44 protein-coding genes, 1 tRNA gene, 1 pseudogene and 1 other annotated feature are annotated in these 46,515 nt (G+C 63.1%); of the genes and pseudogenes, 16 read left to right on the forward strand and 30 right to left on the reverse strand.

Annotated elements, in window-relative coordinates; translation table 11 throughout:
* The 4 genes and pseudogenes from H6B51_RS06980 to H6B51_RS06995 all read right to left on the reverse strand — a co-directional run.
* Positions 1 to 212: pseudogene (locus tag H6B51_RS06980) on the reverse strand (hypothetical protein); the annotation flags it as partial.
* A 27-nt stretch (positions 213 to 239) separates the two neighbouring features.
* On the reverse strand, positions 240 to 935 hold the full coding sequence (locus H6B51_RS06985; protein WP_204882998.1) for a YjjG family noncanonical pyrimidine nucleotidase: 696 nt from the start codon (positions 933 to 935) through the stop codon (positions 240 to 242).
* Entirely contained in the window at positions 932 to 1,405 is a 474-nt protein-coding gene (locus H6B51_RS06990; protein WP_204882999.1) for a threonine/serine exporter family protein, read from the reverse strand. Before H6B51_RS06990 ends, H6B51_RS06985 begins: the two co-directional genes overlap by 4 nt.
* Before the next feature lies 1 nt (position 1,406).
* Positions 1,407 to 2,180: a threonine/serine exporter family protein gene (locus H6B51_RS06995; protein ID WP_335342120.1), complete on the reverse strand. Its 774-nt coding sequence runs from the start codon at positions 2,178 to 2,180 to the stop codon at positions 1,407 to 1,409.
* A gap of 172 nt (positions 2,181 to 2,352) precedes the next feature.
* Between H6B51_RS06995 and H6B51_RS07000 the strand changes: the two genes are divergently transcribed.
* Positions 2,353 to 3,015 carry a TetR/AcrR family transcriptional regulator gene (locus H6B51_RS07000; protein WP_204883000.1) on the forward strand — a complete coding sequence of 221 codons (663 nt, stop codon included), beginning with the start codon at positions 2,353 to 2,355 and terminating at the stop codon, positions 3,013 to 3,015.
* A 108-nt stretch (positions 3,016 to 3,123) separates the two neighbouring features.
* On the opposite strand, the gene H6B51_RS07005 is transcribed toward H6B51_RS07000, so the two are convergent.
* The 11 genes from H6B51_RS07005 to H6B51_RS07055 all read right to left on the reverse strand — a co-directional run bounded on the left by H6B51_RS07005 (position 3,124) and on the right by H6B51_RS07055 (position 14,768).
* On the reverse strand, positions 3,124 to 3,831 hold the full coding sequence (locus tag H6B51_RS07005) for a V-type ATP synthase subunit D (protein WP_204883001.1): 708 nt from the start codon (positions 3,829 to 3,831) through the stop codon (positions 3,124 to 3,126).
* A 3-nt stretch (positions 3,832 to 3,834) separates the two neighbouring features.
* Positions 3,835 to 5,217, reverse strand: a complete 1,383-nt coding sequence (locus H6B51_RS07010) for a V-type ATP synthase subunit B (RefSeq protein WP_204883002.1) — start codon at positions 5,215 to 5,217, stop codon at positions 3,835 to 3,837.
* Positions 5,214 to 6,995 carry a V-type ATP synthase subunit A gene (locus H6B51_RS07015; RefSeq protein WP_204883035.1) on the reverse strand — a complete coding sequence of 594 codons (1,782 nt, stop codon included), beginning with the start codon at positions 6,993 to 6,995 and terminating at the stop codon, positions 5,214 to 5,216. The genes H6B51_RS07010 and H6B51_RS07015 overlap by 4 nt, the downstream gene beginning before the upstream one ends.
* A gap of 131 nt (positions 6,996 to 7,126) precedes the next feature.
* The gene (locus tag H6B51_RS07020) at positions 7,127 to 7,441 is read right to left on the reverse strand and encodes a V-type ATP synthase subunit F (RefSeq protein WP_204883003.1); all 315 of its coding nucleotides are present in this window, start codon (positions 7,439 to 7,441) and stop codon (positions 7,127 to 7,129) included.
* Complete coding sequence (locus tag H6B51_RS07025) at positions 7,434 to 8,432, reverse strand: V-type ATPase subunit (protein WP_204883004.1); 999 nt, start codon at positions 8,430 to 8,432, stop codon at positions 7,434 to 7,436. Before H6B51_RS07025 ends, H6B51_RS07020 begins: the two co-directional genes overlap by 8 nt.
* Before the next feature lie 30 nt (positions 8,433 to 8,462).
* Positions 8,463 to 9,050 carry a V-type ATP synthase subunit E gene (locus tag H6B51_RS07030; RefSeq protein WP_204883005.1) on the reverse strand — a complete coding sequence of 196 codons (588 nt, stop codon included), beginning with the start codon at positions 9,048 to 9,050 and terminating at the stop codon, positions 8,463 to 8,465.
* Positions 9,051 to 9,065: 15 nt separating this feature from the next.
* Complete coding sequence (locus H6B51_RS07035; RefSeq protein WP_087189193.1) at positions 9,066 to 9,560, reverse strand: V-type ATP synthase subunit K; 495 nt, start codon at positions 9,558 to 9,560, stop codon at positions 9,066 to 9,068.
* Between the two features lies 1 nt (position 9,561).
* The gene (locus H6B51_RS07040; RefSeq protein ID WP_204883006.1) at positions 9,562 to 11,571 is read right to left on the reverse strand and encodes a V-type ATP synthase subunit I; all 2,010 of its coding nucleotides are present in this window, start codon (positions 11,569 to 11,571) and stop codon (positions 9,562 to 9,564) included.
* Complete coding sequence (locus H6B51_RS07045; protein ID WP_243421178.1) at positions 11,571 to 11,885, reverse strand: hypothetical protein; 315 nt, start codon at positions 11,883 to 11,885, stop codon at positions 11,571 to 11,573. Before H6B51_RS07045 ends, H6B51_RS07040 begins: the two co-directional genes overlap by 1 nt.
* Before the next feature lie 436 nt (positions 11,886 to 12,321).
* Positions 12,322 to 14,079 (reverse strand): DEAD/DEAH box helicase, encoded by a 1,758-nt coding sequence (locus tag H6B51_RS07050; protein ID WP_204883007.1) that lies wholly within the window; start codon positions 14,077 to 14,079, stop codon positions 12,322 to 12,324.
* A 185-nt stretch (positions 14,080 to 14,264) separates the two neighbouring features.
* Positions 14,265 to 14,768 carry a shikimate kinase gene (locus H6B51_RS07055; protein ID WP_335342121.1) on the reverse strand — a complete coding sequence of 168 codons (504 nt, stop codon included), beginning with the start codon at positions 14,766 to 14,768 and terminating at the stop codon, positions 14,265 to 14,267.
* Positions 14,769 to 15,035: 267 nt separating this feature from the next.
* Between H6B51_RS07055 and H6B51_RS07060 the strand changes: the two genes are divergently transcribed.
* On the forward strand, positions 15,036 to 15,350 hold the full coding sequence (locus H6B51_RS07060) for a hypothetical protein (RefSeq protein ID WP_204883008.1): 315 nt from the start codon (positions 15,036 to 15,038) through the stop codon (positions 15,348 to 15,350).
* 185 nt (positions 15,351 to 15,535) lie between these two features.
* Here H6B51_RS07060 and H6B51_RS07065 read toward each other — a convergent pair.
* From H6B51_RS07065 to H6B51_RS07125, 14 genes are all read right to left on the reverse strand, one after another.
* Positions 15,536 to 15,611: transfer RNA gene (locus H6B51_RS07065), tRNA-Gly, on the reverse strand.
* Between the two features lie 70 nt (positions 15,612 to 15,681).
* Entirely contained in the window at positions 15,682 to 16,737 is a 1,056-nt protein-coding gene (locus tag H6B51_RS07070) for a hypothetical protein (protein WP_204883009.1), read from the reverse strand.
* Positions 16,738 to 16,759: 22 nt separating this feature from the next.
* Positions 16,760 to 17,350, reverse strand: a complete 591-nt coding sequence (locus H6B51_RS07075) for a lactate utilization protein (RefSeq protein ID WP_204883010.1) — start codon at positions 17,348 to 17,350, stop codon at positions 16,760 to 16,762.
* A gap of 33 nt (positions 17,351 to 17,383) precedes the next feature.
* Positions 17,384 to 18,253, reverse strand: coding sequence for a YitT family protein (locus H6B51_RS07080; RefSeq protein WP_204883011.1), 870 nt, complete (start codon positions 18,251 to 18,253; stop codon positions 17,384 to 17,386).
* Positions 18,254 to 18,283: 30 nt separating this feature from the next.
* Positions 18,284 to 20,530 (reverse strand): DNA gyrase/topoisomerase IV subunit A, encoded by a 2,247-nt coding sequence (locus H6B51_RS07085; RefSeq protein ID WP_204883012.1) that lies wholly within the window; start codon positions 20,528 to 20,530, stop codon positions 18,284 to 18,286.
* Positions 20,531 to 20,544: 14 nt separating this feature from the next.
* On the reverse strand, positions 20,545 to 22,536 hold the full coding sequence (locus tag H6B51_RS07090) for a DNA gyrase/topoisomerase IV subunit B (protein WP_204883013.1): 1,992 nt from the start codon (positions 22,534 to 22,536) through the stop codon (positions 20,545 to 20,547).
* A 119-nt stretch (positions 22,537 to 22,655) separates the two neighbouring features.
* Positions 22,656 to 22,778, reverse strand: coding sequence for a hypothetical protein (locus H6B51_RS18060; RefSeq protein WP_275967508.1), 123 nt, complete (start codon positions 22,776 to 22,778; stop codon positions 22,656 to 22,658).
* A 68-nt stretch (positions 22,779 to 22,846) separates the two neighbouring features.
* The gene (locus H6B51_RS07095) at positions 22,847 to 23,458 is read right to left on the reverse strand and encodes a peptidoglycan recognition protein family protein (protein WP_204883014.1); all 612 of its coding nucleotides are present in this window, start codon (positions 23,456 to 23,458) and stop codon (positions 22,847 to 22,849) included.
* A 191-nt stretch (positions 23,459 to 23,649) separates the two neighbouring features.
* Positions 23,650 to 24,471: an Mrp/NBP35 family ATP-binding protein gene (locus H6B51_RS07100; protein WP_204883015.1), complete on the reverse strand. Its 822-nt coding sequence runs from the start codon at positions 24,469 to 24,471 to the stop codon at positions 23,650 to 23,652.
* Positions 24,472 to 24,690: 219 nt separating this feature from the next.
* On the reverse strand, positions 24,691 to 25,641 hold the full coding sequence (locus H6B51_RS07105; RefSeq protein WP_207753873.1) for a uridine kinase family protein: 951 nt from the start codon (positions 25,639 to 25,641) through the stop codon (positions 24,691 to 24,693).
* Positions 25,638 to 27,125 carry a coproporphyrinogen dehydrogenase HemZ gene (gene hemZ / locus H6B51_RS07110; protein WP_204883017.1) on the reverse strand — a complete coding sequence of 496 codons (1,488 nt, stop codon included), beginning with the start codon at positions 27,123 to 27,125 and terminating at the stop codon, positions 25,638 to 25,640. The genes H6B51_RS07105 and hemZ overlap by 4 nt, the downstream gene beginning before the upstream one ends.
* 39 nt (positions 27,126 to 27,164) lie before the next feature.
* Positions 27,165 to 27,773, reverse strand: coding sequence for an MBL fold metallo-hydrolase (locus H6B51_RS07115; RefSeq protein WP_204883018.1), 609 nt, complete (start codon positions 27,771 to 27,773; stop codon positions 27,165 to 27,167).
* Positions 27,774 to 27,789: 16 nt separating this feature from the next.
* Complete coding sequence (gene dtd, locus H6B51_RS07120; RefSeq protein WP_204883019.1) at positions 27,790 to 28,233, reverse strand: D-aminoacyl-tRNA deacylase; 444 nt, start codon at positions 28,231 to 28,233, stop codon at positions 27,790 to 27,792.
* 106 nt (positions 28,234 to 28,339) lie between these two features.
* Complete coding sequence (locus H6B51_RS07125) at positions 28,340 to 29,407, reverse strand: alanine racemase (protein ID WP_204883020.1); 1,068 nt, start codon at positions 29,405 to 29,407, stop codon at positions 28,340 to 28,342.
* Between the two features lie 141 nt (positions 29,408 to 29,548).
* On the opposite strand from H6B51_RS07125, the gene miaB reads away from it, so the two are divergent.
* The 11 genes from miaB (at position 29,549) to ileS (ending at position 44,690) form a co-directional block, all read left to right on the forward strand.
* Entirely contained in the window at positions 29,549 to 30,955 is a 1,407-nt protein-coding gene (gene miaB, locus H6B51_RS07130; protein WP_204883021.1) for a tRNA (N6-isopentenyl adenosine(37)-C2)-methylthiotransferase MiaB, read from the forward strand.
* Positions 30,956 to 30,968: 13 nt separating this feature from the next.
* Positions 30,969 to 31,469 carry a transposase gene (locus H6B51_RS07135; protein WP_204883022.1) on the forward strand — a complete coding sequence of 167 codons (501 nt, stop codon included), beginning with the start codon at positions 30,969 to 30,971 and terminating at the stop codon, positions 31,467 to 31,469.
* Between the two features lie 15 nt (positions 31,470 to 31,484).
* Complete coding sequence (gene mutS, locus H6B51_RS07140; RefSeq protein ID WP_204883023.1) at positions 31,485 to 34,079, forward strand: DNA mismatch repair protein MutS; 2,595 nt, start codon at positions 31,485 to 31,487, stop codon at positions 34,077 to 34,079.
* Positions 34,080 to 34,160: 81 nt separating this feature from the next.
* Positions 34,161 to 34,868 (forward strand): CPBP family intramembrane glutamic endopeptidase, encoded by a 708-nt coding sequence (locus tag H6B51_RS18065; RefSeq protein WP_204883024.1) that lies wholly within the window; start codon positions 34,161 to 34,163, stop codon positions 34,866 to 34,868.
* A gap of 148 nt (positions 34,869 to 35,016) precedes the next feature.
* A complete protein-coding gene (gene mutL / locus H6B51_RS07150) occupies positions 35,017 to 37,131 on the forward strand; it encodes a DNA mismatch repair endonuclease MutL (RefSeq protein ID WP_204883025.1) in 2,115 nt (704 codons plus the stop codon).
* Positions 37,132 to 37,353: 222 nt separating this feature from the next.
* Positions 37,354 to 37,590, forward strand: a complete 237-nt coding sequence (hfq, locus tag H6B51_RS07155; RefSeq protein ID WP_204883026.1) for an RNA chaperone Hfq — start codon at positions 37,354 to 37,356, stop codon at positions 37,588 to 37,590.
* A 13-nt stretch (positions 37,591 to 37,603) separates the two neighbouring features.
* A complete protein-coding gene (locus tag H6B51_RS07160) occupies positions 37,604 to 38,890 on the forward strand; it encodes a biotin/lipoyl attachment domain-containing protein (protein WP_204883027.1) in 1,287 nt (428 codons plus the stop codon).
* A 50-nt stretch (positions 38,891 to 38,940) separates the two neighbouring features.
* Positions 38,941 to 39,648, forward strand: coding sequence for a YggS family pyridoxal phosphate-dependent enzyme (locus H6B51_RS07165; RefSeq protein WP_204883028.1), 708 nt, complete (start codon positions 38,941 to 38,943; stop codon positions 39,646 to 39,648).
* 22 nt (positions 39,649 to 39,670) lie between these two features.
* Positions 39,671 to 40,183 carry a cell division protein SepF gene (locus H6B51_RS07170; protein ID WP_204883029.1) on the forward strand — a complete coding sequence of 171 codons (513 nt, stop codon included), beginning with the start codon at positions 39,671 to 39,673 and terminating at the stop codon, positions 40,181 to 40,183.
* A 521-nt stretch (positions 40,184 to 40,704) separates the two neighbouring features.
* Entirely contained in the window at positions 40,705 to 41,436 is a 732-nt protein-coding gene (locus tag H6B51_RS07175) for a DivIVA domain-containing protein (protein ID WP_204883030.1), read from the forward strand.
* 106 nt (positions 41,437 to 41,542) lie between these two features.
* Positions 41,543 to 41,761: a binding site (T-box leader), on the forward strand.
* Positions 41,762 to 41,894: 133 nt separating this feature from the next.
* On the forward strand, positions 41,895 to 44,690 hold the full coding sequence (gene ileS, locus H6B51_RS07180; RefSeq protein ID WP_204883031.1) for an isoleucine--tRNA ligase: 2,796 nt from the start codon (positions 41,895 to 41,897) through the stop codon (positions 44,688 to 44,690).
* A 471-nt stretch (positions 44,691 to 45,161) separates the two neighbouring features.
* On the opposite strand, the gene H6B51_RS07185 is transcribed toward ileS, so the two are convergent.
* On the reverse strand, positions 45,162 to 45,359 hold the full coding sequence (locus H6B51_RS07185) for a hypothetical protein (RefSeq protein ID WP_204883032.1): 198 nt from the start codon (positions 45,357 to 45,359) through the stop codon (positions 45,162 to 45,164).
* Positions 45,360 to 45,549: 190 nt separating this feature from the next.
* Between H6B51_RS07185 and H6B51_RS18070 the strand changes: the two genes are divergently transcribed.
* From H6B51_RS18070 to H6B51_RS18075, 3 genes are all read left to right on the forward strand, one after another.
* Positions 45,550 to 45,681, forward strand: a complete 132-nt coding sequence (locus H6B51_RS18070; RefSeq protein ID WP_275967509.1) for a hypothetical protein — start codon at positions 45,550 to 45,552, stop codon at positions 45,679 to 45,681.
* A 233-nt stretch (positions 45,682 to 45,914) separates the two neighbouring features.
* Positions 45,915 to 46,370, forward strand: a complete 456-nt coding sequence (lspA, locus tag H6B51_RS07190; protein ID WP_204883033.1) for a signal peptidase II — start codon at positions 45,915 to 45,917, stop codon at positions 46,368 to 46,370.
* Positions 46,367 to 46,515, forward strand: a 149-nt coding sequence (locus H6B51_RS18075) for a S4 domain-containing protein (protein WP_275967511.1), incomplete at its 3' end; no start/stop codon positions are given. The genes lspA and H6B51_RS18075, both read left to right, overlap by 4 nt.

The following is a 46,515-nucleotide window of genomic DNA, read 5'->3' on the forward strand; positions in this document are numbered from 1 at the left end:
GTCGGGGTGGGTGATGGCGTGGGCAAGGGCGTGGGCGAAGGGGTAGCGGCAGCGGTGGCCGCCACGGTGGGGCCGCCCTCCGACGGGCCCCGGCCCAGAGAAGGGATCACCAGCAGCCCCAGGCAGAAAACAGTAGCCGCCAGAATAAGGGGAACCCGCCACCGGGGCCCTCTCGGCTGGCCGGTCACACGGTCATACAGGGATCGTGACAAGAGAAACACCTCTGTGGAAGGATAGGATCAGGCCTTGGGCAACACCAGGGGAAGCAGCTCTTCCAGCCGGGTCACCTGCCAGGTGGGGACGATCTCTCCGGTGCGCGGCCGGCCCGCCGGATTGTACCAGGCGGTATCCGTCCCCATGGCCGCTCCGCCGCCAATGTCGGTGGACAGGTTATCCCCCACCACCAGCACCCTGGCGGGATCGGTGATCCCCAGGGCGTCGAACACCGGCCGGAAGAAGGCGGGGCTGGGCTTGGTAGCTCCCAGCTCCTGGGAGATAAACAGGCGGTCAATCAGCCCTGCCAGAGGAGACCGGGCCAATCGGCCCCGCTGGGCCACCGCCATGCCGTTGGTGATGATGGCCAGGGTGCAGCGGGGGGCCAGCGCGGTACACACCTCCAGGGCGCCGGGCAGCAGGAAGGCCTGCTCCCCCAGCCGCTCCAGATAGCGGCGGTTGAGGGCGGCGGGGTCGGCCTCCGCCCCCAGCGCGCGGCAGAGGGCGGCAAACCGCTCCACCACCAGCCACTCCTGCTCCACCTCTCCCCGGCCCAACCGGGCCCACAGTTCTCCGTTGATGGACAGGTAGAGCGCCTCAGTCTGGAGGGTACAGGGGATGGAAAACTCCTCCAGTGCCAGGGCCAGGGCGGTATGCTCCGCCCGGTCGAAGTCAAACAGCGTGTTGTCCGCGTCGAACAGCACGAAGTCATATCGTCTCATTTTCGCTTTCCTCCCGGCACATGCAGACGGCAGTTTTGATAGTTGGTCACTACCCTGGCCAGGGAGGACACCAGCAGCACCCCAACCGCCAGGGCCCCCGCCAGGCCCAGGGTATGGAGCAGGGAGTCCAGGAAGAGGGCGGAGTCGCCGCTCATGGCGTGCTCCATGGTATAATAGATGCCGCCGCCGGGCACCAGAGGGAAGAGGGCAACCAGCAGATAGCTGGTGACGGGACACTTGCGCAGCCGGGCCATAATCTCCGACCAGGCGGAGATGGCCACGGCGGCAAACAGGGACTGGATGATCTCGCTGTGTACCATGGGGGCGGTCAGCAGGTAGACCAGCCACCCCAGAAAACCGCCGCCCGCGCAGATGAGCATCCCCACTCCGTGGATGTTAAACAGCATGGAAAAGCCGATACAGGCAAGGAAAGCGTAAAAACAGGGCAGATAATAGCTCAGCGTATCCATGTCACCCTCCCATCAGCATCCGGGCCACCCCCAGAGGAAGGGCGGTGCCCATGGCAATGGCCGCGCCGATGAGCAGCGCTTCGGCGGCCTTGCTGATGCCGGCCACCATGTCTCCAGCCATAATGTCCCGCATGGCATTGGTAAAGGCGATGCCGGGCACCAGGGCCATCAGGGCGCCGATGATGATGGCCTGGGTATTTTGTCCCAGCCCCGCGGCGGTAAGCAGCATGGCCACCAGGGCGGAAGCGGCTCCGGCGGCAATGGTCTTGAAGAACAGGTTGGCCCCCAGTACGGAGGTAATGGCCAGACACAGGCCGATCACCACCCCGCACAGTCCACCGCAGATCCCGTCCCACACCGAGCCTCCGTAAAACAGGGAAAACATACCGCAGCCCAGGAAATAGGCCAGCAGCTGGACGGGCAGGGAGTAGACCTTGTGGGTGCGGCGGATTTCCTCCATCTGGGCGAAGGCCTGGTCAAAGGAGGGCGTCTCCCGGCACATACGGCGGCACAGATCGTTGTATTTTTCCAGCAAATAAATATCGGTACCGTGGCTGGGCATCCGGCGGATCTGGGTCATGGGTTCCCCCTGGGGGGAGGTGAGGCTGACGATGATGCAGTTGGGGATGGCAAATACTTCCCCCCGCTCGGCTCCATAGGCCTTTAACAGCCGGCTCACCGATTCCTCTACCCGGTAGATCTCGGCCCCGCTGAACATGAGGCGGAACCCCATCTCGCTGACCAGCTCCAGCAGCTTGTTATAGTCCAGCTTCACAATAGGCCTCCTTTTCCTCAACCGGTATCGGGTTACAGCTTATCACATTTTCCCTGGGATATCCATACCTTTTTCCGAAATATTCCCCCGGGAATTCCGGTAAACTATTGATTCTAATTTCGGCATTTGGTACAATAAAGGCAGGGAAAATGACAGCAAAGAAGGTGTTATTATGCCCCCAAAGGAAAAGACACCTGCCGAAAAGGCTGCGGAACGAGCCCGCATCCTGGACGCCGCCCTGGAGATCCTGGCCACCGACGGTTACCAGGGCCTGACCATGCGTAGACTGGGACAACAGATCGGCGCCTCCGCCACCAAGATCTACCTCTACTTTGTCAATAAAGATGAGGTATATCTGTCGGTGATCATCGAGGGTTACCGGCTGCTGCTGGACGATCTGCGGCAGGCTGTGGCCGCCCACACCGACCCAGAGGCAAGGCTGGACGCCTTCTTCCAGGCCTATGCGGACTTTGCCCGCACTCACCCCGCCTTTTTCCAGACCATGGTTCAGAAAAAGGCTCCGCTTCAGGACCACTACACCGGCACCTCCCTGGAGCACACCGCCCGGACCAAGTTTGAAGCCGGGCTGGAGGTACTCCACCTTACCCAGCAGCTGCTGGACGCCTGTTTGGCACAGAAGGGCCAGCGCCTCCAGATCCCCAGTGATATGGCTGCCTTCTGCCTTCTGGTCTTTCTCAACGGCCTGCTCAACGCCAGCCACACCGGCCTGACCTCAGAGGTCTTCCCCCAGGGAGACCAGCTGCTGTCCGCAAGCATCCAGCTGCTGAAAAACGCCTTTTGCAACTCCTCCCTGCCCCGGGAGGAGGAGCCGTGACCCCCATACAGCACCACTTCCGCCGTCGGTTCCCTGCGGCGGCGGAGCAAAAAAAGAGTCTGCCGCGCGGCAGACTCTTTTTTCTTTGGTTGACAGTGGAGGGACGGCTTACACAGAGGCGTCGCCGGATTCGCCAAAGGCCTCCACCACGCGGGCGTCCTCTTCCTGACGCTCCTCGATGGCTTCCTTCAGCAGCATGTCCTTCACCTTCATCAGGCGGATGGTGTTGGACCGCTCGTTCTCGTCCAGCTTCATGGAGATATACTTGATGGCCTCCTGCATCTGCGGGATCTTTACATACTCCAGGGCGTTGACCCGGCGGCGGGTCTTTTCGATCTCCTCCGCCAGCAGCTGGGAGGTCTTTTCGATCTCGGCCAGCTTCAGCATGTCCTGAAAGACCCCGGACAGGGCGTCCACGGCGCCGTCCAGCTCACCGGAGGTGGCGGCAAAGCCGTAGGGGTAGATCTCCCCGGCGTCCTCGCTCTTGGTCTTGAAGTGGTACATGGGCACGTTGACGCTCATGATGTTCTGGAAGGTCATGTCCAGCTCCACCGCCTGCTTGGGGTACATGAGGGACTGCTCCAGCATCTCGGTGGACATGAGGGCGGAGGCCACGGTGAAGGAGCCGTGGGCGCGCATCAGCCCCTCCTCCACCTTTTTCCGCAGGGCCCGGTTCTCCCGCACCACGTCCATGAACTGCTTCATCAGCTCGTCCCGCTTGTCCTTGAGCAGCTTGTGGCCCCGGATGGAGGTCTTGAGCCGGCCCTTCAGCCGGGTGAGCTCCTGCCGGGTGGGGTTTACGTTAATGGCCGGCATGATTTATCCCTCCTTTTTCGGGAGGTATTTCTCGATATACTCCGGCTTGATACGCTTCAGCTCGGCCTTGGGCAGCAGGCTCAGCAGATCCCAGCCCAGGTCCAGGGTCTCGATGACGGAGCGGTTCTCGTCCACGCCCTGGGAGACATAGCGCTTCTCAAACTCGTCGGCAAATTTGGCGTACTGCAGATCGGTGGGAGACAGGGCGGCCTCGCCCAGGATGCTCATCAGCTCCTTGTTCTCCTTACCGGTAGAATAAGCGGCGAAGAGCTGGTTCATGGTGCCGGCGTGGTCCTCCCGGGTCTTGCCCACGCCCACGCCCTTATCCTTCAGACGGGACAGGGAGGGCAGCACGTCCACCGGGGGATTCACGCCCTTGCGGTACAGCTCACGGGACAGGATGATCTGGCCCTCGGTGATATAGCCGGTCAGGTCGGGGATGGGGTGGGTCTTGTCGTCCTCGGGCATGGTCAGAATGGGAATCATGGTGATGGAGCCCTTCTTGCCCAGCTGACGGCCGGCCCGCTCGTACATGGTGGCAAGGTCGGTGTACAGGTAGCCGGGGTAGCCACGGCGGCCGGGGACTTCCTTCTTGGCCGCGGACACCTCGCGGAGGGCCTCGGCGTAGTTGGTGATATCGGTGAGAATGACCAGCACGTGCATGTCCTTCTCAAAGGCCAGGTACTCGGCGGCGGTGAGGGCCATACGGGGGGTGGCGATACGCTCGACGGCGGGGTCGTTGGCCAGGTTGGTGAAGAGCACGGTACGGTCGATGGCGCCGGTGCGGCGGAACTCCTGGACGAAGAAGTCGGACTCCTCGAAGGTGATGCCGATGGCGGCAAACACCACGGCAAAGTTCGATGCGTCGTCACCCAGCACCTTGGCCTGACGGGCGATCTGAGCGGCCAGAGCGGCATGGGGCAGACCGGAGCCGGAGAAAATGGGCAGCTTCTGGCCGCGGACCAGGGTATTCAGACCGTCAATGGTGGAAATACCGGTCTGAATGAACTCGTTGGGGTAGTCACGGGCGGCGGGGTTCATGGGCAGGCCGTTGATGTCCCGGTACTCGTCGGCCATGATCTCGGGGCCGCCGTCGATGGGACGGCCCATGCCGTTGAACACCCGGCCCAGCATGTCGCCGGACACGGGCAGCTGCAGGGGATGGCCCAGGAAGCGGACCTTGGAGTCCTTCAGGTTGATGCCGGCGGAGGACTCGAAGAGCTGGACCACGGCGTTGTCGCCGTTGACCTCCAGCACCTTGCAGCGGCGGATGGAGCCATCGGACAGCTGGATCTCGGCCAGCTCGTCGTAGGTGACGCCGGACACCTTCCGGACCACCATCAGGGGGCCGTTGATCTCCTGAATGGTACGATATTCACGGATCATGCCTCAGCACCTCCCTTGGCCGCAATGGCCTCGATCTCCTCTTCCATTTCCCGGGCCATGTCGGCGTAGACCGTCTTGAACTGGTCGTCGGGCACGCTCTTGGCACGGCCCATCTTCTCACGGAAGGGGATATTGAACAGCTCGGACACGGGGGCGCCCTTCTCGATGGCGGCCCGGCAGAGCTTGTCGTAGTCCAGGATCATCTGGATCATCTTGTCCTGGCGCTCGTAGCTGGAGTACCAGTCCACCTCCATGAAGCCGTTCTGCTGGAGGAAGTCCTCGCGGAGCATCTTGGCGGTCTCCAGGGTGAGCTGGTCGCCGGCAGACAGGGAGTCCTTACCAACCAGCTGCACGATCTCGTTCAGGCTGGCCTCCTCCTGGAGGATGGACATGGACTTGTCACGGTTGACCATGAACTGGGGCCCCAGGTTCTCATCGTACCAGGGCTTCAGGGAGTCCAGGTACAGGGAGTAGGAGTTCAGCCAGTTGATGGCGGGGAAGTGACGGCGGTAGGCCAGGGAGGCGTCCAGAGCCCAGAACACCTTGACGATACGCATGGTGGCCTGGGACACGGGCTCGGACAGGTCGCCGCCGGGCGGGGAAACAGCGCCTACGGCGGTCAGGGAGCCCCGGCGGTCCTCGTCGGAGCCGATGCACTCCACCATGCCGGCCCGCTCGTAGAACTGGGCCAGACGGGAGGACAGGTAGGCGGGGTAGCCTTCCTCGCCGGGCATCTCTTCCAGACGGCCGGACATCTCACGCAGAGCCTCGGCCCAGCGGGAGGTGGAGTCGGCGATGACGGCCACATGGTAGCCCATGTCGCGGAAGTACTCGGCGATGGTGATGCCGGTGTAGATGGAGGCCTCACGGGCGGCCACGGGCATATCGGAGGTGTTGGCGATCAGCACGGTCCGCTTCATCAGGGACTCGCCGGTCCGGGGGTCCACCAGCTCAGGGAACTCCCGCAGCACGTCGGTCATCTCGTTGCCACGCTCGCCGCAGCCGATGTAGACCACGATGTCCACGTCGGACCACTTGGCCAGCTGGTGCTGCATGACGGTCTTGCCGGAGCCGAAGGGGCCGGGGATAGCGGCGGTGCCGCCCTTGGCCACGGGGAACATGGCGTCCACGATGCGCTGACCGGACAGCAGGGGGGTGCGAGGGGGATACTTATGCTTGTAGGGGCGGCCCACACGGACGGGCCACTTCTGCACCATGGTCAGGTTGTGCTTCTCCCCCTTGTCGTCCACCAGCACGGCCACGGTGTCCAGCACGGTGAACTCACCGGACTGGATGGACTCGATGGTGCCGCTCATGGTGGGGGGGATCATGATCTTGTGGAGCACCACGCTGGTCTCCTGGACGGTGCCGATCACGTCGCCGCCGATGACCTTGTCACCCTTCTTGGCGGTGGCGTTGAACTGCCACTTCTTGTCCCGGTCCAGGGCGGGGACCTCCACGCCGCGGGGCAGGTTGTTGGAGCCCGCCTTCTTCATGATGCCCTCCAGGGGGCGCTGGATACCGTCGTAGATGTTCTCAATGATGCCGGGGCCCAGCTCCACGGACATGGGGGCGCCGGTGGTCTCCACCACGGCGCCGGGGCCCAGGCCGGAGGTCTCCTCGTACACCTGGATGGAGGCGGCGTCACCGTTCATGGTGAGGATCTCACCGATGAGGCGCTGCTCGCCCACCCGGACCACGTCGGCCATATTGGCGTCAGCCAGGCCGGTGGCCACCACAAGCGGACCGGAGACTTTCACAATTTTTCCGCTCAAAATACTCTAACCTTCTTTCAGGTTTGAATTTGAAATCAGAGCGGGATGGCGGCCGCCAGATATGGCGGCCCTACATTCCGCAATACAAAAGGCCTGCCGCGGGGCCGCCATACATGGCAGCCATCCCGGCTTTGTTACAGGATATCCGCACCCACGGCCCGCTCCACGGCGCTCTTGACGTTGGCCATTCCAATGCCCAGGGAGCCGTCCTTGCCGGGGATGAGAATGATGGCGGGGGTAAGCTCGTCCTTGTACCGGGCCACCTCGGCCGCCATGCCGGCGGCATACTGCTCGGTAAGGTAGATCACCGCCACATTTTCCTTGGCCAGCTGGTGAAGGGTGCGCTTGGCCTCCTCCACGTCCTCCGCCGGGTAGACGTCCAGCCCCAGAGCCTTGAAGCCCAACACGCTGTCCTTGTCTCCCAGCACGGCGATACGATATTTAGACATAGGCTTCACGCAACCTTTCCCGGATGGTGTCGCCCTCCAGCCCCGCCATACGGCCGGACAGGATGGTGCGGATGGCGGTAAATTCGCTTTCCCTGGCGTACAGGTAGCCGATCACCGCCTGCTCCCCAAAGGGGATCCGCCGGGCCTGGGCCAGATAACCCATCACCGCGTTGTCACAGGCCCGCTCGAAGGCTGTGAGCTCCCCGCTGCCGGGGGCGGTGAGAGTGCTGCCCAGGTTGGCGGCCTCGCCCAGGGGGCCCGCCCGGAACAGGGCGGCCAGGTCGGAGCCCTTACCGGAGGTATAGACGTGGGGCTCCACGTTGCCCCCGGGCAGCAGCACCTGGTTGAGGAAGTCGCCCCCCTTGCCCATGCGGGCCGCCCGGACGGCGGAACGCAGGTTGGTGGCGTCAATGAACAGCTTTACGTAGCCCTGGAGGAAATCGCTGCCCGTCTCCCTGGCAAGCTGCCCCATCTCGGCGAAATAGGCCCGGTCCAGAATGAAGTCAGCCAGCTGGGGGTCGTTGCCCGCATTGAGCAGCTCCCGGGCCTGGACGATAGCCTGGCGGAAGGTATCGGTAAAGTCCCGCAGGCTGTCCCGGTGGTAGGCCTCCTTGATCTGGGCGGCGGTCCACCGTCCGCCCTCCATCAGCAGCCGGTCGGGGTCGGTTCCCACAGCGGCGGCCTTGATGAGGGTCTTGGCGTTGTGGTAGTCGTACTTCAGCTGGAACACCTCTACCAGCCGGGGGTCGGGCACGGCACCCTTCAGATCCTTATACAGGGCGCCCCGGGCGGCGGAGAGCATCTGGTCCAGTCCGGCGTTGGTCAGGCCGTCCAGCTCCCCGTAGCCGCACTCGGACAAGACCTTGACGGCCTCCTCGTCGCTGCGGGCGTCCAGCATCCGCTCCATCCGCTCCCGGGTAAGGAGACGGTTCTCCATGGCCCGGATGCGGGCGGATATGCTGAGATAATCGGTATCTTTGATCTTAGCCAAAATGTTGCCTCCTTACTTGCAAGGAGCGCATCAGTCGAAGAGCACCTTGGCCACCTCGCGGTCCATCTCGCCCCGCTGGAGGCGCACCAGAGTCTCGAAGGTGCAGTTGACCTCCACGTCCCCGTCGCTGAGGATGAGCCCTCCCTGGATGGGCCGGGACTGCTCGGACATGGTCAGGTGTCCGTCCTTCAGGCGCTCGTTGGCCTGGGTGACCACCTGCTTGCCGTAGCGGGTGCGGTCCTTCTGGGAGAAGATGACCGCCTCCTTGCCGGTGACGGAAGCCTTGACGGCCAGGTCGGCCAGCAGCTTCACATACTCCTTGTCGGGCAGGTTCACCAGCTGCTCCAGGGCCAGGTCGTAGGCCTTGGAGAGCATCTCCTGCTTGGCGGCCAGCTCCAGCTTGCGGGCGTCCAGCTGGGCCACGCTGGCCAGCCGCTCCACCCGCTCGTCGGCGTTGCGCCGGCCCCGGGCGAGGATCTCCTCGCTCTCCCGCTGGGCCTGGGCCTCATAGCGGGCGGTGATGGCCTCCGCCTGGGCCCGGGCCTCGTCCAGGATGGCCTGGGCCTCCTGGGCGCCGTCGGCGGCGATCCGCCCGGTGATTTTTTCAATTCCGTCCATAGTCTACCTCTCAGCTTAGAAGCCGAACATGATCATCAGGAAGGAGATCAGCAGGGACAGGATGGCGTAGAACTCGACGATGATACACAGCACCATGCCCTTGGACCAGTCGTTGGGGTTCTTGGCCACGATGTTGATGGAGGCGGCGGCCACGCGGCCCTGGGCGATGCCGGAGAGCAGGCCGCCGAGGGCCATGGGGATGCAGGCGGCCAGGACGATGAGGCCCTGGGCGATGGTCAGCTCACCCACGGTGCCGCTGAACAGGCCCATCTTCATCAGGGCCAAAAAGCCGATGACCAGGCCGTACAGGCCCTGGGTGCCGGGGATGACCTGCAGGATCATGCACTTGGAGAACTGAGAGGGGTCCTCGGCCAGCAGGCCGGCGCCCGCCTCACCGGCCAGGCCGGTACCTTTCGCGGAGCCTACGCAGGCCAGGCCGGCGGCCAGAGCGGCGCCCAGGAAACCAAAGAACGCACCAGCGTACTGGGTCAGAAATTCACCGAATGTCATGTTAGTGTTCCTCCTTAATATCGACGTACTTAGTCTCAATGTTCAGGGGCCGCCAGGGGCGTCCGCCCTCTTTATAGAACTGCTTGAAGAATTCCAGATATTGCAGACGGGATGTGTGGACGTAGGTGCCGATCACATTCAGGCCGATGTTGAAGGCGTGGCCGATGATAAAGATCACAAAGAAAATGGGGATGCCAATGGCCGGAGGCAGTCCGCCACCGGGCATGGCGCCCAGGATATTGAACACCTGGCCGATCACGGAGCCGGCCAGCATCATGACCATCAGACGGGAGTAGGAGAGGATATCTCCGAAATAGCCCGTCACGCCGTTGTACACCGCGCCGATGATGGCGGTCACCTTGCCGAAGCCCTTGGCCGTGCGGCCCTGGCCCAGCAGCATCAGGCAGCCGATGATGAGCACCACCGGATAGCCCGCCACATTGCCCACACCCAGGGCAAACAGGCCGATGCCCGCGAAGATAACCCACCAGGTACCGATGTCCAGGATGGCGTCCACCACCTGGCCGTCCCGGCAGAGCATCCAGAACTTCACGATCATGCCCACCACGATCTGGACAAAGCCCACCGCCAGCGCGAAGACCAGCACGGTCATGGGGTCCCCCATCACGTTGAGCAGGGGACCGGGCACGCCCGTCACCCCGTCGGGCACCGACAGGAAGGGGATCACCGGCTGGGACAGGCCCAGCATACTGGTGAACTGGGCCAAAAAGTCGGAGAAGAACCCGCCGGTGAAGAAGCCGATGACGGCAGAGGAAATGCCGCACATGATCATCAGCCGGATCAGCTGGCCGAAGCCTCCCTTGGGGTGGGTCTTGTGGTTGATGAAGGCGCAGGCCCCCGCCAAAATCAGGCCGTAGCCCAGATCGGCAAACATGAACCCGAAGAAGAACACATAGAAGGGCATCATCAGCCCGTTGGGGTCCACGCCGTCATAGGCGGGCAGGGAATACATGGTGGTGATGGTGGTCAGAGGCTCGGTGAGCCTGTTGTTCTTCAGCTTCACCGGCACCACCGGGTAGTCCTCGGGCGCCGGGTCCTGGGTCTCCCAGCAGCAGGTGTACTCCTGCAGCATCCCGGCCAGCTTGTCCTCGTCGGGGACGGGGACCCAGCCCTCCAGGAAGAAGGCGGCGGCGCTGTCCATCAGGCGGCAGCGGGCCTCCTCCCGGGCGATCTCCTGCTCGGCCCGGTCCAGGCACTGCTCCAGGGCTCCCTTCCGGGGGGCAAAGGAGCCCACCTGGGCAATGGTGGTCTCCAGCTCCCTGGCGGCGGCAGCCAGCTGAGCGTCCAGCTGGCGGTCGTTCTCCGCTGCGGTGCCTGTCCAGCCCCGGAGGGCGGAGCGGGAAAAGCCGTACTCCTTCAGCACCTCCTGGCAGCCCTCCTCCACACTGCGGTGGCAGAGGAACACCACATACTTCAGTTCATTGTCCGCCCCCGCCCGCATGAGCTCATACAGATCGGTGACGGCCCTCAGGGCCCCCTCCATGGCGTCCAGGTCGGTGGACGCCGCCACGGTGCCGAAGTACACGGCCACGTCGGGGGTGGAGGCGGTCTCCAGGGGGATATCCAGCGTCAGCCAGGGCGCCAACGCCAGCTTTTGGGTTCTCAGCTTGTTCTGCTCGGCGTACAGAGTGGAGATCTTCCGGTCCAGCTCCACCAGCCGCCCGGCGTCGGCCAGGCCGGTCTGATAGGCGCCGTCGTCAAAGAGCTCCCCCTCGGTGATCACCGGTCTGGGGGTCAGAAGTCCGCCCTTCTGTTTGGGCCCGTACTTTTTCAGGGTTTTCAGGGCGTTCTCCACGCTGGAACGGGCGTCCCTGGCCTCGTTCAGCGCCCCGGTGTCCGGCCGCGTCAGGCTGGCCCATTGGGGATCGTCCGACCGGTCCCCGGGCTCGTCGATCTCCACGCAGCCCAGATGCTGAAGCCGGCGCAGCATGTCCGGACGCTGGTCCAGCATACCGATGAGCCGCAGCCGCTTCATTTTCACAATGGACATCAGTTCTTCACTACCCTTCTCACGATGCTGGCAGCGGCGTCGGCCAGCCGGCCCTCCGCCTTGGCCCGCAGTGCGTCACAGGCCTTCTGAGTCTGCGCCGTGACCTCCGACGCATGCTTGGCCGCCTGGTCCTCGGCCTGCTTCATAAAGCCCCGCACCTGGGCTTCCGCCTGGGCCTGGACCTCCGCCAGACGGGCCTTGCCCGCCCGCTCCGCCTCGGTCACCAGCCGCTTGGCCTCAGCCTGGGCCTCCGCCTTCCGGGTCCGGTTGGTCTGCTCGGCCTGGGTCACCTGCTGGATCGCTTCCAGAGACATACTCTCACCGCCTTTCCCCATCTCATTGCTCTTAACAGTCGCCCTCTCTCTTCCCAGGGAATAACCGTTGAAAACAATCTGATCGATGTTATCAATTATGATACTTCAATTGACCTAAGATTTCAAGTTTAAAATTGCCAGTTTAGTTTTTTTCCTTCCTTTTTTTCAGCTTGATATATACAATTTTTATCTCCATAAGTCTGAGAAATTTGTCGTTTTTTCGCACTGAGTCTATATTTTTTGCCAGACATATTTTTTGTTAATTTTTTGACAAAAAATTATTTTTGTGCATCTTACCATTGTCCGCTCCCCTTATCCGGGGCTGGAACTGGCAAAAACAGCGGACCCGGAGCGGCATTCCGCTCCGGGTCCGGGATACTGTCAAATTGGTAAGTGAGGGCTGTCTGAAAAAGTTGCAGGCCGACCTCGCCCCGGCTCAGTCGTCACTGAGGTAATAGGGCTTCATCAGGCTGGGCTGCTCGGTGGAGTCCTTCTGGCCGTTGGAGCGGATGGTGACCTCCGGGGGACGGCTCCCCCGGCCCCGGCTGCCTCCCCGCTTTTTCCGCCCGTTCAGGGGGGCGGGGACCGAGGAGGGGGCCGGCTGGGGCTTGTCCTGGCCCCGGCGCTCCTTCCGGTTGGGCTTTTCCGGCTTCCGCTCCTTTCCCGGCAGGTTCTTCTCCCGCCGCTGCTCCCGCTCCGGCTGGCGGCTCAGTTTCCGAGGCGCCAGCAGCCGGGCGGTGGCGTCCATGATGGTGTCGCTGGCGAAGGGGTCGGGCCGGCGGAAGTCGGTGAACTCCGGCTCGGGCATGGCGGGATGGGCGGGGGCGGTGGCCGTCAGGGCCTCCTCCAGGGTGGCGCTGTTGCGCACCCCCCGCCTGGACTTCTTCTTCTCCGGCAGGACGGGGGCCGGCTCCGCCGGGGCGGCCCTGGCCTCCTTTTTGGCCTGGGCGGCCGCCTTGTTGGCGGCGTCCCGCTGGCGGCGCTTCTCCTTGGCCGCCGCCCGGGCCTCCGCGTCCTCGGGATTGATGACCCGGCCCTTCTTGTCCTTGGGCAGGGGCTCGAAGATCTCCATGGGCCAGGGGTGGCCCTCCACCACCGGGATAGGCCGGCCCAGCAGCTTGTGGATGGCCTTCAGCTCCTCCTTCTCGTTGGCGTCGCAGAAGGAGATGGCGGTGCCCCCGTGGCCCGCCCGGCCGGTGCGGCCGATGCGGTGGACGTAGGTCTCGGGCACATCGGGCAGGTTGTAGTTGAACACATGGGAGAGCTCCTCGATGTCCAGCCCACGGGCGGCGATATCGGTGGCCACCAGCACTTGGACCTTTCCGCTCTTGAAGTCGGCCAGAGCCTGCTGCCGGGCGGTCTGGCTCTTGTTGCCGTGGATGGCGGCGGCGGAGATCCCGGCCTTGCCCAGGTCCCCGGCCACCTTGTTGGCCCCGTGCTTGGTACGGGTAAATACCAGGGCGTTCTTCACTCCCAGCTCAAAGATAAGGGAGGCCAGCAGCTTGGATTTGTTGCCCCGGTCCACGTAGTACAGGCTCTGCTGGATAACCTCCACCGGAGAGGATACCGGATCCACCGCCACCTTCACCGGGTCCACCAGCAGAGAGTCCACCAGGCCCTGTACCTCCGGGGGCATGGTGGCCGAAAAGAACAGGGTCTGCTTTTTCTTGGGCAGCCAGCCCAGAATGCGGCGGACGTCGTGGATGAAGCCCATGTCCAGCATCCGGTCGGCCTCGTCCAGCACGAAGATCTCCAGCCGGGACAGGTCTACGAATTTCTGGTTGTACAGGTCCCCCAGCCGGCCGGGCGTGGCCACCAGGATGTCCACCCCTTTTTTCAACTGCTCCACCTGGGGGTTCTGACCCACCCCGCCAAAGATGACGGCAGAGCGGAGGGGGAGATGCCTTCCGTAGGCCTGGAAGCTCTCCTGGATCTGGAGGGCCAGCTCCCGGGTGGGGGTGAGGATGAGGGCCCGAATGGGCCGGCCCTTCACCTGCCGGGCGGCCAGACGCTGGAGAATGGGGGCGGCGAAGGCGCAGGTCTTGCCGGTGCCGGTTTGGGCGCAGCCCAGCACGTCCTTCCCCGCCAGCGCCGGGGGGATGGCCTTCTCCTGGATGGGAGAGGGGCGCTCATAGCCCTGCTGGGCCAGCGCCTTCAGAATGGGCCCTTTCAGGCCCAGCTCCTGGAATGTCATGTGGTTCGTTCCTTTCCTGGGCCGCCCCTTCCGCGCCGGGGGCGGCAAAAAGTATCAGCTGCCGCGCGGCGGCAGGAAAAACATAACGAAGCCCGCCGGCCAGCCGGCGGGCATTTCGTGCAAAAAATTCGTTATGCTATAGTATAGCACCTTTTTCAGAAAATACAAGGGAAACAACGGGCGACCTATCGGAGGCAGGCCACCACCGCCGCCACCGTCTCCTCCAGAGAGCTCTTTTCCATAACGTCTACCGTCAGATCGGCGTACTTCCGGTACAGGGGCTCCCGGATGGCGTACACGTCGGCCAGGGTCTGGCCGGGCTCCATGGCGATGCCCCGGGTGGTGATGTTGCTCACCCGGCGCTCCAGCTCCGCCAGGGGCACGTGGAGGTAAACCACCTTGCCCAATTCCTTCAGGCGGCCAATGGCGCCCGCCCGGCACACGGCGCTGCCGCCGGGGGCCACCACCGTGTCCTCGCAGTCCAGGCCGGCGATGGCGGCCTCCTCCACGTCCAGAAAGCCCTCCACCCCCAGCTTGTCCAGAATGTCCTGGAGCAGGGCCTCCTCCCGCTGCTGGATCAGCAGGTCGGTATCCAAAAAACGGTAGCCCAGGGTCTTGGCCAGCAGTACCCCCACGGTACTCTTGCCCGAGCCGGGCATACCGATCAGAGTAATATTGTTCGCCTTCACGGTAACAGTTCTCCTCTCAAAAAAACCATTTGGCCCAGTATACCAGACCTGGCCCCCGGTGACAAGTCCTGTCCCATAGCAGGGACTTTCCCCGCCGGCTTTCCAAGGGCGGGTCCTACTTTCCTCTTGCGTTTCTCGAACATATGTTGTATACTTTCATCGAACAAAAGTTTCAGTCAGGCAGACGGGAACTTTTTCCGGCACTGGTGCGTCTCATAGGTACAAGCCATCACAGACCCCAGACACCGGAACAAAGGAGGAAACGGTATGGAAACCATGTATCTCACACTGGACGAGGCCAGGGTCGTTCTGCGGAACGGACTGCGGAAGCAGGCCAGCGGCGGCCAGGGACAGGCCTACTGTACCGTCCTGCCCCGGTGCCATCGGAAGGCCGGCAAGGTGCTGGATTTCGAGGCCTGTCGGAAGGCGCTGGAGGAACCCCAGACGGTGCCGGAGGAGGGGACCCAGGAGGCGCCCGTCCCCACCCGGCGGTGGAGCCTGGGCCTGGCTCTGGAGCTGGCCCTGTCGGCGGCTATCTTTGCCATGGTGGCCGTGACGGCGGCGGGATTTTTCCTGGCCTGAACAAAGGCGGACGGGTGCGGGAACCGGTGGGTGAACGGGAACCGACTGCGATTTTGCCGTAGGGGCGGGTCCCAGACCCGCCCGCCGGTCACAGTGCGGCCCCCGGTACACGCCAGAAGAAAATTCTAAATTTTCCCATACATCATCAAAAAAAGAGACAGGACTTATGTCCTGTCTCTTTTTTCTGGAGCAGGTGACGAGGCTCGAACTCGCTACCTCCACCTTGGCAAGGTGGCGCTCTACCAGATGAGCTACACCTGCAAGCGACGGTGGTTATTATAGCAGCACGTCCCGCCGCTGTCAAGGGTTTTTTTAAATTTTTCGCTGTTGGTCAGCCAGTCTCCTGCTCCTCCCACTGGTAGCCCAGTTCGGCAAGCTGAGCCGGGGTCCAGAGCTGGGTAAGGCTGCGGCTCAGATCCACAAACCGGGCGGCTCCGCTGTAGGTAACCTGGTTCCAGAAGTGCGTCTCGCCCTCCAGAGTGCCCTCCACCAGGGCGCAGTCCAGCTCCAGCGCGTCGCACAGCAGCTGAAAGGCCAGGGCCAGGCCCTCATGGTTGGCCCCCTCTCCCAGCAGGGCGTCCCAGGCGGTGACGCCTCCCTGGGGATCCACCTTCACCGCGCCGAGCAGCAGCTCCAGCAGCAGGGAGAGCTGGCGGCTGTCGATCTGCTGCCCCACCGGCTCCACCAGCTCGTCCGCCTTCTCCCGCAGCTGCTGGCTGCGGCGCTGGAGGACGGCGGGCTCCTGGGGATAGGTGAGCAGCAGCTCCACGATCCGCTGGGTGCCGGAGTCGGGGTAGAGATTCACCGTGCACTGGGGCATCCCCAGGGCGGCGGCGGGGTCCTCGTAATAGGCCCGCCGCAGCTGCCCGAGCACCGTGTCCTCGTCTCCGGTAAAGTAGCCCACCCGCATGGCCAGCTCGGTCTGGAAGGCAGCCAGGGCCTGGGCCACCTCGGTCTCAATGGCACTGGTGCCGGTAATGTTAATCAGGCTGTTCATCTGCTCCTGGCTGCGGCGATAAGCGATGGTGATGGTAGCCTCATAGGTGGTGATGATGGTGGTATACTCGTTTTTGATAAAGTCCACGGCATAGGCCCCCAGAGGGTCGTCCGTGGCCACCTCCAGACAGGCCCGGTTCAAATCCTCCTCCACGTCGCCGGTGTAGTCGGTGAGCTGGATGGTCCCCTCCTCAATACCCTGGGACACAAAGAACAGCACTCCGTTTACCAGCTCAGAGTAGGTCCCGGCTTTGATGGTGGACGAATCCTCTCCCAGCACTGGCTGCTCCACGTGGGGCTCCACCACGGTATACATGGAGCCGGACAGGGAGGTACAGCCTGACAGCGGCAGCACCAGGCACAGGGCCAGAGCCAATATGGATCGTTTCACAGGCTGTCCCTCCCTTCAACACTCAATAGCCCAGATCCTGGTCCACCAGCACCACTTCACACCGGCCCACGCCGTTGGGCTTCTCCCACAGCACCACCAGGGCCCGGCAGATCCGCTCGGGGCTGTTGCAGTCATAGCACTTGTCCCCCTTGGCGGCGCAGGGCGTCTTGCGCTTGAGCCGCTGGGCGTTCTTGGGGGAGGCAATGTTCCGGGCCCGCCACAGGGCGCCCTCGTAATCGGGAGCCAGCTTATTGCGCCCCACCACAAAGTAGACCTCCTCATGGCCGAACACGGTGGAGGCCACCCGGTTACAGGTGCCGTCGATGTTGATGATCTCCCCGGTCTCCGCCAGGCCGTTCACCGAGGACAGGTACACCGGGGCGGCGGCCGCCTCGGCATGGGTGTGGCCGTTCCAGTGGCTGACCACCGTGGCCCGGCCCGCCAGCTTGTCCAGCAGGCCCAGCTCCTGGAGGGTCACCGAGCCCCCGTGGCCCACCGTCCTGCCCGCCAGCCTGCCGGCCAGATAGTCCGCCGCCTCCTCCCTGGTGGCAAAGCAGGTCACGTCAAAGCCCCGCTTCTCCAGGTTTTCCTTCACTTTGGTGAAATCCGCCATACCGATCCTTCCTTTCTTTCTGTCTGTCATGGCTCAGATATCGTTTTCCTGATAGGCCCGGAAGCCGTCTCCCAGCACCTCGTGGGCGTCGCACACCACCAGGAAGGCATTGGGGTCGATGCCGTTGACCATCCGCTTGATCTCCACGATCTGCTTCTGCTTGAAGGCCACCATCAGCACCTTTTTCTCCGCCCCGGTCCAGGCGCCCTGGCCGTGGAGGATGGTGACCCCCCGGTCGATGTCGTGGATGAGGGCCTGGGTGATGGCCTCGTAGGAATCGCTGATGATATAGGCCACCTTGGCGTTGTCCAGGCCGTAGAGCACCTTGTCCATCACGAAGGAGGACAGGTAGAGGGCCACGATGCCGTACAGGGCGGAGCTCAGGTTGCCGAACACCGCCGCCACCGCCAGGATCACCGACAGGTCCACCCCCAGCAGGATCTTGCCCATAGGCAGCCAGGCAAAGCGCAGCTTGAGCAGCCGGGCCACCAGATCGGTACCCCCGGTAGTGGCCCCCTGGAGGAACACGACGCCCAGGGAGCCCCCCATCAGCACTCCCCCGAAGATGCAGGCCAGCATGGGGTCCATGGGCTTGAACTGATAGAGCAGGTGGAGCACGTCAATGAACACCGAGGAAATAAACATGGCGTAGAGGGAGGAGATCAGGATATGCCCCCCCAGGAACTTCCACCCCAGAATAAAGAGGGGTACGTTGAGGATGATGACCACCGTACCAATGGGGGCCCAGGGCAGCAGGTAGTTGATGATCTGGCCCAGGCCGGTGATTCCGCCGAAGCCGATCTGGTTGGGCTCGTAGCACCAGTTGAAGCCCACGGCGTACACCGCCGAGGCCAGGGTGATCCACAAATAGGGTACCAGGTGCTGTTTCAACAGGTTTTTCATAACACACTCCAAATTCTGTTGGGCTTTGGGTCAGTCCAGCAGGGTGAGCTGCTCCTCCCCCCGGTCCTCCTCCTTCAGCAGGGCCCCCGCCGCCGGCAGGGACCGGGCCCGGTACCGGGCCGCGTTGACGATGTGGGTCTCCCCCAGGGGAAGGATCCGCTCCGCCTTCCACTTGGGCTTCAGGGTCATCACGTTGACTCCCTGGGTGGAGCGGGTGGTCTTGGGGGAGAGCAGGGCGGTGTGGAACACCAGACAGCGGCCCTCGGTGGAGATCGCCGCCGCCTCCAGATCCTCCTTAATGTGGAGGGCCCCCGCCAGGGGGGACTTGTCGGAGTAGGCTCCCGTCAGCTTCTTCCGCCGGGTCTGGGTCTGGTAGGCGGACAGCTCCACCCGGGCGGCCTTGCCGTTTTCAAAGAAGAACAGCAGGCTGCCGGTGTAGTCGCTGGTGAGGCAGGCCCACACAAAGCTCTCGCCGGGATCCATGACCAGCTTGGTGGCCAGGAAGTCCCCCAGCACGCTGGCCTTGCTGTCGTCAAAGTCGCTGAGACGGGTCTTGTAGCACTGCTGCTTATCGGTAAACACCAGCAGCTCGTCCCGGTTGCTCCCCTCCCAGTACAGGAAGGGGCCGTCCCCCTCCTTATACTTCTGCTCGCTGCTCATCCGCAGGGACTGGGGGGTGATCTTTTTGAAGTATCCCTCCCGGGAGCAGAACACATGCACCGGGTAGTCCGGGGTCTCGTCGTCCTCCTCCAGAGCGCCGGCGGGCTGGTAGTCGTAGACGATCTCGGTGCGCCGGGGGACGGCGTACTTCTTCTTCACCGCCGCCAGTTCGGAAATGATGAGCTTCTTGATCCGGCCGGGGTTGTTGACCAGGTCCTGAAGGTCGGCGATCTCCTCCTCCAGCCCGGCCACCTCCTCGATGCGCTTTAAGATATACTCCTTGTTGATGTTGCGCAGCTTGATGTCGGCCACATATTCCGCCTGAATGTTGTCGATGCCGAAGCCGATCATCAGGTTGGGCACCACCTCGGCGTCCTCCTCGGTTTCCCGGATGATCTTGATGGCCCGGTCGATATCCAGCAGGATCTTTTTCAGCCCCTTCAGCAGATGGAGCTTCTCCTGCTTCTTTTTCATCACATAGTAGGTCCGGCGGCGCACCCCGTCCATTCGCCAGCCGGTCCACTCCTCCAGGATCTCCCCGATGCCCATGACCTTGGGCATGCCGGCGATGAGGATGTTGAAGTTGCAGGAGCAGGCGTCCTGGAGGGTGGTGGATTTGAAGAGCTTGGCCATCAGCTTGTCCGGATCGGTACCCCGCTTGAGGTCAATGGTGATCTTCAGGCCGTTCAGGTCGGTCTCATCCCGCATGTCGGCGATTTCCTTGATCTTCCCCGCCTTGATCAGCTCGGCCACCTTGTCCATGATGGCCTCCACCGTGGTGGTGTAGGGGATCTCGTACACCTCGATGAGGTTCTCGCTTTTCAGATACCGCCACCGGGCCCGGACCTGGAAGGAGCCCCGGCCGGTGGTATAGATCTGCCGCAGGGCGCTCTCGTCGTACAGCAGCTGGCCGCCGGTGGGGAAATCGGGGGCCTTCAGGTGCTCCATCAGGTTGATTTTGGGATTTTTCAGATAGGCGGCGGTGACGTCGCACACCTCCCCCAGGTTGAACCCGCACAGGTTGGAGGCCATACCCACGGCGATGCCCTGGTTGGCGCTCACCAGCACGTTGGGGAAGGTGGTGGGCAGCAGGGTGGGCTCCTTCATGGAGCCGTCGTAGTTGTCCACAAAGTCCACCGTGTCCTGGTCGATATCCCGGAAGAGCTCGGCGCAGATGGGGTCCAGCCGCACCTCGGTGTACCGGCTGGCCGCCCAGGCCATGTCCCGGGAGTATACCTTGCCGAAGTTGCCCTTGGAGTCCACCAGGGGGTGGAGCAGGGCGCCATAGCCCCGGGAGAGGCGCACCATGGTGTCGTAGATGGCGGCGTCGCCGTGGGGGTTGAGCTTCATGGTCTGGCCCACCACGTTGGCGCTCTTGGTGCGGCTGCCGCCCAGCAGGTGCATCTGGTACATGGTGTACAGCAGCTTCCGGTGGGAGGGCTTGAAGCCGTCGATCTCCGGGATGGCACGGGAGACGATGACGCTCATGGCGTAGGGCATGTAGTTGAGCTCCAGGGTCTGGGTGATGGGCTGCTCCAGCACCTCGGGCCGCAGGCCCATGACGTTGGGGTTGTTGACCTTCTTCGCCCCCTCCTCGGGGGTTCTTTTCTTAGCCATGTTCTTTCATCCTCTTACGAAATATCCGCCAGTTCCAGGTATTTGTACCCGTTTTCGGCGATATGGTCCTTCCGGCCCTGGAGGTTGTCTCCCAGGAGCAGGTCAAACACAGCAGCGGTGTTGGCCACATCCTCGGGCATGACCTTAATGAGCCGCCGGGTCTCCGGGTTCATGGTGGTGAGCCACATCATGTCCGGCTCGTTCTCGCCCAGACCCTTGGAGCGGTTGATGGAACACTTCTTCCCCGCCAGCTCCCCGTTGACGATGTCGTTTTTCTCGGCGTCGGAGTAGGCAAACCAGGTCTTTTCCTTATAGTTGATCTCGTACAGGGGGGACTCGGCAATATACACATAGCCCCGCTGGATGAGGGTGGGGGTGAGGCGGTAGAGCATGGTCAAAATCAGGGTGCGGATCTGAAACCCGTCCACGTCGGCGTCGGTACAGATGACGATCTTGTTCCAGCGCAGGTTCATGAGATCGAACTCCGCCAGGTCCTTGGCGTGCTTGTCGTGGACCTCCACCCCGCAGCCCAGCACCTTCAAAAGGTCGGTGATGATCTCACTTTTGAAGATCTTGGCATAGTCCGCCTTCAGACAGTTCAAAATTTTGCCCCGCACCGGCATGATACCCTGGAACTCCGCGTCCCGGCTCAGCTTCACACTGCCCAGGGCCGAGTCGCCCTCCACGATGTAGAGCTCCCGGCGGGTGGTATCCTTGGTGCGGCAGTCCACGAACTTCTGCACCCGGTTGGAGATGTCCACATTGCCCGACAGCTTCTTCTTGATGTTCAGCCGGGTGCGCTCGGCGTTCTCCCGGGATCGCTTGTTGATGAGCACCTGCTCGGAGATCTTGGCGGCGTCGAAGGGGTTTTCGATAAAATAGACCTCCAGCTGAGCCCGCAAAAATTCCGTCATGGCCTCCTGGACGAACTTGTTGGTGATGGCCTTCTTGGTCTGGTTCTCATAGGAGGTCTGGGTGGAGAAGTTGTTGCTCACCAGCACCAGACAGTCCTCCACGTCGGCCCAGGTGACCTTGCTCTCACTCTTCTGGTACTTGCCCTGAGCCTTCAGAAAGGCGTCGATGCCATTGACGAAGGCCGATTTCACCGCCTTCTCCGGGGAGCCCCCGTGCTCCAGCCAGGAGGAGTTGTGGTAGTGCTCAATGACCTGCACCGTATTGGAGAAGCAGAAGGACACGCTCAGCTTGACCTTGTACTCATCCTTATCCGCCCGATCCCGGCCCCGCCGCTCGGTCTGCCAGAACACCGGCTGGGTCAGGGGATTTTCCCCCGCCAGCTCCTTCACATAGTCCTCGATGCCGTTTTCATACTTGAAATCAGTGGTCTCAAACTTGCCCCCCACCTGGTTGCGGAACCGGAAGGTAATACCGGCGTTGACCACCGCCTGCCGTTTGAGCACATCCAGGTAAAAGGCCTCCGGGATATCGATGTCGGTAAATACCTCCAGGTCGGGGAGCCAACGGAATTTGGAGCCGGTTTTTTTGCCGCTGTAGGGCTCCTTTTTCAGGCCGCCCACATTTTCTCCCTTTTCAAAGTGGAGGGTATACTCGTACCCGTCCCGGTGGATCACCGCGTCAAACCAGGCGCTGGCGTACTGGGTGGCGCAGGAGCCCAGGCCGTTGAGACCCAGGGAGTACTCGTAGTTGTCCCCGGAATTGTTGTTGTACTTGCCGCCGGCGTACAACTCGCAAAACACCAGCTCCCAGTTGTACTTCTGCTCCTTCTCGTTCCAGTCCACCGGGCAGCCCCGCCCAAAGTCCTCTACCTCAATGGACTTGTCCGCGTACCGAGTGAGGGTGATGAGATTGCCGTGGCCCTCTCTGGCCTCGTCGATGGCGTTGGACAGGATCTCGAACACCGCGTGCTGGCAGCCCTCCAGCCCGTCGGAGCCAAAGATCACCGCCGGGCGTTTGCGCACCCGGTCCGCTCCCTTGAGGGAGGAAATAGATTCGTTGCCGTAGCCTTTTTGGGACGTACTCTTTGCCATGGGCCTCTCCTCATATCGTAAAACTGCCGGCCCCCAGGCCGGCGCTCGTATTATATTATATTACCCTAAAGGGGCCTAAAGTGTCAAGAAAGGGACCTGCCGGGGCAGGTCCCTTTCTGTTATGCCGCCTGGTCCTCCAGCTCGGCCAGCGCCTCCCCCTGGGAGTCGGCGGAGAACCGGAATCGTCCGGCGGCGTCGTATACCTCGATGTGACCGTTGACATAGCGAAACTCAAATTCCATAGGGCTGCGCTCCTTTCCTGTATCGTTGGGTACAGGATACCAGAAGAGCTGTCCTATAAACCGGACTATTATCCCAGATCCGCCAGAAAATCTGTCCAGGCCTCCGGATTGCGCACATAGTACCGGGGGCACTCCTTGCCTGTGACGTCATAATGGCGGATGACCTGAGTGGCGTCCAGATCGTACTTGTCCATGAGCCACTGCACCAGCTTCACCAGGGAGTCATAGGTGGCCTGGGTGAATTCCCCGGTGTCGTCGGGGTGGCAGCACTCGATGGAGATGGTGTCGTAATTCCGGGGGCCGGTGCAGTAGGCGATCTCCTCCAGGGGGACATTGAGGAGCACCTCTCCATCCAAACCAATGAGGAAATGACTGGAGGCGTACGTCTCCCCGGTCTCAGCCAGGTTTTTGAAATAGCTGTTGTTCTGAGCCGCTGTGGTGCCCGGGTTGCCAACATAGTGGACCACCACCCCGTTGACCTGCTCCAGGGGATCTCCCGGCCGGGAGTACTGGTTGACCGGAAGGAGCTTTTCCTCCACCCAGTCGGGCAGGCCGGCGGTGTCTTCCGCCGCCGGGGCGGCCAACAGATGCCAGGCGACGGCCCCGCCGCACAGCAGCACCAGGACCAGCAGCAGAGGGAGCAGGGGAGAGCGGCGGCGTTTTTTCAGTCTGGACGGCATGAGCTTGTCCTCCTTTGGGATAAACGCAGAAACACAGGCCCGCCGCCTGTTGCGGGCCTGTGTTTCCAAGATCTGAAAAAGAGAGGAAAGAGAGGGTGGTCTTTGTTGACCACGGTGTTATCCTACTCGCTTCCTGTGAACCCGTTTTGAACCAAATATGAATCTTTTGTGAAGGATTGGTTTGGATCTCCTCACTCCGCCAGGGCCTTGGCCACGTCGGCAAGATAGTTGGGCTCCAGATCCTCGATCTTGCCCGCGTCGCAGGCGGCGGCCACAGCGGGATCAATGGGCAGCCGGGCCAGCACCTTCAGGCCCAGACCGTCGGCCACCTGCTCGATGTGGCTCTCCCCAAAGATGGCGTGGCGCTTGCCACAGTCGGGGCACTGGAAGTAGGAATAGTTCTCCACCAGACCCAGCACGGGAATATGCATCAGCTCGGCCATCTTCACCGCCTTGGTGACGATCATGCTCACCAGGTCCTGGGGAGAGGTGACCACCACGATGCCGTCCACCGGCAGGGACTGGAACACGGTCAGGGGCACGTCGCCGGTGCCGGGGGGCATATCCACGAACATATAGTCCACGTCCCCCCAGATCACGTCGGTCCAGAACTGCTTGACGGTGCCGGCGATGACAGGGCCCCGCCACACCACCGGATCGGTCTCGTGCTCGGTAAGCAGATTGAGGCTCATGATCTCAATGCCGGTGCGGGTCTGGGCGGGGTAGATGCCCAGCTCGCTGCCCTCAGCCCGGGTGTGGACGCCGAAGGCGGCGGGGATGGAGGGGCCGGTGATGTCGGCGTCCAGCACGGCCACCTTCTTGCCCATCCGGCGCATGGCCACCGCCAGGGATGAGGTCACAAGGCTCTTGCCCACGCCCCCCTTGCCACTGACCACGGCGATGACCTTGCCGATGGAGGACAGGCCGTTGGCGGGCTCGTGGAGATCCTGGGGCGCGGTGCGCTCCCCGCAGCTCTCGCCGCAGGTGGAGCAGTTGTGGGTACATTCTGACATGGTAGTTTTCCTTCTTTCCTATGTTTTTACCAGAGATTGGGATGGGGAGCGGGCGGGGGACAAGCCCCCGCCATTCCTCATTTGACTTGCAGATCGACCCGTAGGGGCGACCTGTGGTCGCCCGCGGGCGGTCAAAGACCGCCCCTACGGACAGCCCCGGGCATCCTCTGCAGGGGCGGCTATCAGCCGCCCGCCGTGATCGGCCAGGATGCCGTCCCCTCAATAGCTATAGCTCCCCCCGCCGATGAACTCCCGGATCAGGGACTCGGGGGGCACCAGGTCCAGGTCCACCGGCTCAAAGTACCGGAATGCGTCCACCAGATCATGAAATTCCTGATGGCGGGGATTGTCCCGGGGGATCTGGTCCACCGCCTCCCCCAGGGCGGCGGCATAGTGGGCAAACACCGACGGCTCATAGGGCAGGGAGGAGTCGATGACGATATTCGCCCGGTTTTTAAAGGGAGAGATGTAGGTTTTTTCGCCCCGGCGCACATTATACCACATGAGCAGCGTTTCCAAAAGGTCTGTGCCCCGGAAATTATAATCCCGCACCGCCCGGCGGGAGATCCGCATCCAGGTGGCCTTGAACCGCATTTCCTCCCCCTCCAGCACGTTGGAGCGGGCGGAGATGTACAGGCCGGTGGCCTCGGGGTGGCGGCCGGCGATATCGTCGTTGAGGGCATGGATGCCCTCGAAAATGGCGATCTCGTTTTTGTCCAGCTTCAAAAAGGTGCCCCGGCTGTCGTTGCGCATCTGCCGGGCGAACTCATACTTGGGCACCACCACCCAATCCCCCCGGGACAGGCGGGTGAAGGTCTCGTCCAGCAGGTCCAGGTCCAGCAGCTTGGGGGACTCGTAGTCAATATCCCCCTCGGGGGTACGGGGGGCAGTCTTTCGGTTCAGGGTCTTGTAGTAATTGTCCATGGAGATGGTGTGGGAGTTCACCCCCCGGCGCTCCAGCTCCTGCTCCAGCTTCATGGCGGTAGTGGTCTTGCCCGAGCCGGAAGGGCCGGACAGCAGTACGATGGGACTGTCCTTCATCCGCGCCAGGATCTGGTCCACGGCGGCCTCGATCCGCCCCTGATAGGCGTGGTCACACCGGGCCAGGTAGCCCGCCGGATCGGTCCGCAGGCCGCGGTTGATGTCTTGCAGCTGATAGGGCACGGTCATTCCTCCTTACTGTGGGCCGTGAACAGAGCCACCTGCTCCTTTCCGGCGCAGACGGCGTCGATCTTGTCCAGATACTCCTTGGGGTACTTGGGGTTGGCGATGCGCACGATGCGTCCGGCCTTGTGATCCACCAGCTTGGTGATCCCCCCGCCGCCCAGGGACAGGATAGTGTGGAGCTCCTCCATCATGCAAATGTTGTACAGGTTTTCATAGCCCGGCAAACTCCAGCCCACGTTCTCAAAGGAGCCAGACATATACTTCTGCCGGTACAGGTAGTAGGGCCGCTGCCCCGCCTGCCGGAGGGCAGCCCAGGCATAGTCCAGCATAGCGGCCACCTCCTCTCCGGAGGGGATGGCAGCGTTTTCCTCCATCAGCCTGGAGCCCTTTTTCAGAGCCAGGGTGTGGACGGTGATGTTCTCCGGGCCCAGCTCCAGCACCTGGTCCAGGGAGGACCGGAAGCCGTCCACCGTATCGGCGGGCAGGCCGGCGATCAGATCCATGTTGACGCAGCCGATACCGCTGTCCCGGACCAGTTGATAAGCGGCCAGGATATCCGCCCCCCGGTGGGCCCGGCCCATGGCGGCCAGCACGTGGTCCTCCATGGACTGGGGGTTTACCGATACCCGGTCACATCCCCGCCGGGCCAGCACCGCCAGCTTTTCCCGGGTAATGGTGTCCGGCCGTCCGGCCTCCACGGTGTACTCGGTGCAGGCCGACAGATCCAGCTGATCGGCCAGCTCTCCCATGAGCCGGTCCAGCTGGGAGGCGGACAGGGTGGTGGGGGTGCCGCCTCCAAAGTAAATGGCGCGCACTTTCAGGCCGGTCTCCTCCAGCACCTTGCCGGTGGCCCGGATTTCCCGGGAAAGGGCCTCCAAAAAGGGTTCGATGAGCTTGAGGGCCCTGCCCACGTCGGCGGACACAAAGGAGCAGTAGGCGCACCGGGTGGGACAGAAGGGGATACCCACGTAAAGGGAAACCTCCCCCGGATGCAAAGCAGCCAGGGCGTCCAGACTGGCCTGGGCACAGTCCATGGCCAGCCGCCGCCGGAGAGGGGTGACGTGGTAGGTGTGCTGTAGCACCCGTTCTGCCTGGGCGGGGGTGGCCCCGGCCAGAATGGCCTTGGTGGGGATCTTCACAGGGCGCACCCCGGTGAGGGCCCCCCAGGGGGGCTCACTCCCTCGGGCGGCCACCCCGGCGTCGTAAAAAGCCAGCTTCAAAATCCGTTGGAGGGCCCGGTCGGTGGTGAGGGGATCGGTGAGCTCTTCCAGTTTACACCGGCGGCTGGCTTTGTATGCCTGTCCGCCGTAACACAGCTTTGCCGTGGCGGTGGCCCAGGCCCTCCCCCGGCTGAGAGACAGGGTGAGGGCGTCCTCCCCCGGCTCCGGCTCCTCCTCCGGATACTGGGGGCGCTGACCGGGGAAGAGGGTCAGTAACATTTGCTCGGTAGCGTATTTGTAATCGTGGCCGTTCAAGTACAGCTTCATAGCGGAAAATCCTTTCCGGGGAAATAAACGGGGACCGGCTTACTGCCCCAGGGCCTCCCGCATATAGTAGTTGCCCTGCCGCTCCTTTTCCAGGGTGGAGCCACCCATATGGCCGGGGAGCACCTTGTAGTCCCCCTCCAGCCGTCCCAGCCGGGCCAGGGAGGCCATGATGGTCTCATAGGACCCGCCGGGCAGGTCAGTGCGGCCCATGGAGCCCTGGAAGAGGGTGTCCCCGGTAAACAGGGCGTCCTCCACCTTCAGGGTAACCCCGCCGGGGGTGTGGCCGGGGGTGTGGAGCACCTCAATGGTAAGTTCGCCCAGGGCAAGGGTGTCTCCGTTCTTGTACAGGACAGGAGTACAGCCCAGGCCGGGGTACACCTGGTTACCCAGCAGGGCGGCGTCGTCGGGGTGGAGGTAGACAGGCACGTCGGGCAGGGCCCTGTGGAGCTCCGGCACCCCGCTGGTGTGGTCAAAGTGGGCGTGGGTCAGCAGGATCAGCTTGATCTCCACCCCATCCCCATGGGCCACGTCCAGAATACGGCCCGCCTCGTCGCCGGGGTCGATGACGGCTGCGGTGTTGGTGTGTTCGTCCTCCAGCAGATAACAGTTGGTACCGATGGGGCCCACCTGCAAAACTCGGATCCTCATAATTCGCACCTCTTTCTCACATGGTATCGGTGTCCAGCCAGATGGTCACCGGGCCGTCGTTCTGGCTGTACACCTGCATATCGGCCCCAAATTCGCCGTGCTGCACGTCAAAGCCCTTGGCGGTACATTCCGCCATGAATTTCTCGTACAGAGGGATGGCCACGTCCGGCTTGGCGGCTCCGGTGAAGCCGGGGCGGCGGGATTTGGTGTCGGCGTACAGGGTGAACTGGCTCACCACCAGCAGGGATCCCCCCACCGCCGCCAGGTTCAGGTTCATTTTTTCGTTCTCGTCTTCAAAGATCCGCAGGCCGCACACCTTGTCGGCCATCTTCACCGCCTGAGCCTCGGTGTCGGTGGGGGCCACCCCCAGCAGCACCAGAAAGCCCTGGCCGATCTCTCCGTTCACCTTGCCGTCAATGGTGACGGAGGCGTTTTTCACTCTGGTCACAACCGCTCGCATAAACAATAATTCCTTTCTTGTGGTGAGTTGCGGGATGGGTGTAGGGGCGACCTGTGGTCGCCCGCGGGCGGTCAAAGACCGCCCCTACGGAACACTGCCATACCGGCTACCGGTACTCCCGGACAAATCCCTTGGCAAAGATGGGGTCGATATCAAACACCGCCTTGTCCCCGGCGGCGCACTTCAGCTCGGTGACATCCACAATGGTCTCGATGGCCCCCACGCCGCCGATGACCCTGGCCTTCTGGCCGTTGATGCGGACCGTGATCTGCCGCTGGGCCAGCCACCGGCGCAGGGCGGCAAAAAAGCCTCCCGCCCAGGGTCTGGCCATGCCAAAGCCGTTCTGATAGCCCACCGGCAGCACCGCAACCCTGGTATCCTGCTTCACCGGCCCGGGGGTGTTGCCTCCCACGATGTGGCCTTTGGGCACCCAGCGGGTCTCCTCCACGGTCACCTCGCCGTAGCCCACCCGACGCAGGCCGTCCCCCCGCACCCGGCGGCACCGGCCCATGAGGACGGTCCCCGCCCGGACGCCGCCCAGCCGGGCGGCGGGGTGGTGCATGAGCACGTAAGACCCGGCGGCGTGGACGGTGCCCGTCTCAAATCCGGCGGCGTGGATCGCCGCCACCACCTGGTTGAACTCGGCCAGCTGGGCGGACAAGGCCCTGCCCTTCCGGCTTTTGGTATACAGTTGGGTACACACGCCAGACACGGCGATATTGGGCAAATTGCGGAAGGTGGACAACAGCTTTTCCGGTTCAGACGCCAGGAACCCTCCGAAGCCCATGCCGGTATCCACCTGGATGTGGGCTTCCGCCACGGTGGAGCGGGCCTCCGCCACTCCGTTGAGCGCCATGCCGCTGTCCTGGGAGCCCACAGTACAGATCACGTTCAGATCCAGCAGCTGTTCCAGTTCCTCCCGGTCCACGGTACAGCGGAGCATGAGGATCTCCTCCTCCACAAAGCCCGCCTTCCGCAGGGCGGCGGCCTCGGACACCTCGGACACAGCGAACCGGCCGATGCCCTGGGACCGCAGGGCCCGGGCCAGCTCCACGGTGCCGGCCCCCTGGCCGTCCCCGGTGAGCACACCGTAGATCACGGCCCCTCCGGCCCGCTCCTTCACCACTGAAATGTTGTTTTTCAGCGCGTCCCGCTCGATGACCAGCGTTTTCATGGCGCTCCCCGCCTTTCCGCCCGTTATTTTCCCATTATATACTGCCCCTTCTTTGCCGTCAATGAAAAGGGACGGGCCTTGTGTTTTCCCGGGAAAAGTGATATCATTTATCGTTGAAACACTATGTTTGGAGGAACCGCCTTGAACCGACAGACCACCAGGATCTCCCCCGCCGACGTGGAGCGCCAGCGGGAGTTCTGCCATAAGATCGCCGAGCGCAACGCCGCCCGGCCCACGCCCCCCCTGGCCTTTGTGGACACCTACGGCTGCCAGCAGAACGAGGCCGACTCGGAGCGCATCCGGGGCTATCTCCACGAGATGGGTTATGACTTTACCCAAAATGAGGCGGAGGCCGACGTCATCGTCATCAACACCTGCGCCATCCGGGAGCATGCCGAGATGCGGGTGCTGGGCAACGTGGGGGCCCTGGTCCACACCAAGCGGGCCAAACCCGGCCAGCTCATCTGTGTGTGCGGCTGCATGGCCCAGGAGCCCCACCGGGCCCAGAAGATCAAGGAGAGCTACCGCCAGGTGGACCTGGTGTTCGGGCCACACGCCCTGTGGCGGTTCCCCGAGCTCTTCCACCGGCTGGTCACCCGCCGGGGCCGTATTTTCGACATTGCCGACGAGCCCGGCTCCATTGCCGAGGGCATTCCCCTGGTCCGCCAGGAGGGAGTGAAGGCCTGGGTGTCCATTATGTACGGCTGCAACAACTTCTGCACCTACTGTATCGTGCCCTACGTCCGGGGCCGGGAGCGGTCCCGCCAGCCGGAGATCATTCTGGAGGAAATCCGGGGCCTGGTGGCCGAGGGGTACAAAGACATCACCCTGCTGGGCCAGAACGTCAACTCCTACGGCAAGGATTTGGACGAGCCTATGGATTTTGCCGACCTGCTGAAGGCGGCCTCGGAAATTGACGGGGACTTCCTGCTGCGCTTCATGACCAGTCACCCCAAGGACGCCTCCCAGAAGCTCTTTGACACCATGGCCGCCTCCCCCAAAATCGCCCCCTGCTTCCACCTGCCCTTCCAGGCGGGCAGCGACCGGGTGCTCAAGGCCATGAATCGGGTGTACGACCGGGCGGGCTACCTGGACAAGGTCCGCCGGCTGCGGGAGGCCATCCCCGACGTGGTCATCACCTCCGACGTGATCGTGGGATTTCCCGGGGAAACCGCTGAGGACTTTGAGCAGACCATGACCCTGCTGGACCAGGTGCGCTTTGACGCCCTGTTCACCTTTATCTACTCCCCCCGGGTGGGCACCCCCGCCGCCCAGATGGACGACCCCGTCTCCAAGGAGGAGAAGGCCGCCTGGTTCCAGCGGCTGGTGGAGCGGCAGGACCAGATCTCCGAGGAAAAGCACAAGGCCTATATCGGGAAAACCGTCCGCTGCCTGGTGGACGGCAAGGACGACAAGGGCCTCACCGCCCGCACCCCCGGCAACCGGCTGGTGCGGCTGACCGGAGCGGACGCCCTCATCGGGCAGTTCGTGGACGTGCACATCACCGGGGCCAACAAGTGGTCTTTGATGGGGGAGCCTGTGGCGTAAAAGAGGACACCCTATGCCCGACCATCCCACACGCAAAAGCCTCCACCTCAAAACCTGGGATTATTCCTCCGGAGGGACCTATTTCCTCACGTTTTGTACCACCAACCACCGCTGCCTGCTCTCTACCATTCGTAGGGGCGACCCTTGTGGTCGCCCGCTCCTGGACCTCACGCCCCTGGGCGAATGTGTATCCCAAGCCATTCGATATGTAATCAGACAGCACAAAATACAGTTGGAGCATTGGGTCATCATGCCCAACCACGTCCACCTGCTGCTGACGGTAAACCGGGCGACCACAAGGGTCGCCCCTACGCCGGTTGGCGGGGTGGTGGGCGCCATCAAATCCCGGGCCGTGGTTCTGGCCAAAGAACAGGGGCTGGACGCCGCCCGTCTCTGGCAGCGGGGCTACCACGACCACATTGTCCGGGAGGAAACCGATTTTCTTTGCATTTGGACCTATATCGACCAGAATCCCCAAAAATGGGAGCTGGACCGCTACTATACACCAACATAGAACAGGAGAAACACCATGCCGCCAGCCACCACCCCCATGATGCGACAATATTTGAAAATGAAGGAGCTCCACCCGGACTGCATCCTGTTTTTCCGTCTGGGGGATTTCTATGAGATGTTCAATGAGGACGCCAAGCTGGTGTCCTCTGAGCTGGACCTCACCCTCACCAGCCGGGACCGGGGCAAGCCGGAGGACCAGCGCACCCCCATGTGCGGCGTGCCCTATCACAGCGCGGACTCCTACATCGCCCGGCTCATCAACAAGGGCTACAAGGTGGCCATCTGTGAGCAGATGGAGGACCCGGCGGCGGCCAAGGGGCTGGTGGACCGGGACATCATCCGCATCATCACTCCCGGCACCGTCATGACCGACTCCATGCTGGAGGAGGGCCGCAACAACTATATCTGCGCCCTGTACGCCGACTCCGCCGGTTGGGGGCTGTGCTTCTGCGACATCTCCACCGGCCAGGTGGGGGCAGCCTCCTTCTCCGGGGTAGAGGAGGAGCACCTGTACAACGAGCTGGGCCGGTTTGCCCCCCGGGAGGCGGTGCTGTCCGATGGGGCCTACAGCGACCAGCAGCTGCTGGACTTCCTCACCCACCGGCTGAACTGCCGGTGCGAAAACGGGGGAGAGGCCCGGTTCCGGCCGGACGCCGCCCGGCAGGCGGCGGAGGACCAGTTTTCCGCCGGGCTGGAGCAGCTGCCCCAGGGGGACGACCACGCCCTCCAGGCGGTGGGTGGCCTGCTGTCCTACCTGTACGAGACCCAAAAGACCGACCTGTCCCACCTGTCCGTCCTGACCTGGTACGCCGGGGGGCAGTTCATGGAGCTGGACCTTACCGCCCGGCGGAACCTGGAGCTCACCGAGACCCTCCGGTCCCAGGAGAAAAAGGGCTCCCTGCTGTGGGTGCTGGACAAGACCCGCACCCCCATGGGCCGCCGGCTCATCCGCGCCTGGCTCCAGCGGCCCCTGCTGTCTCCGGTGGCCATCACCCGCCGGCTGGGTGCGGTGGAGGACCTGGTGACGGACTCCCTCACCCGGGACGAGGTGGTGAGCACCCTGCGGGCGGTCACCGATCTGGAGCGGCTCATCGGCCGCATCGTCTATGGCACTGCCGGTGGGCGGGATCTGGTGGCTCTGTCCGCCGGTCTGGGGAAGCTCCCCCGGCTGCGGGAGCTGCTCTCCCCCTGTTCCTCCGCCCTGCTGACCTCCCTCACCGGGGAGCTGGACGACCTGCCCGACCTGCGGGCCCTCATCAGCCGGGCCATCGTGGACGAGCCCCCCTTCTCCGTCCGGGAGGGCGGCTTCATCCGGCCGGGCTACGACGCCGAGGTGGACCGGCTGCGGGACATCCTCACCGGCGGCAAGGACCTGGTGGCGGGGGTGGAGGCCCGGGAAAAGGAGCGCACCGGCATCAAGAGCCTGAAGGTAGGCTACAACAAGGTATTCGGCTATTACATTGAGGTCTCCAAGTCCTATTATGACCAGGTGCCCGAGGACTACATCCGCAAGCAGACTCTGGTGAACTGCGAGCGCTACATCACCCAGGAGCTGAAGGACCTGGAGCACGAGATCCTTTCGGCCCAGGACAAGATCACCGCCCTGGAGTTCAACCTGTTCTGTGACCTGCGGGAAAAGGCCGCCGCCCTGGTTGGAGAGATCCAGCGTTCCGCCGCCGCTGTGGCCCAGGTGGACGTGCTGGCCTCCTTTGCCACCGTGGCCGCCGAAAACGGCTACTGCCGGCCGGAGGTAGATCTGTCCGACGCCATCGAAATCACCGAGGGCCGCCACCCGGTGGTGGAAAAGATGCTCAGGGACAGTCTCTTTGTCCCAAACGATACCCATATGGACGGCAGGGCCCACACCGTGGCCATCATCACCGGCCCCAACATGGCGGGCAAGTCCACCTATATGCGCCAGGTGACCCTCATTGTCCTGATGGCTCAGATGGGCTCCTTTGTCCCCGCCAGATCCGCCCGCATCGGGGTGGTGGACCGGGTGTTTACCCGGATCGGGGCCAGCGATGATCTGGCCGCCGGCCAGTCCACCTTTATGGTGGAGATGACCGAGGTGGCGGAGCTGCTGAAAAACGCCACCAGCAAGAGCCTGCTCATCCTGGACGAGATCGGCCGGGGCACCTCCACCTACGACGGTATGTCTATCGCCCGGGCGGTGCTGGAATACTGCGCCGACAAGAAAAAGCTGGGGGCCAAGACCCTTTTCGCCACCCACTACCACGAAATCACCGCCCTGGAGGGAGTCATCCCCGGGGTGGAGAACTACAACATCGCCGCCAAGAAGAAAAAGGACGACATCCTCTTTTTGCGGAAGATCGTCCGGGGGGGCGCCGACCAGAGCTACGGCATCGAGGTGGCCAAGCTGGCCGGGGTGCCCGATAAGGTCATCGCCCGGGCCAGGCAGATCCTGGCCGAGCTGGAGGCCGGGGGCATCCAGGCCCCCGGGCCGGTGGAAAAGCCGGCGGCGGACCAGGTCTCCCTGCTGGATATGGGGGGCAACGAGGTGGCCCGGCGGCTGCGGCTGGCGGATCTGAACACTCTCACCCCCATTGAGGCCATGAATTTGTTATTTGAGTTGAAAAAGCTGGTGTGAGGGGGCCGCCGGTCCCAATGGCCCAGCCAACCAGACTCCCTCACTGATCTTCTATTTTTCTCGCGCGAAGGAGGAACCTCCATGCCAACCCCGCAACGCCGCATCTGGCAGCCCCAGCTCAAACGGGCCGAGCTCTGCCGGGGGTGGGTGTTTTTTGCCCTGTACGTCTTTTTCTTTCCCTGGCTCATGGGCTGGGTACAGCGTTCCTATGAGGGCGAGTTCCCGGTAGCCCACGCCAACGTGGTATACTATCTGCTGATCGGCGTCCTTACCTTTCTGGTGCTGTGGTCCTTTCTGAAAAACGGGTTTATCCTGCTGCTGGACTGGTTGCCGGAAAATCTCTTCGCCTTCTTTACCGGCCTGGTAGGAGCGGTAGCCCTCCACAGCCTGACCATGCTCATCCCCCTGCCGGTGGAAAACCCCAATCTGTACAGCTATCCCCAGCAGTACCTGCTGGACCCGGCCTCCACCCTGCTGGTGCTGGTGGTGCTCATGCCCCTGGTGGAGGAGCCCCTGTTCCGGGGGCTGCTCTTCGGCACCGTCCGGCGCTATAGCCGGGTCCTGGCTTACGTGCTGTCCACTCTGATATACGCTTTGTACTGTGTGTGGCAGTTCGTGTTCGGCTATGGCGGGGTTGACCCCCGGTATCTGCTGGTGATGCTCCAGTATCTGCCCATGTCCCTGGCCCTCACCTGGTGCTACGACCGGGGGGGCTCCATCTGGAGCCCTATCTTCCTCCATATGGTCCTCAACGGGGTCCACCTTATGTTGGCCCTGGGCCGGTGGTAAGCCCCCCTGCTGTTTGGCCGGAAAACCTTCCCCCTCTGGGGGGAAGGTGGCTGGCCGAAGGCCAGACGGATGAGGGGGCGTCCCGTCAGACAAGCTCCAACGGGTGGGGACAGAGCCCCGCCCCTACACTTTGAAAGCAGGTGCTCCCATGCCCCATATCCAACAACTTGACCCCCACGTAGCCGACCTGATCGCCGCCGGCGAGGTGGTGGAGCGGCCCGCCTCCGTGGTGAAGGAGCTGATGGAAAACGCCATCGACGCCGGAGCGGACAAGCTGACGGTGGAGATCCAGCACGGGGGCATGACCCTCATCCGGGTCACCGACAACGGCTGCGGCATTGCCGCCGGGGAAGCGGAGACCGCCTTCCTCCGTCACGCCACCAGCAAGCTGCGCACCGAGTACGATCTGGAGGCCATCGGCACTCTGGGCTTCCGGGGGGAGGCCCTGGCCGCCATCTCCGCCGTCTCCCGCATCCAGTTGCTCACCCGCACCAACCGGGAGGAGCTGGGCACCGCTCTCTCCCTGGAGGGTGGGCTGGTGGTGGACCACGAGGAGGCCGGCTGTCCCCAGGGCACCACCATGGTGGTGAAGGACCTGTTCTACAATACCCCCGCCCGGCTGAAGTTTATGAAAAAGGACGCCTACGAGGGGGCGGCCTGCTTCGCCATGGCCCAGCGGGTGGCTCTGTCCCACCCGGAGGTCAGCGTGAAATTCCTCCGGGACGGCAGGCAGGAACTGCTCACCCCCGGAGACGGCCAGCTGAAGTCCGCCCTGTACGCCGTGCTGGGCCGGGACCTGGCCCTGGGCTTCACCCCGGTACGGGGCTCCGGAGAGGACATGAGCGTGTCCGGCTTCGTGTCCCTGCCCACCTGCTGCCGGGGCAGCCGGGGCTATCAGCACTTCTTCGTCAACGGGCGGTATGTGAAAAGCCGCACCATGATGGCCGCCCTGGAGGAGGCCTACGCCAACCAGAAGATGGTGGGCAAGTTTCCCGGCTGCGTCCTCCACCTCACCACCAGGCTCAACGCCGTGGACGTGAATGTCCACCCCACCAAGCAGGAGGTGAAGTTCGGCAGCGAGAAAAAGGTGTTTGACGCGGTGTATTACGCGGTCAAGTCCACTCTGGAGGCCGACCGCTCCCGGCCCGCCGCCCTGGGTGAGGAGCCCCCCCGGCGGGCGATCCGGCAGGCGGATACCGTCACCCCCAATCAGACCGCCTTCCGGACCATGACGGCAGAGCAGTTCCGCAAAGCGGCGGACAGGGGCGGCGGGTCGTTGCCCCTCCACGATTTTACCGCTCCAGGGGCCGGACGCCAGACGACTCAAGCCGCCCTGTTCCCGGAACGCGCCGGGCACACACTGTGCGCCCCTACGGAGGGGCCGGACAAGCCCGACCGATCCGAGCCCCTGCACCCACGGGCGGGTCTGAGACCCGCCCCCACGGAGGAGCAGCTCTCCGCTTCGCCCGTAGGGGCCGGACACCGTCCGGCCCAATCTCCCCCGCTCCCGGCGGACGGCGGGCGGCCACAGGCCGCCCCTACGGCGGGGCCGAACAAGCCCGACCAATCCGCCCCCCTGCACCCACGGGCGGGTCTGGGACCCGCCCCTACGGAGGGGCAGCCTTCCGTCTCGCCCGTAGAGGCCGGCGTCCCCGACGGCCCGTGCAACCCCGCCTCCGCCGATCCGGTCCCGGAGGAAATCCCCTGGCGACTGGCGGGAGAGGTGCTCAACACCTACATCATTGTAGAGCAGGGGGACAAGGTGCTCCTCATTGACAAGCACGCCGCCCATGAGCGGATGAACTTCGACCGGCTGAAGGCGGCGGGGTACCGGCCCATGGTCCAGACCCTGCTTACCCCGGTGGTGTTCACCCCCCCGGCGGAGGAGGGGGCCGCCCTGCTGGCCCGGCTCCCCCTGCTGGAGCGGTTCGGGTTTGAGGCGGAGGACTTCGGCGGCGGGGCCCTCATCGTCCGCACCGCCCCCGACGACGTGGCGGCGGGGGCCATCCCCGACCTGCTGCTGGAGCTGGCGGGTAAGCTGCTCACCTGCGGTACCGCCGATCCGGAGGCCGCCCGGGACGCCCTGCTCCACACCATGGCCTGCAAGGCGGCCATCAAGGGGGGGCAGAAAAACGGGGAGGCTGAGCTACGGAAGGTAGCGGAGGCCGTGATGGCCGGTACGGTCAAGTACTGCCCCCATGGCCGCCCGGTGGCGATAGAATTGACCCGCCAGCAGATTGAAAAGCGGTTCGGGAGAGCGTAAGGACGGGGCAGGGGGCAGCGGAATGGCGCGCCGGGGTCGTCGCGCCCCACAGGGCCGGACAATCACCGGCGGGCGGCCACAGGCCGCCCCTACAGATCTGAACCTCATCTCCCCTGCATAGGCTTGTCCCGGGAAATGTAATTCCTTCTCCGGGATTCGACCAAAGCCGCCCCGGATTTGGTATATATTGGATGCATCTCAGAGAAAAAGGAGTGCATCCGCATGCAAAAGACACCCAACCTGCAAGACCTCTTTCTGCTTCGGGCCCGGCGGACCCGGGCCAATGTTACCGCCTTTCTTATGAACGGCTACCAGCTCAAGGGCCAGATCGTGGGGTACGACGCCTTTGTAGTGGTACTTATGACAGGGGACAGGCAGCAGGTCATTTACAAGCACGCCATCTCCACCATCGTGCCCGAGCGGGCCATTTCTCTGGAGCGGGAGGAGCGTGCCGACTGACAAAGGAGAACCTATGAAACAAGGCAACCTGACCGCCCGTATCATCATGCTGCTGGTGCTGGCCGCTGTGCTCATCACCCTGGGAATGAGCGCCTGGAGTCAGTTCCGGGTCCTCTACCCCACGGTGGTGGCCTATTCCTATACGGTGGACGACAGCGTGGAGGCCACCGGCTTTGTGGTACGGGACGAGCTGGTGCTCACCGGCGTGGGGGGCACTGTGGAGATGCTGCCGGACGAGGGAGAAAAGGTGAGCCAGGGAGGCACCGTGGCCCTGCTCTACCAGAGCGAGGCTGGTATCTCCCAGCGGGAGACCCTGGAGCAGCTCAACCTGGAGAAGGAGCAGCTGGAGTACGCCCTGTCCACCCTGGGCGGCGGCGGAGGCGAGTCGGTCCAGCTCAGCAACCAGGTGGCAGACGCCATGGCCTCCCTCCGGGGGGCGGCGGCCTCCGGGGATCTGACCGGACTGGAGCGGCAGGCCCTGGAGCTGAAGAGCCTGATCTACAAGCGCAGCTATAACCTGGAGGATGGGACGGATACCGCCGCCACCCTCCAGGCCTCCCTGGACAGCGTCAACGCCCAGATCGAGGCCCTGACCCTCCAGGCCTCCCAGAGCACCAGCCGGGTCACCGCCCCCCAGCCGGGGACCTTCTCCGGCCTGGTGGACGGGTATGAGGCCGTGCTCACCCCGGCGTCCCTGGACACCATGACCCTGGCCCAGTTCCGCCAGCTGGAGAGACAAGCCTTGTCGGAAAACACCGCCGCCATCGGCAAGCTCATCACCGACTCCAGCTGGTACTTCGTCTGTCCCCTGACAGAGGAGGACGCCGGCCGGCTGGTGGAGGGCCGCACCATCACCGTCCGTTTCTCCCGGGACTGGTCCGGGGAGGTGGACATGACGGTGGAGCGGCTGGGCGCGGCGGAGGACGGCCAGGTGCTGGCGGTGCTGTCCACCGATAAGTTCCTGTCGGACACCACCCTCCTCCGCCGCCAGACAGTGGAGCTGGTCTTTGACTCGGTCAACGGCATCCGGGTGCCCAAGGAGGCCCTGCGGGTGGAGCAGAAAACGGTCACCGATGAGGAGACCGGAGAGGAGTCCACCGTGAGCATCACCTGCGTCTACGCCCTGGTGGGTCAGCAGGCTGAGCTCAAACAGGTGGAGGTGGTGGCAGAGGAGGAAAACTACCTCCTGGTCACCCCGGTCACCGGCACGGCCGCGTCCCAGTCTAAAAAAGCCCTGCGGTCGGGCGATCAGATCATTATTTCCTCCGGCGAGCTGTACGACGGCAAGGTCATCAACTGACCTGCCGTCCCAACCGCCTAGTCTGTGTGTATTTTTTGGAGGTGCTTTCCATGTCTCTGGCAGAGAATATTGCTCAGGTCAAAGCCAACATTGCCGCCGCCGCAAAAGAGGTGGGGCGGGATCCATCCGAAATCACCCTGGTGGCCGCCACCAAGGTCCAGACCTCGGACACCATCCGTCAGGCCATCGCCGCCGGCATCACCGTGTGCGGGGAAAACCGGGTGCAGGAGATGACCGCCCATCTGGACGACGACGCCTACGCCGGGGCCGCCCTCCACTTTATCGGTCACCTCCAGACCAACAAGGTACGCCAGGTGGTGGGCCGGGTGGACCTGATCGAGTCGGTGGGCTCCGCCCATCTGCTGGAGGCCATTCAGGCCCAGGCAGCCAAGCTGGACCTGGTGCAGGACATCCTGCTGGAGGTGAACATCGGGGACGAGGACTCCAAGAGCGGAGTTGCTCCGTCGGAGGTGCTGGAGCTGGCCAGAAAGGCCGCCGCCTGCCCCAATGTGCGTCTGCGGGGCCTGATGGCCATCCCCCCGGTGGCTGAGGGTCCTCAGGGCAACCGGCCATTTTTTGCAAAAATGCGCCAGCTTTATGTTGACATAAGCACCAAGATGTCGGATAATGATACCATCATTGACTGTCTTTCCATGGGAATGAGCGGCGATTATCAGGACGCCGTTCGGGAGGGCGCCACTTTGGTCCGGGTGGGCACCGCGCTGTTTGGCCCCCGCCCGCCCATCCATCATATTTGAAGTTGTGCAGGAGGTACCGATTATGGGATTGTTTGACGAACTGCGGCGGCTGGCCCGCCCCTACGAGGACGAGGCAGTAGAGGACGAGTACGAGGACGAGTTTGAGCCCGTCTCCCGCAGCGAGCGGATGGACCGCACCGGCGGCGACCGGATCGAGCGCAAGGCCGTCAAGAGCCAATCCACCCAGGAATCCACCGGCAGCTTCTATTCCGCCGACAGCGAGCGCCGCAGCAACAAGGTGGTCAACATCCACACCACCACCCAGCTCCAGGTGGTGCTGGTAAAGCCCGAGCGGTTTGAGAACGCCAGTGAGATCGCCGACCACCTGCGCGAGAAACGCACCGTGGTCCTCAATCTGGAATCCACCAACAAGGATATCGCCCGCCGCCTGCTGGATTTCCTGTCCGGCGTGGCCTACGCCAACGAGGGCAAGATCAAGAAGGTGGCCATCTCTACTTACATCATCACGCCCTACAACGTAGATATCCTGGGCGATCTCATCGACGAGCTGGAGAACAACGGCCTGTATTTCTAACATGGCCACCGGGCCCCGCCGCAGGCGGGGCGGCGGTTACGCCGTTCAAGCGTTTTTGCGCAGCAAAAACCTTGATGCCGGGCGAATTCACTTCGCCCGCGCAGATATAAAACCGGGGCCCCCGCACGATGCACAGCATCGGGTGGGGCGGACATCCTGGGCGATCTCATCGACGAACTGGAAAACAACGGGCTGTATTTCTAAAAGTACGTTCAGAAGAGCACCGTCCACGTTGTTTCGCCGGGAGTCCGGCGTCCCAAGCGTTTTGGCGGAGCCAAAACCTTGATGCCGGGCGAATTCACTTCGCCCGTGCAGATCAAATCCCGGGGTCCCCGCACGATGCCCGGCATCGGGTGGGGCGGACATTCTGGGCGATCTCATCGACGAACTGGAGAACAACGGGCTGTATTTCTGACGGCAACCGGGGCGTCGGGGATGCCGCCCCCTACACGACGTAGGGGCGGGCCTCCCGGACCGCCCGTCATACTGGAAAAGATATATACAAATCGGGGGAATAACATATGCTGACACCGCAGGAAGTCTCTGAACACGCCTTTACCAAGGCATTCAACGGATACAACATGACAATGGTGGACGAATTTCTGGATATCCTGACGGCGGACTATACCTCCCTCTACAAGGAAAACGCCACCCTGAAGGCCAAGATGAAGGTGTTGGTGGACAAGGTGGAGGAGTACCGCTCCACCGAGGACGCCATGCGCAAGGCCCTGATGACCGCCCAGAAGATGGCCGACGACATGGTGGCCGAGGCCGAGAGCAAGCGGGATCAGCTGATGCAGAACGCCGAGGCCGACGCCAAATCCCGTATGGCCCAGCTCCAGCAGTCCGTCCGGGACGAGGAGCTGCGCCTGGCCGCCGCCCAGCAGGCCACCGCTTCCTACGTGGACAAGCTGAAGGAGCTCTATCAGCACGAGATGGACTATCTCACCGGCCTGTCCAAGCTGACCGCGCCCGCCGTCCCCGTCTCCGCCGACCCGGTGGGGGATACCGCCCGGGCCATCGAGGAGAACGTGGAAAAGCTGATCCAGTCCGAGGAGGCCGAGAACGCCCCCGCCCAGCCCTCGGAAGAGTCCTCCAGCCTGTATGCCGAGCTGATGGAGCTGAGCAACAAGAGTGAGCCCGAGCCCCAGCCGAAGCCCCAGCCCGCGGAAGAGGATCCGGTGCTGTCCGAGCCCACCCGGCGTATTGATTTCTCCAACCTCCAGTTTGGGAAGGATTACGAAATCCGCTGACCTGGGAAGGATTACGAAATCCGCTGACCCCCCTTGACAGGAGCCTTTGGAACAGGTAAGATACTGGGAGACGCCGGAACCGGCGTCTCCCAGTGTTTTTCATACGCAAAATGCTGTGACGGGGACGAGTAGCCATCCCACCCCTGCCCAGAGAGCCGCCGATCGGTGCGAGGCGGTCAGGGCGGCTGGCGAAGATCACCCCGGAGCGGCCCGCTGAACCCACAGTAGGCGGGCACGGCTGGCCCCGTTACCGGCTATTGAGGGGTCCCGGTCTGCCCGGGACAACGAGAGTGGTACCGCAGAGGTGTGCGCCTTTGTCTCTTGGGAGACAGGGGCGCTTTTTGTTTGTTCTGTTTTACCACGCCCCCTCATCCGGCCCTGTGGGCCACCTTCCCCTTGAGGGGGAAGGTCTATCCCATCGTTTTCTATTGATTTCAAAATAAAAAGGAGAACCACCCATGGATTACAACCAGACCGTCCACCTGCCCCAGACCGACTTCCCCATGCGGGCTGGACTGCCCAAACGGGAGCCGGACATGCTCCAGGAGATGTACGACCACGACCTGTACAACAAAATGGTCAAGCGCAACGAGGGCAAGCCCAGCTATGTCCTCCATGACGGCCCCCCCTACGCCAACGGCAACATCCACATCGGCACCGCCCTGAACAAGATCCTCAAGGACATCATCGTCAAGCACAAGAACATGACCGGCCACTACGCCCCCTATGTGCCCGGCTGGGACACCCACGGCCTGCCCATCGAGTCCGCCGTTCTGAAGGACAAGAAGGTACGCCGGGACGAGATGACCACCGCTCAGTTCCGCACCAAGTGCCGGGAATACGCCGAGGGCTATATTGCCAAGATGACCGAGCAGTTCAAGCGCCTGGGCGTGCTGGGCGAGTGGGACAACCCCTATATCACCCTGCTGCCTGAGTTCGAGGCCAGGCAGATCGAGGTCTTTGGCAAAATGGCCGAGAAGGGCCTGATCTACAAGGGCATGAAGCCGGTGTACTGGTGCCCCGCCGACCAGACCGCCCTGGCCGAGGCCGAGATCGAGTACGCCGACGACCCCTGTACCACCATCTTTGTCAAGTTCCCCGTCCGGGACGACAAGGGCAAGCTGGGCCAGTACACCGACCTGTCCAAGACCTACTTCGTGATCTGGACCACCACCCCCTGGACCATCCCCGGCAACTTTGCCATCTGCCTCAACGCCGAGTTCGACTACGTGCTGCTCCAGGTGCCTAACGGCGACGTGTACGTGCTGGCCAAGGATCTGGCGGAGAGCGTGTGCAAGGCCGCCCACATCGACTATGAGGCCTGCAAGGTGCTGGCCGAGCTGAAGGGCTCTGAGTTTGAGCTGATGACCGCCACCCACCCCCTGTTCGACCGGGAGTCCGTCATCCTCAACGGCGAGCATGTCACCCTGGACGCCGGCTCCGGCTGCGTCCACACCGCCCCCGGCTTCGGCGCCGAGGACTTCCAGATCTGCCAGCAGTACGACAAGGCCGGCCTGACCAACATCGGGGTGCCCGTGCCCGTCAACGCCAAGGGCGTTATGACCGACAGCCGCTACAACGGCCAGTTCTACGCCAAGGGCAACGACATGGTGGTGGAGGACCTGGAGAAGGAAGGCTTCCTGGTGGCCAAGGAGAACATCACCCACTCCTACCCCCACTGCTGGCGCTGCAAGAACCCCATCATCTACCGTGCCACCGAGCAGTGGTTCTGCTCCGTGGACGCCATCAAGGACACCGCCGTCAAGGCCTGCGACGACATCCAGTGGCACCCCGGCTGGGGCAAGGAGCGGATGATCTCCATGATCTCCGAGCGCTCCGACTGGTGCATCAGCCGTCAGCGCGTGTGGGGCGTGCCCATCCCCATCTTCTACTGCGACGACTGCGGCGCCGACATCGTCACCCCCGAGACCATCGCCCATGTGGCCGCTCTCTTCCGGGAGCACGGCTCCAACGTGTGGTTCGACCGTGAGCCCAAGGACCTGCTGCCCGAGGGCTTCGTGTGCCCCAAGTGCGGCAAGGCCCACTTCTCCAAGGAGTCCGACATCATGGACGTGTGGTTCGACTCCGGCTCCACCTGGGCCGCCGTGGCTGCCGAGCGTCCCTACCTGAAGTATCCCGCCGACCTGTACCTGGAGGGCGGCGACCAGTACCGCGGCTGGTTCCAGTCCTCCATGCTGACCTCCATCGCCGTCAACGGCGTGGCTCCCTACCACCAGATCGCCACCCACGGCTGGACCGTGGACGGCGAGGGCAAGGCCATGCACAAGTCCCTGGGCAACGCCGTCTCTCCCGACGAGGTCATCAAGGAGTACGGCGCCGACATGCTCCGGCTGTGGGTGGCCTCCGCCGACTATACCCAGGACATGCGCATTTCCAAGGACATTATGAAGCAGCTCTCCCAGGCCTACCTGAAGATCCGCAACACCGCCCGCTACATGCTGGGCAACCTGTGCGACTTTGATCCCGATACCAACCTGGTGCCGGTGGAGGAGCTGATGGATCTGGACCGGTTCGCCCTGTCCTCCTTCAACGAGCTGGTGAAGGCCGCCCGGGTCGCCTATGACAAGTACGAGTTCCACGGCGTCTATCGCGCTGTGTACAACTTCTGCGTGGTGGATATGTCCAACTTCTACCTGGACATCATCAAGGACCGCCTGTACTGCGGCGGCGAGGAAGAGCGCCGCTCCGCCCAGACCGCCCTGTACCACATCCTGGACGGCATGACCCGGCTCATCGCCCCCATCCTGGCCTTCACCTCCGACGAGATCTGGCACGCCATGCGCCACGCCAAGGGCGTGGACGCCGAGAGCGTGCTGCTCAACGACATGCCCGCCGACAACGCCGCCTTCACCTTGGACGAGGCCGCCCAGGAGCGCTGGAACAGGCTGGTCAGCCTGCGGGACGCTGTCAACAAGGCCCTGGAGAACGCCCGCAGCGCCGGCGTGTTCAAGAAGGCCCAGGACACCGAGGTCACCATCTCCGTGTCCGCTGAGGACGCCGCCGCCCTGGCCGCCGAGGATCTGGCTACCCTGTGCATCGTCTCCAAGGTCACCGTCACCACTGAGACCGTAGAGGGCGAGAAGAACGAGGATTGTCTCATCCCCTGCACCATCGCCGTCAAGCTGTCCGAGGCCCCCAAGTGCCCCCGCTGCTGGAACCACAACGAGCACATCGGCACCGACGGCCATCATGCCGAGCTGTGCCCCCGCTGCGCCGCCGTTGTCGGGGAATAACCCATATTGTCAAAAAAGGACGCCGCAGTTGCGGCGTCCTTTTTTGATTGCGCGTGAGGATTTCGTGGGGGCACCTGGGGGCGCCCGTCGTAACGGGATGGGAAACGGTACGCCGGGCCCCCTCATCCGTCTGGCCTGCGGCCAGCCACCTTCCCCCCTGAGGGAGGAAGGTTACGGCCGCCTCCTGCGGACGAGCGGCGGGGCCGTTACGAAGTAAGGCCCTGCCGCCGGTAACCTTGCGGCAGAACAGCCTGGGGAAGATTCCAAAGAGGGGGAACCGCGGTTCCCTCTCTTTGGTCGTTTTAAGGGGTGGATCATTAAGGCGGGGGAAATCGAAATCCCCCGCCTTAATTGGCCTTTGCCCACTTTCGGCCAGTCGAAAGTGGGCCGCCGGAGGCATGACCACCTCCGGGACACCCCTCCGTAACGTATTTGCTCCACGAACCGGCGGGCGGATATGGGCATCCGGCCCTACGGATGCGTCACACCGGTTTTTTCCTTTGGAATGGGGCCGTGTTCTCCCTCAAACGTTCGGATTTGAACCACCAGCAGCTGGCGCACATAGGCGGACAGGCTGCGGCAGGACTGTCTGGCCAGCCAGGCGGATTTTTCTTTTATTTCCGGGGAAACCTGAATGGAAATGGTGCAGGTGTTCTGTTTTTGTGCCATACCATCCACTCCTTTTGTATCTATATCATATCATTTAGATACAAATAGTCAATATCTTTTTGTATCTATTAGAACTATTGTGCGGGTAATTGACACAAGATATGATGAAAGCATCTATTAGAGTCATTAGGAGTGACGGTTTATGTCTGTTCAGTCCAATCCATATCCGCTGCGCCTGGAAAAACCGCACATGGATAAAATTCGTGCGCTTGCCAAAGAGGGCAGACGCTCCATCAACATGCAGCTGTGCATCGCCGTGGAGTCCTATCTGGAACAATATGAAAAAGAGCATGGGGAGATCCCCGTCCCCGGAGAGGATTGACCCTCCGGGGGCCTACTTTCGTCTGGCCGAAAGTAGGCAAAGGCCAGTCGGGAAGGGGGGATTTCGATTTCCCCCCTTCCCGACACCCATCCCCCTTGAAACGACCAATCAGGGGGGCCTGCGGGCCCCCCTATTGGATGTACCCCCCGGGGAACGGCCGCCCTTCGGGGCTTGCCCAATGGACCGGGTCGTGGTAGAATAAAGGGGACTTTGTGAAAAAGGAGCCCTACCCTATGCTCTACGTCATCCTCGCCGCCGTCCTGGTGGGGCTGGACCAGCTGGTCAAGGTGCTGGTGCGTCTCAACATCCCCGAGGGCGGTAGCGTCCCCTTTCTGCCTCACGTGCTCCAGCTCACCTTCTGGAAGAACACCGGGGCGGCCTTCTCCATCCTCACCGAACACACCTGGATTTTAGCTCTGGTGTCGGCGGCGGCCTCCATACTGCTGCTGGTCCTGCTGCTGAAGCGGGTATTCCCCCACCCCTTTGCCATGGTCTCCCTGGCGGTGGTGCTGGCCGGGGCGGTGGGCAACCTCATCGACCGGGTTTTCCTGGGCTACGTCACCGATATGTTCCAAACCCTGTTTATGAGCTTCCCCATCTTCAACGTGGCCGATATCTGCATCGTTTGCGGCGGCATCGCCTTCTGCGTCTACTTCCTGCTCTTCCAGGGCAAGGAGGAAAAAGCATGACCCCCCTGCACCTCACCGCCGACCGGGCGGGGGAGCGGGCCGACCAGTTTCTGGCCCGGATGCTGCCCGAGCTCACCCGCTCGGCGGCCCAGAAGCTGCTGGAGGAGGGGGCGGTGACCAAGGACGGCCTGCCGGTGAAAAAAAA

The organism is Pseudoflavonifractor phocaeensis (assembly GCF_016901955.1).
Lineage (GTDB): Bacteria > Bacillota > Clostridia > Oscillospirales > Oscillospiraceae > Flavonifractor > Flavonifractor phocaeensis_A.

What these genes read in the sequence shown, in the direction of transcription:
- H6B51_RS07175 (WP_204883030.1), top strand. Translation starts at nt 40,705, where the DNA reads ATGCTGACACCGCAGGAAGTCTCTGAACACGCCTTTACCAAGGCATTC.
- lspA (WP_204883033.1), top strand. Translation starts at nt 45,915, where the DNA reads ATGCTCTACGTCATCCTCGCCGCCGTCCTGGTGGGGCTGGACCAGCTG.
- dtd (WP_204883019.1), bottom strand. Translation starts at nt 28,233, where the DNA reads ATGCGAGCGGTTGTGACCAGAGTGAAAAACGCCTCCGTCACCATTGAC.
- H6B51_RS07115 (WP_204883018.1), bottom strand. Translation starts at nt 27,773, where the DNA reads ATGAGGATCCGAGTTTTGCAGGTGGGCCCCATCGGTACCAACTGTTAT.
- mutL (WP_204883025.1), top strand. Translation starts at nt 35,017, where the DNA reads ATGCCCCATATCCAACAACTTGACCCCCACGTAGCCGACCTGATCGCC.
- H6B51_RS07170 (WP_204883029.1), top strand. Translation starts at nt 39,671, where the DNA reads ATGGGATTGTTTGACGAACTGCGGCGGCTGGCCCGCCCCTACGAGGAC.
- H6B51_RS06990 (WP_204882999.1), bottom strand. Translation starts at nt 1,405, where the DNA reads ATGGATACGCTGAGCTATTATCTGCCCTGTTTTTACGCTTTCCTTGCC.
- H6B51_RS07135 (WP_204883022.1), top strand. Translation starts at nt 30,969, where the DNA reads ATGCCCGACCATCCCACACGCAAAAGCCTCCACCTCAAAACCTGGGAT.
- H6B51_RS18060 (WP_275967508.1), bottom strand. Translation starts at nt 22,778, where the DNA reads ATGGAATTTGAGTTTCGCTATGTCAACGGTCACATCGAGGTATACGAC.
- H6B51_RS06985 (WP_204882998.1), bottom strand. Translation starts at nt 935, where the DNA reads ATGAGACGATATGACTTCGTGCTGTTCGACGCGGACAACACGCTGTTT.
- H6B51_RS07125 (WP_204883020.1), bottom strand. Translation starts at nt 29,407, where the DNA reads ATGAAAACGCTGGTCATCGAGCGGGACGCGCTGAAAAACAACATTTCA.
- H6B51_RS07160 (WP_204883027.1), top strand. Translation starts at nt 37,604, where the DNA reads ATGAAACAAGGCAACCTGACCGCCCGTATCATCATGCTGCTGGTGCTG.
- H6B51_RS07030 (WP_204883005.1), bottom strand. Translation starts at nt 9,050, where the DNA reads ATGGACGGAATTGAAAAAATCACCGGGCGGATCGCCGCCGACGGCGCC.
- hemZ (WP_204883017.1), bottom strand. Translation starts at nt 27,125, where the DNA reads ATGAAGCTGTACTTGAACGGCCACGATTACAAATACGCTACCGAGCAA.
- H6B51_RS07050 (WP_204883007.1), bottom strand. Translation starts at nt 14,079, where the DNA reads ATGACATTCCAGGAGCTGGGCCTGAAAGGGCCCATTCTGAAGGCGCTG.
- mutS (WP_204883023.1), top strand. Translation starts at nt 31,485, where the DNA reads ATGCCGCCAGCCACCACCCCCATGATGCGACAATATTTGAAAATGAAG.
- H6B51_RS07095 (WP_204883014.1), bottom strand. Translation starts at nt 23,458, where the DNA reads ATGCCGTCCAGACTGAAAAAACGCCGCCGCTCTCCCCTGCTCCCTCTG.
- ileS (WP_204883031.1), top strand. Translation starts at nt 41,895, where the DNA reads ATGGATTACAACCAGACCGTCCACCTGCCCCAGACCGACTTCCCCATG.
- H6B51_RS07075 (WP_204883010.1), bottom strand. Translation starts at nt 17,350, where the DNA reads ATGGCGGATTTCACCAAAGTGAAGGAAAACCTGGAGAAGCGGGGCTTT.
- H6B51_RS07080 (WP_204883011.1), bottom strand. Translation starts at nt 18,253, where the DNA reads ATGAAAAACCTGTTGAAACAGCACCTGGTACCCTATTTGTGGATCACC.
- H6B51_RS07005 (WP_204883001.1), bottom strand. Translation starts at nt 3,831, where the DNA reads ATGCCGGCCATTAACGTAAACCCCACCCGGCAGGAGCTCACCCGGCTG.
- H6B51_RS07185 (WP_204883032.1), bottom strand. Translation starts at nt 45,359, where the DNA reads ATGGCACAAAAACAGAACACCTGCACCATTTCCATTCAGGTTTCCCCG.
- H6B51_RS07035 (WP_087189193.1), bottom strand. Translation starts at nt 9,560, where the DNA reads ATGACATTCGGTGAATTTCTGACCCAGTACGCTGGTGCGTTCTTTGGT.
- H6B51_RS07000 (WP_204883000.1), top strand. Translation starts at nt 2,353, where the DNA reads ATGCCCCCAAAGGAAAAGACACCTGCCGAAAAGGCTGCGGAACGAGCC.
- H6B51_RS07100 (WP_204883015.1), bottom strand. Translation starts at nt 24,471, where the DNA reads ATGTCAGAATGTACCCACAACTGCTCCACCTGCGGCGAGAGCTGCGGG.
- H6B51_RS07060 (WP_204883008.1), top strand. Translation starts at nt 15,036, where the DNA reads ATGGAAACCATGTATCTCACACTGGACGAGGCCAGGGTCGTTCTGCGG.
- H6B51_RS07045 (WP_243421178.1), bottom strand. Translation starts at nt 11,885, where the DNA reads ATGTCTCTGGAAGCGATCCAGCAGGTGACCCAGGCCGAGCAGACCAAC.
- H6B51_RS07085 (WP_204883012.1), bottom strand. Translation starts at nt 20,530, where the DNA reads ATGGCTAAGAAAAGAACCCCCGAGGAGGGGGCGAAGAAGGTCAACAAC.
- H6B51_RS07020 (WP_204883003.1), bottom strand. Translation starts at nt 7,441, where the DNA reads ATGTCTAAATATCGTATCGCCGTGCTGGGAGACAAGGACAGCGTGTTG.
- H6B51_RS07105 (WP_207753873.1), bottom strand. Translation starts at nt 25,641, where the DNA reads ATGACCGTGCCCTATCAGCTGCAAGACATCAACCGCGGCCTGCGGACC.
- H6B51_RS07010 (WP_204883002.1), bottom strand. Translation starts at nt 5,217, where the DNA reads ATGATCCGTGAATATCGTACCATTCAGGAGATCAACGGCCCCCTGATG.
- H6B51_RS07165 (WP_204883028.1), top strand. Translation starts at nt 38,941, where the DNA reads ATGTCTCTGGCAGAGAATATTGCTCAGGTCAAAGCCAACATTGCCGCC.
- H6B51_RS07090 (WP_204883013.1), bottom strand. Translation starts at nt 22,536, where the DNA reads ATGGCAAAGAGTACGTCCCAAAAAGGCTACGGCAACGAATCTATTTCC.
- H6B51_RS18070 (WP_275967509.1), top strand. Translation starts at nt 45,550, where the DNA reads ATGGATAAAATTCGTGCGCTTGCCAAAGAGGGCAGACGCTCCATCAAC.
- H6B51_RS18065 (WP_204883024.1), top strand. Translation starts at nt 34,161, where the DNA reads ATGCCAACCCCGCAACGCCGCATCTGGCAGCCCCAGCTCAAACGGGCC.
- H6B51_RS07040 (WP_204883006.1), bottom strand. Translation starts at nt 11,571, where the DNA reads ATGTCCATTGTGAAAATGAAGCGGCTGCGGCTCATCGGTATGCTGGAC.
- hfq (WP_204883026.1), top strand. Translation starts at nt 37,354, where the DNA reads ATGCAAAAGACACCCAACCTGCAAGACCTCTTTCTGCTTCGGGCCCGG.